We start from the raw sequence: 56,666 nt of genomic DNA on the forward strand, positions 1-56,666 counted from the left end.
TGTACCAGCAGGTGATGGCCGGCATGCCCCGGATGGCCGGCGCCCGCGCCGCCCTGGAGTACTTCGGGGTGCCCGACGTCGACCGCCGGGCCGAGCAGTACGCGGCCGGCAAGCAGGAGCGCGTGGTCGAGCTGATCGAGGCAGGCGAGTTCGTGGCGTTCGCCGACGCGCTCCGGTTCATCCTGGCCGTCAAGGACCTCGGAATCGCGACCGCAGCCGCGTCGTCGTCCAAGAACGCCAACCTGTTCCTGCAAAGGATCCGCCTGGACACCTTCGCCGCCGAGCAGCGGCTGGACTACCAGTTCATCCGGCCCGGGCTCACCCTGCTCGACCTGTTCGACGCCGACATCTCCGGACGCGACTTCCCGCGCGGCAAGCCGGACCCGACGATCTTCTTGACCGCGGCCGAGGAGCTGGGCGTCCGCCCGAGCACCTGTTTCGTGGTCGAGGATGCATCCAGCGGGATCCAGGCGGCCAAGGCGGCCACGATGGCGGCCCTCGGCGTGGCCCGCCTCGGCGACGAGGAGCTGCTGGCCAAGGCCGGCGCGGACCTGGTCGTGACCACGCTCGACGACGTCTCCCTGGACGCCCTGGCCGAAGGCCGGCTCGAGGAGCGGCGGGCGGCCGGGGAGCGCCGGCGGCGGCATACCGAGCGGCCGCCGAGCGTCTGGTCCCTCGTCTACGACGGCTTCGACCCGGAGTGTCAGGGGCTGCGCGAGACGCTGTGCGCCCTGGGCAACGGATTCTTCGTGACCCGCGGCGCCCTGCCCGAGGCCCAAGCGGACGGGGTCAACTATCCGGGCACCTACGTGGCCGGCCTGTACAACCGGCTCAAGACCAAGATCGCCGGCCGCACGGTCGAGAACGAGGACCTCGTCAACGTCCCGAACTGGCTGCCTCTCAGGTTCCGGGCCGCCGACGGGCCGTGGTTCGACGTCCGCAGCGCCGACGTCCTGGACCACAGCCTCGAGCTCGACCTGCGCGAGGGGACGCTCACCAGGCACCTGCGCTGGCAGGACCCGGATGGCCGCCGCACGGGCATGGTGCAGCGCCGGCTCGTCAGCATGAAGGACGAGCACCTGGCCGGCCTGGAGACCACCTTCACGGCCGAGAACTGGTCGGGGACGCTGGAGGTCCTCTCGGGACTGGACGGCCGGGTCGTGAACGCCGGGGTGAAGCGCTACCGCGACCTGAACGGCCGCCACCTGGACGTGCTCCACGCGGGCGAGGTGGACCCCGACACGGTCGAGCTGCAGGTGGAGACCAACCAGTCCCACATCCGGGTGGCGCTCACGGCCCGCACCAGGCTCCTGCTGGACGGCCGGCGCGCAGCCGACCGGCGCCTGGTCGCCGAGCCCGGGTTCGTCGGCCACGCGCTCACGCTCAACCTGGAGCAGGGCCGGCCAGCCACGGTCGAGAAGGTGGTCGCCCTCTACACCTCCCGAGACCGCGCGATCTCCGAGAGCCTGCTGGACGCGCGCGAGGCGGCGCGGCGCGCGCCCGACTTCGACGAGCTCCTGGCCCGGCACAGGGGTGCCTGGAGCCTCCTGTGGAACCGCTTCGACCTCCAGCTGGACAGCGCCAACGAGTGGATCGAGACGGTCCTGCACCTCCACATCTTCCACCTGCTGCAGACCGTGTCGCCGTACGCGACCCACCTCGACGTCGGCGTCCCGGCGCGTGGCTGGCACGGGGAGGCGTACCGGGGCCACATCTTCTGGGACGAGCTGTTCATCTTCCCGTTCCTGAACTTCCAGCGACCGATCCTGGCGGGCGCGCTGCTCAACTACCGCCACGCCCGCATCGGTGCGGCCCGCGCGGCGGCCCGGGAGGCCGGGTACCGTGGGGCGATGTTCCCGTGGCAGAGCGGCAGCAACGGGCGCGAGGAGACCCAGGAGCTGCACCTGAACCCGCGCTCCGGTCGCTGGCTGCCCGACCACTCCCACCTGCAGCGCCACGTCAACATCGCGATCGCGTACAACGTCTGGCAGCACTTCATGGTGACCGGGAGCATCCAGTTCCTCCGCTTCACCGGCGCCGAGCTGCTGCTCGAGATCGCGCGGTTCTGGTCCAGCATCGCCACCTACGACCCGGAGCTGGACCGCTACGAGATCCTCGGCGTGATGGGACCGGACGAGTACCACGACGCCTACCCTGACAGCGACCGGCCCGGCGTGAGCAACAACACCTACACCAACGTCGGGGCGGTCTGGGTGCTGCTCCGGGCCCTTGAGACCCTCGAGGTGCTGCCGCCGCACTACCGGCAGGAGGTGACCGAGGAGCTGCGGCTCGGTGAGGACGAGCTCGACCGCTGGCGCGCCATCACCCGCAAGATGCGGGTCGTCTTCCACGCCGACGGCGTGCTCAGCCAGTTCGAGGGCTACGAGCAGCTGCAGGAGTTCGACTGGGAGGGCTACCGGGCCAAGTACGGCGACATCCAGCGGCTCGACCGGGTGCTCGAGGCCGAAGGCGACAGCCCCAACCGGTACAAGGTCTCCAAGCAGGCCGACGTCCTGATGCTGCTGTACCTGCTGTCCCGCGACGAGCTGCGGGAGCTGCTGCGCAACCTCGGCTACGAGGTGACGCAGGACCAGCTCGCCCGGACCGTCACCTATTATCTCGAGCGCACCTCGCACGGGTCCACGCTCAGCGGCGTGGTGCACGCCTGGGTGCTCGCGCGCATGGACCCGGAGCAGGCGTGGCAGTTCCTGCTCCGGGCGCTGGAGAGCGACATCGCCGACGTCCAGGGCGGGACCACCGCCGAGGGCATCCACTTGGGGGCGATGGCCGGCACGGTGGACGTCGTGCAGCGCTGCCTGACCGGCATGCGGGCGCAGGGGGAGGTGCTCCGCTTCGACCCGGCGCTGCCCCCGCAGGTGAAGCAGCTCGACTTCAGCGTCCACTACCGGGGGCACCGGATCGAGGTCATGCTGGCCGAGGACCGCATGCGGGTCAGCCCGCGCCCCTCCGCAGCCCCGCCCATCAAGCTCCGCATCCGCGGCAGGGCTGTCGGGCTCGAGCCCGGCCGGCAGGCGGACTTCCAGCTGGAGCCCAGGCCGTGACCGCATCAGACATGCCTTCGGTCAATAGCTCAGCGCGATCTTGACGGCCGCTTGCGGGTGCTGGTCGATCCACTGGTAGGCCGCCGGCGCGTCCTCGAACGTGAACGCTCGGCCGAGCAGGCCGTCGACTGAGACCTGGTCGGTGTACAGCAGCCGCGTGGCGGTGCCCATGACCCGGCGCCGGTGCCACAGCGGCGCATGCCGGTCGGGCGCACCCCAGGCGCCGATGGACGCGATCAGCGACAGCCGGTTGTGGTGGAACTCCTCACCGAGCCGCACGTTGGCCGCGCCGCCCTGGTAGAAGCCGGCCGCGACCACCGTGCCACCCAGCCCGGCCGCGGCCAGCGCGCCCTGCAGCCCCCGGTCCGACCCCGACACCTCGATGGCGACGTCGACGCCGGCGCCGCCGTTGAGCTCCCGGACCCGCAGGCCGACCGGAGGGTCGGCGGTCGGGTCGAGCACCCGCGTCGCGCCCAAGTCCATGGCCAGCTGCCGCCGGTGGGGGTCGGGGTCGACCGCGAAGACGTTCTGGATGCCCTCCAGCGTGCACATCTGCACCGCCAGCAGGCCGATCGCGCCCAGCCCGTGGACGCTGACCGCGTCGCCGAGCTTGATCTCGGCGTCGTGGACGGCCTGCAGCGCCACCGCGGCCAGGCTGATGAACAGCGCCCGCTCGGGACGCTCGGCCGTGGGCAGCCGCACCAGCGGGTAGGTGGCCGCCAGCGATGCCGCCACGTCCAGGACCGTCTCCTCCTGATGGGGGGTGCCGGTGTGGACCAGGTCACCGACCCGCACCTCGGTGACGTCCGGGGCGGCCTCGACGACCTCGGCGAGCATCTCGTAGCCGAGCGTCACCGGGTAGGTGGCCACGGTGCCGGCGGGCGGGGCGACGAAGGCGCGCAGGCCCCGGTCGAAGACCTTGTCGGTGAACGCCGACGTGCCGCGGTAGAGGCTCAGCTCGGTGCCGTGGCTGATGGCGCTGAGGCGGGCGCGCAGCCGGATCTCGCCGGGCCGCAACGGACGGGAAGCCTGCTCGGACAGCCGCAGCTGGCGTGGGCCGTCGAGGACGAGCGTGCGGGGCATCGGGTGTGTGCTCCTTCCGAGGAACTATGCTCAGCGTACGACGCGAGCGGGCTCGGCAGCCGCCAACCACAGCCCAGCGTCCGCCCCGGGGAGGGTCTGGTGAGCATGAAGCTTTCGTGCCAGGAGCAGCTGCTGCCAGGCACCAGCCTGGAGGCCAAGTTCGACTTCGCGCGCCGGGCCGGGTTCGCCGGCATCGAGCTGCGCGCCCGTGGTGACGGCCAGTTCGCTGCGCGCCTGCCCGAGTTCCGCGCCGCCGCGCGCGCCGGCGTGGTCATGGCGACGGTGTGCCCGGAGACCGACCATTTCATCGGCGACTTCGACGCCGACAAGCGGCGCGACGCGGTCGCGCAACTCCGCTCGCAGCTCAGCGTCATCGCCGAGCTCGGCGGCGAGGGGGTCCTCACCCCGGCCAGCTGGGGGATGTTCAGCCTGCGGCTGCCGCCGTTCGTACCACCCCGCGCGCAGCGCGAGGACCGCAAGGTGCTGCTGGACGCGCTGGCGGTGCTGGGCGAGCACGCCGCGCGCGAAGGCGTCTGGCTGGCCCTCGAACCGCTCAACCGCTTCGAGGACTACATGGTCAACCGGCTCGACCAGGCCGTCAGTCTCGCCGAGGAGGTCGAGCGGGAGCTCGGGCTGGACTCGGTGCGGGTGTGCGCGGACCTGTTCCACATGAACATCGAGGAGGACGACCTTGCCAAGGCCATCGTCGACACCGGCCCGCGGCTCGCCCACGTCCACGTCGACGACTCCAACCGGCTCCAACCCGGCACGGGCCACCTGGACTTCGCCGCGGTGCTCGATGCGCTGCGCACCGTCGGCTACGACGGCTGGCTGACCCTCGAATGCCGCCTCCGCGGCGACCCGGAGGAGGCACTGCCGGCCACCTCCCAGTTTCTGGCGCGCTACCTGTAGGGGCGGGCTTCACGGCTGGCCAGCGCCGCGCACGGAGGCCGCATGCCGGTTCAGCCGGTGTGCGGCCCGCCTCGAGCATCTCGTTCGCCCGCCTCGTCGCAGCGTTCCCCTTGCGGAGCCCCCGCTCGAGCTCCCCCTGCTCGTCGAGCTCCCCCTGCTCGGCCGGGTGGGCCGGTCGATTCGGCGGCCCTGGTCGGCTTCAGCCTGACGCCAGCCGACCTGGGTGGGTCGGGGAACCTGGTCAGCGGGCCACCTTGCCGCCCTGGACGCTGTCGGACCCGGCCAGCCGCTGCGCGAGGTAGACGGGGACGACGGACAACAGGATCGCGATCACGCCGACCGCGTTGACGATGGGTCCCTGGTTCGGCCGCGAGTAGTTGCGCAGGATCCAGATGGGCAGCGTGGGGTCGTCGCCCACCGTGAACGTGGTCACGATGACCTCGTCGAAGCTGAGAGCGAAGGCCAGCAGCGCGCCGGCCAGCAGCGCGGTCCGAACGGCTGGGAAGGTCACGAAGCGGAAGGTCTGCCAGGGGTCCGCACCAAGATCGAGCGACGCCTCCTCCAGGTTGCGGGCGGTGCGGCGCAGGCGGGCGACCACGTTGTTGAACACGATCACGATGCAGAACGTCGCGTGGCCAACGATGATCGTGAAGGTGCCGAACGGCAGGCCGCCCAGCAGCGGCGCCTCCGAGAACGTCGCGTTGAGGGCCATGCCGGTCACGATCCCGGGCAGCGCGATGGGGATCACCACCAGGAACGAGACGGTGTCCCGGCCGAAGAACCGGTAGCGCTGCACCGCGAAGGCGGCCAGGGTGCCGAGGACCAGGGCGATGAGCGTCGCCCCCAGCCCGACCCTCACCGAGGTGAGCAGCGCGGCGCGGGCGCCCGCGTTGGTCAGCGCCCGGCCGAACCACTCCAGGGAGAGTCCGTCGATCGGCCAGCGCTGCACCCGCGAGCGGTTGAACGCGTACACGGTGAGCACGACGATCGGCGCGTACAGGAAGGCGAGCGTGAACGCGCTGCCGGCCCGCAGGGCGACCCTGGCCAGGCGCGACTGGATCATCACAGGCTCTCGAACGCTCCCAGCCTGCGGGCGATCAGCAGGTAGACGATCATGATGAGGATGGGCACGGTCGCGAAGGCCGCCGCGAGCGGCAGGTTGCCCGCCACGCCCACGTTGGCATACACGACGTTGCCGATGAACTGGGTGCTGGAGACGAGCTGGGGCGTGATGTAGTCGCCCAGCGTCAGCGAGAACGTGAAGATCGACCCGGCCGCCACAGCGGGGAGCGCCAGTGGCAGGATCACCCGCCGGAAGGTGGTCGTCGTCGGAGCGCCGAGGTCGCCCGACGCCTCCAGCAGGGAGTCCGGGATCCTCTCCAGGCCGGCGTAGATCGGCAGGATCATGTACGGCAGCCACAGGTAGCTGAACACCAGCCAGGTGGCGACGTTGCCGAAGCCCGGGCCCCGGAGCCCCAGCGGCTCCAGCACCCAGTTCACCACGCCGTCCTCGGACAGCATGATCCGCCAGGCGTACACCTTGACCAGATAGCTGGCCCACAGGGGCATGAGCACGGCGACCACCAGCAGCCGGCGCGCGCGCGGCGTGGCCACCTTGGCCATGGTGAAGGCGACCGGGAACGCCAGCACGGCGGTGGTCAGCGTCACTGCGGCGGCGATCGCGGCCGTCCGCAGCGTGATCGACCGGTAGACCGGCTCCTGGACGAGCTGCCGGAAGTTGCCGAGGCCGAACTCCTTGACGAGGTTGCCGAAGTCGCCCAGCCGCCAGAACGCGGCTGCCAGCAGGACCGCGAGCGCGCCGAAGTAGGCGATCACCAGCCAGCCGACCGGGCCGGCGAGCAGCAGACCGAGCTGGAGCCGGCGGCGGCCGCGGAGCAGCCTCGCCACGCGCCGCACGAGCCCCGGTGAGGCACGCCCGGCAGGCGCGGTGGTGGCCGTGGTCACCACCGCGCCCCAGGCGCCGGCAGCCCGGAGGGGGCTGTCAGCCCTTGATCTCCGTCCATGCCCGGACCCACTCGGAGTAGTCCTTGCACACGCTGCCGCGGTCGTCGCCACACTTCTTCACCGGCGTGGTCCAGTACGCCACGCGGCTGAAGTAGGCCTCGTCGTCGGCGTGAAACGTCTTGCAGTGGTTCTTGTCGGCCGTCTCCTGGCACGACAACCGGTTGGCCGGCGCCTCGCCGAAGAACTCGGCAACCTGTGCGTTGGCCTTGGGGGACACGATCCAGTCCATCCACAGGTACATGCAGTTGGGGTGCTTGGCCTTGGACGAGATCATCCAGGTGTCGGACCAGCCCGTGGCGCCCTCCTTGGGCAGGGTGACCCCGACCGGCACCTTCTCGGCCTCCAGCAGGTTGGCGATCACCTGCCAGGTCGTGCCGACCACCGAGTTGCGGTTGGTGAACGCGGCGACCTCCTTGGTGTAGTCCGACCAGTACTCGCCGATGACGGACCGCTGCCCCTTGAGCAGGTCGACGGAGGCTTGGAGCTGCCGGTCGTCCAGCTCGTACGGGTTGGTGATGCCGAGCTCGGGCTTGGTCGCCTTCAGGTACAGCGCGGCGTCGGCGATGTAGATCGGACTGTCGTAGGCCGTGACCTTGCCCTTGTAGGGGGAGTTCGGGTCGAACACCACGCCCCAGCTGTCCGGCGCCTGCTTGACCACGTCCGAGCGCCACATGAGCAGATTCGCGCCGCGGCCGTGGGGGATGCCGTAGTTGACGCCGTCCACGGTGTTGTGCGGCTTGTCCTTGAGCCCGTCGAACACCTCCTTGTAGCTGGGGACAAGGTCGACGTTGACAGGGCTCACCTCACCCGTGGCGATCAGCCGCAGGGTCGCGTCGCCGGAGGCGGAGACGCCGTCGTACTTGCCGCTCTTCATCAGCGTGACCATCTCGTCGGAGGTGTTGCCAACGGTGACGTTGACGTTGCAGCCGGTCTTCTTCTCGAAGGGCGTCACCCAGTCCACCTTCGGGTCGGTCGAGCCGTCCTCCACGTAGCCGGCCCACGCGACCAGGTCGACCCGGCCCTCACCCTGGCCGAGCTGGGCGAGGGCCGTGGGCTTGGACGCCCCGGTGTCCCCTCCACCCCCGCCCCCGCTGCCGCCGCCATCGCCCCCGCAGGCGGCAAGCAGCAGGAGCAGTCCGATGACGAGGATGGCTGTCCGTCGACGTACCACGGTCCCCACCTTTCTGTCGCGGCCGTCACTCCGGCAGCAGCAGGTTGTGCTGCCGGTCCCACACCAGCCGGACCGGCCGCCCCTTGGCGGCCAGCACCTCCATCGACGAGGTGGCGAGGTTCTGCTGGGTCACGACCAGCTCGCCGCCCACGTCCAGGCGCACCACGAAGCGCGTCTGCGAGCCGAGGTAGGCGACGTCGGCGACGACTCCGGTGGCGGTGCTCTCGCCGGCGCCTGGCGTCCCGTCCAGCTCGGTGATCCGGATCTTCTCGGGCCGGACGGTGAAGGTGCCGTCCCGGCCGGTGACCGCCCGCGCGGCCTCGCCCCCGAGGAGGTTCGACGTGCCCACAAAGCCGGCCACGAACGCGCTGCCCGGTCGCTCGTACAGCTCGGCCGGCGTGGCGATCTGCTCGATCCGGCCTTGGCTGAAGACGGCGATGCGGTCGCTCATCGTGAGAGCCTCGTCCTGGTCGTGGGTGACGAACACGAACGTGATCCCCACCTCGTGCTGGATCGCCTTCAGCTCGCGCTGCATCTCCTCGCGCAGCTTGCGGTCCAGGGCGCCGAGGGGCTCGTCGAGCAGCAGCACACTCGGCCGGTTGACCAGCGCCCTGGCCAGCGCCACGCGCTGGCGCTGCCCGCCGGACAGCTGGGAAGGCCGCCGGCCGCCGAAGCCCTCCAGCCGGACCAGACGCAGTGCGTCGGCCACGCGCGCGGTGCGCTCCGCCTTGGCCACCTTCTTCACCAGCAGCCCGTAGGCCACGTTGCCGGCGACGCTCATGTGCGGGAAGAGGGCGTAGTCCTGGAACACGGTATTGACGTCGCGCTCGTAGGGCGGGCGGTCGGTGACGTCCTCACCGTGGAGCAGGACCCGGCCCGCAGTCGGCGTCTCGAAGCCGGCGATCAGCCGCAGGCAGGTGGTCTTGCCGGAGCCGGAGGGGCCGAGCAGCGAGAAGAACTCGCCAGCGCGGACCTCCAGATCGACCCCGGCCACGGCCTCGACGTCGCCGAACCGCTTGACCACCCCGGCGAGGCGGACGGCCGCCTGGCCAGGTGACGCGGCTGGGGCCCGCCCGTCGACGCCGGGCTGGTCCGCGCCCGGCCGCCTGGCCCGCCCGAGGGTGTCCAGCGCCCAGGCGCCCCCACCCTGGCCGGATGCAGGCTGGCCGGATCCAGGCTGGCCGGATCCAGGCTGGCCGGATCCAAGCTGGCCGGATCCAAGCTGGCCGGATCCAAGTTGGGAGGGAGCCTCGTCAGGACCTGTCATCCCCCTCCTCTTCCGCAGGCCAGACAGCGGCCTTCCACCGAGGCCGAGCCGCTGAGGCCAAAGCATGACGGGAGAGCAAGCACCCAGCAAGAGCATCACTCCGCCCAGGTTCGAGCGAGCGACTGCAGGGCCTCGACAGCCGGGCCGACATCGATCTGCTGCTCACCCTCCTGCCCGGCCGGGACGAGGGGGAGGAGCATCTGATGGGCGGGGCGGAGCGCCGTTCCGAGGTCGGCGGGGGTCAGGCCGCGGCGTGCCACCGCCCAGGATGCCACCAACGCCTCGATCCCGACGACCACCCATGCACTCTGGAGCAGCCGCTCCGCCTCGGCCAGCGCATGGGGCGCGAGACCGGCGACATCCTCCACCCCTTCCGCGAGCTGCCCGTGGTAGTGGGGGGTGACCGGCATCGCCGCGATCGACGAGGTTGCGACGTGGGCGGCGACGATGTAGCTGAGGTTGAGGAACTGGGCTCCGCCCGAGGCGCCCGCCTCGGCGGCCAGTCCCATGGGAAGGCCGCTGAAGCTCGACCAGTGCAGCTTGTGGGTTCGTTCCGCGCTCGCCCGAAGCGCCTTGGCCAGCGCCAGCCTGAGCGCGTCCATGGTGATGGCGAGCAGCGTCGTCTCCGGGTTGCCGTGAGACACCAGCTCGCCGGTTGCCAAGTCGACCAGGGGGTTGTCGACCGTCGCGTTGAGCTCCCGCTCCCAGGTCTGCCAGGTCCAGGCGAGGGTCTCCCGGCCCGCGCCGCTCACCTGGGGGACGCAGCGGAAGCTGAGCGGGTCCTGGAGGAACCGCGGTTCGCCGGGTCGCCACAGGCGACTGCCCGCAAGCAGCCGGCGGAGCCGTTCCCCCGCCCACCGGTGGCCGGGCTGGGGGTGGGCCTGGTCGACGACGGCGCTCCATGCCTGCGGGTTGCCGCGGAAGCCCTCCAGCGCCAGCGCCGCGGCGATGTCCATGGCGATGAGGAGCCTGCGCGCCTCTGCCAGGACGAGCGCGCCGCGACCGAGGGTGAGGCTGTTGTTGTTGACGAGGGCCAGCGCCTCCTTCGGTGCGGGGGAAGCGGGCGCGGCCGGCGGCTGCTCCGGCCCGCGCCCGTCGCCCGCGAGCAGCGTGCCGCCACCGACCAGGGGCAGCGCCAGCTGCGCGAGCGCCACGAGGTCCGAGGCGCCCACCGAGCTGCCGAGGTCGACTGCTGGCAAGCGGTCGTCGCGCAGGTTGGCCAGCAACCATTCGACCAGCGCGGGCCGGACCCCGGAGCGCCCGCTGGCAAAGAGGTTCACCTGGATCGCCATGCAGGCGCGCACGAGCTCCGCCGGCGCCACGGGCCCGGGCGAGCGCGTGGCGTGTGCGTAGAGCAGCTGCCGGTTGAACTCCTGCAGCCGCTCCGTCTCGATCATGTAGTCCTTCTGGGAGCCCACCCCTGTCGTGGTGCCGTACGCCCGCACGCGCTGGTCCACGAGCTGCTCGACCACGGCTCGCCCCCGGGCGATCCGCTGCCACGCCGCTTGCGGGACCTCGACTGTGGCCGTGCCGCTGGCGATGCGTTCCACGTCGTCGATCCGAAGGCTCTCGCCGTCGAGCAGCACGGGAGCCGTGCTGGGACCGGCCTCGTCCAGGACGCCCTGCCGCGTCGGCATGGGGACCCTCCGCTTGGCCGCGTGCATGAGGTGGAGCAGTAGCCGGATCACCGTGTCGGACGTCGTCTGGCCGACGTCCAGCGAGGGGAGGAGGCCGACGACGCAGACGCCGACGACCCTGCCGCGCGCCGAGAGGCCGCGCAGCAGGGCGGCTGCCTCGTGGAAGAGCAGGCCGCCCTGGCGTGGGCGGCTCGTCCCTGGCGCGATCGACGGGTCGAGGCCGTCCACGTCCAGGGTGACGAGGAACCGCCCGCCTTCCGGAAGCCGGCCCAGCAGCCAGTCCACGCCGTGCATCCGCACGTCGACGGCGTCGACCAGCAGCGTGCCGGCGTCCCGGGCGTCCCGGGCGTCCCGGGCGTCCCGATGCGCCTCGATCTGGACGACATGGGGTGGCCCCGAGCCCTCGTAGGCTTGGAGCACGCACTGTGGGATGGAGCCGTCGCCGCCGAGCACGATCGGCACGACGTCGCGTTCGACGAGCGCATGGACCACCCGGGTCGTGCCTTCCCGCTGGAGGGCCGGGTCACGCGGGTCGGCAGGGACGTCGCCGCAGTCCACGAGCGACACGGGGCCGCCGTCGAGGACGTCGCCGGCGTCGTGCGAGAGCAACCCCGCGAACCGCTGCGAGCGTCGTCGGAGCACCGCTGGGGCGTCGCAGGCGTCGGACCCGGCCCCGTGAGCGTCCGACCCGGCCACGTGTGCGTCCGACCCGGCCCCGTGAGCGTCCGATGCAGCCCCGTGTGCGTCAGACCTGGCCACGTGTGCATCCGATGCAGCCCCGTGTGCGTCGGACCTGGTCCCGTGCGCGTCGGACGGTGCTCCGCAGGGCGCTCCGACCACCGCGAAGCCGGTGGCCACGGTAGACGGGTCGTGGTGCGCCGGAGCATCGAGGAAGGTGCCCGCCTCCCGGCCAGGTGGCAGCAGGGTGATGGCCATCCTTCCTCCGTGCTGTCGAGGGTCAGGGAACGGGGACGTCGCCACCGTGCCAGATATTCTTGCGCCTCGGGGCCTCCGCCGAGCCGTGCCGGACCCCTCGAGGCTGCGCCGAGCGTGCCGGACGCCTCCGGGCCTCCCCGAGGCGTGCCCGACCACGCCGATGCCGGCGGACCGCCGGTCAGGCCGCCGGGTCGAGCGGCCGCAGCTCCTCGGCGTAGCTGACCGAGACGCGGCGCATGACGCCGTCGGCGCCGAACGCGTACTGCCCGAGCCGCCAGAGCGGTGGCGAGTAGGCGTGGATGGTCACGCCGCCCTCGCGCTCGCCGCTCATCCGGTGGATGTGGTCGGGCCCGAAGCAGAACGACTGCCCCTCGGGCACCACGGTGACCACGTGCTCGCTGCCGAGCCGTGGGTTGCACTCGATGACGGCGCCTCGCACGACGCGGACCGCCCCCGAGGAGATGTCGTGGTCGTGCCACCCGGTATCACTGGTCCAGGTCCAGCAGAGCAGCCACACGTCCACGTGCTCGTCACGGTGCAGGGAGACGTAGTGGCGCTTCTCGTCGGAGAACGCGACGTGCTCGCTCCAAAGCTCAGGGCGAGCCGCCAGGTCGTCGACGAGCGCTCGGAGCTCGTGCTTGTCGAGGACTCGGGCGGGCAGTGTCTCCCAGGTCATCCCATGGCTCCTTGGAGGTCGAGAAACCGGGTCGGATTCGTGGTGCGGATGGCGTGCGCGGCCGCCGCGCCAAGGCCGGGGTCGCTGGGGAGCGCGTACGGCCGGTCCGAGCCGAGCACGACGGCGTCGACGCCGAGGACGCGGACCATGGCATCGACCGCACGCGTGCCATAGGAGGAGCTCTCGACGAAGACCTCCGGGTCCACCGTGCCCCGGTCGCCGCCGCGCGCCCGCAGGCGCTCGCCATGCAGGGGAGCGAGGCCGGCGAGCATCGCGAAGCAGACCCGCAGCCGCGGATGGCGTGGCCGACCGAAGGCCCGGAAGGCGAACCAGGCGGCATGCATCTGCTGCACGTACGGCACCAGCGCGGGCCACCAGGCTGGGGCTCGGCGCGCTGCCAGCGGGGCGGCGCCCGGGTGGACGAAGAGCGGGCGGCCGTGGGTCTCGAGCAGGTCGAGCAGCGAGGCGCACCGCTCGTACCCCTGCGCGTCGAGCACCGCGGTCGCGGGGAGCTGCAGCCCGACGCAGCCGCGGCCCAGTTCCTTGCCGGCCTGGGCGGGGTCGATCTCGCTCAGGCACACCGAAGCCCAGGACAGGAACGGCGTGGGCAGCGCGAGCACGCCGTCGTGGTAGGTGTCCAGCAGCGGCAGCGCCTCCTCTGGCGGAAGCCATTCGATGCCGAGCGGGCTGGACAGGGATACGAGGACGAGGTCGAGCCCGTCCTCGCTCGCCTGGGCCTGGCGGCAGGCGACGTCATGGTCGGCAGGATCGACGGCGAAGTCTGGCTGGCCGTCCAGGACGAGGGTCCAGCCGACCATCCTCGGCGCGTGCCGACGGCTCCGCAACGCGTCGACGAGCGCGTCGGGCCAGAGGTGCTGATGGACGTCGACGCGCATGCGACCGCCTCGAGGTTGAGCGATGCAGTGAGGTTAAGCGATTCAGTGAATCGATTAAGTGAAGCGCTTAACCACGGCGGCGTCAAGCCGCCGGAGGCCGGCTGGCGGCTCGCGGCAGGTGGGCCCCTGGCCGGACCACGCCGCAGCGGGGACAGGTGGCCTCCGGCCAGACCGGGCCGCAGCGGGGACAGGTGGCCTCCGGCCGGACCGGACCGCAGCGGGACAGGAATCCTTCCGGGTCGCGACCGGTCGTCTCAGGTAGCCTGTGTCCATGTCGCGGCCACGCAAGCGAGTCACGATCCAGCAGGTCGCCGAGGCCGTCGGGTTGTCGGCCGCGGCTGTCTCCTACGCCCTGCGCGGAAGCCACGTCTCCAAGGAGACCGAGGAGCGTGTCCGGCGGGTGGCCACCGAGCTGGGCTACGAGGCACACCCGATCGCCCGCGCGCTGGCGAGCGGCCGCACGAGCATGGTGGGGGTGATCTCGGGCTCGCTGGAGGACCTGTGGCAGCAGCAGGTGAGCGTCGGCATCGGGCGCGAACTGCTGGCCCGCGACCTGTACGCGCTCATCGTGGACGCGGGGGGCGACCCGGAGCGCGAGCAGGCCCTGGCGCTGCAACTGCGCGACCAGAGCGTCGACGGTCTCATCCTGTCCCCGCTGGACCCCTCCGCGCCGCTCTGGGCGGACCTCGCCGAGACCCTGCCCGTGGTGGCCATCGGGGACTCCCTGCAGGGCGCGCGACCGACCGGCGAGGTGCTGTTCGACAACCGGGCGGGCGTGACGCTGGCGCTGGAGCACCTGCACCAGCTCGGGCACCGGCGCATCGCGGTGCTGACCTCGACCCAGCCCAGCACCCCGGACCGCCCGGCAGACACCTACGTGCTGGCCGAGGCGCGGCGGCTCGGTCTCGACGTCGCCGTGCGGACCGCGCCCCACTCCCTCGCCGAGGCCACCAAGGTGGCCAGGAAGGTGCTCTCCGCAAACAGCCGGCCCACCGCGCTGTTCTGCTTCTCCGACTCGATCGCCTACGGCGGGTATGCGGCAGCCCGGGACCTCTCCCTGCGGATCCCCGCCGACCTGTCGATCACCGGGTACGACAACCACCCGGTGTCGTGCCTGCTGTCCCCGCCCCTGACGACCTTCGACTGGGACCGCGAGGGGATCATCCGCACGGCGGTCCAGCTCGTGGTCGCCGCCATCAACGGCAGGCCGCGCCGGCGCCGGGTCGTCAAGACACCCGTGCTGCACCTGCGAGGGTCCACCGGCGCGCCCCCTCGACCCGGACCACGCCGCCGCTCCTGACCAGCTGTCGTTCCTGACCGGCCGCCGCTCCCGGCGGCCGCTCCTGACCAGCCGCCGCACCCGACCAGCCGCCGCACCCGACCAGCCGCCGCACCGGACTGGCCGCCGCACCCGACCAGCCGCCGCACCCGACCAGCCGCCGCACCGGACTGGCCGCCGCACCGGACTGGCCGTCGCACCCGACCAGCCGTCGCACCCGACCCGCCGCGGTTCCCGACCGGGGACGAGACCAGGTCACGACGCGGGCACCGCGCCGGCGAGCACCGGATCGAGGATCGCGACCGTGCGCGCCGCCCCGTCGCCCCGGCGGAGGCGGTCGAACGCCGCCTCGAGGCCGTCGAGGTCGGTGAGGTCGGAGACCCCCGTGGCGAGGTCGAGCAGCCCGTCGGCCGCCAGGCGCGCGAGCTCGGCGACGTCCGCGGCCGGATCCCCGGACCCGTAGTAGGAGCCCTTGAGGCCCTTCTCGGCGAGCAGCTCGATCCCCGGGACCGCCACCTCCACCCCCTTGGGCACGATCCCCACCACCACCGCGGTGGCGCCAGGTCGGAGCAGGTCCCAGGCCAGCCGGACCGTTTCGGGCTGCCCGACCACCTCGAACGCGTGGTCGACGCCGACGCTCGTGAGCCCGAGCGTCGCCGCGACCGGGTCGTCGCGCACCGAGTCCAGCACGTGCGTCGCCCCGGCCGCCAGCGCACGCTCGAGCTTGGCGGGGTCGCGGTCGACGGCGACAATGGGGTCGGCCCGGGCCAGGCGCGCGCCCGCGACGACCTGCAGGCCGACGCCCCCGCAGCCCACCACCGCCACGCTCTCGCCGGGCTCCACGCGCGCGGCGTGACGCACCGCGCCGACGCCGGTCACCACACCGCAGCCGATCACGGCCGCCTGCCACAGCGGCAGGACCGGCGGGATCGGGACGGCCGAACCAGCCGGGACCACGCTGCGCTCGGCGAAGCACGAGACGAAGTTGAAGTGCTTGAGTGGCCGGCCGTCAAGGAGCGACAGGCGCGAGGTCCCGTCGAGCAGGGTCCCCGCCCAGGACCGGCCGGCCGCCGTCCGGCACAAGTTGCGCCGTCCCGCCAGGCACTCAGGGCAGGTGCCGCAGCTCGGCACGAAGCAGAACGCCACCGGGTCACCGGGCGCCACATGACCGACTCCCGCGCCCACCTCCTCGACCACGCCCGAGCCCTCGTGGCCGAGCACGGTCGGCCAGCGCCCATCCCCGAGGTGCCCCTCGGCGAGGTGCAGGTCGGAGTGGCAGACCCCGGCCGCCGCGACGCGCACGAGCACCTCGCCGGCGCGCGGCGGTTCCAGCCGGACCTCCTCGACCACGAGGGGCCTCCGGGCCTCGTGCAGCACCGCTGCCCGCACCGTGCGGGTCTCGTGCGCCACCACCGGACCTCAGCCGACCCGGTAGGGCTCGAGGGCCTCGAGGTCGGGGGTGACGCCGAGGCCGGCACCGGGCGGGGGCGCGATCGTGCCGTCGGCGGCGACCTCGACCGGCTCGGGCAGCAGCCAGTCGCGGCGCTCCGCGGACCACAGCGGTGGGTCGAGCGGCACCTCGACGTACGGGCAGGTCGAGACCGCGAGCGCAAGGTGGAGGTTGGCCACCAGCCCGAGACCGTTGCTCCAGGTGTGCGGCGAGAACATCCTGCCGCACAGGCTCGCCAGGGCGGCGATCCGCCGGCACCCGGCGATCCCGCCGGCGAGCACGGCGTCGGGCTGGACGACGTCGACCCCGCCGCGCAGCACGAGGTCGCGCGCCTCGTGGAGGTGCCGGACCATCTCGCCGGCCGCGAGCCGCATCGACGTGCGGTGTCGCAGCGCCCTGTAGCCGTCGACGTCGTCGGTCCGCAGCGGCTCCTCGAGCCAGTAGACGCCCAGCCGCTCGAGCTGGGCCGCGCACTGCGCGGCCGTCGGCACGTCCCACCGGGGCGTGACGTCGCCGGCCATGCGCCATCCCTGGTTGGCGTCGACCATCAGCTCCACCTGGGAGCCGAGCGCGTCGCGCACCGCCTCCACCACCTCGAGGTCGCGCCGCCAGTCGTGGTGGAAGCGCAGCTTCACCGCGCGGATGCCTCGCTGCTGCAGCTCCTTGACCCGACGCACCCGCTCCTCGGGCTCCACCAGCTCGCCGGTGGACGCATAGGCCACCAGCCGCTCCGAGCGCCCCCCGAGCAGCTGCCACAGCGGCAGGCCGAGCGCCCGCCCGACCAGGTCCCAGACGGCCACCTCAACGGTCCACGGGCGACCGCCGTGGAAGTCCACGGTCTCGCACAGCTCGAGGACGCGCTCGGTCCGCCGCGGGTCCACGCCGACCAGCAGCGCCTCGAGCTGGCGGGCGTCGGGCAGGTGGCCGCCGCTCGCGTAGCCGGCGAGCCCGTCGTCGGCGCGCACCACCACGATGGTGGCGTCGAGCGCCGCGCGGGGCGCCGGGTCCCAGGCGGCCCGGAACGCCGGCTCGAGCCGCGCGCGGTAGCGGCGGGTCTCGACGGCCGCGATGCGCACCCTCAGTCACCCCCACCCTCAGTCGCCCCCGTAGAAGGGCGTGCTCGCGGCCTCGCGGCGCGCCGCCAGCGCGGTGACCTCCTCTGCAGAGGGAGGCCGCAGCGCGTCGGCGAGCGCGCGGAAGGTGGCGCTGCGGCTGGCCTTGCGGACCGCGGTCTCGTCGTGGGCGGCGGGGTCGATCCAGACCGCGACGAGCAGCAGCAGCTCGGCCGCGTCACCAGGGTCGACCATCCCCTCGGCGACCGCGTCGAGCACGCCCTGGGCGATTCCGAGCTGGGCCGCGCCCCAGACGAGCCGGGACTGGGCCTGGTCCTCGAGCGGCGCCTTGTTCACGACCACGGTGGTGGGGCGCACCATCGCCCCACGCTCGAGGCAGGCGATGAACGGCAGGTGCCCGGGGCGCGGCGAAGCGAGCGCGGCCGCCACCGCGGCGCCCGTGGCCGAGCCGCGACGGGCCGCGACGACGTTGACGTGGCTGCCGTTGGGGTCCTCGCCGGCCCAGCCCTCGCCGATGCGCCCGTCCACGGGGTCGGTGCCCATCACGCCTCCTTCACCGGGGTCATGCCTCCTTCACCGGAGTGCCTGCGCCGCCGGCCGGCCGCCGCCGCCGGCGTCGCTGCCGCCGCCGGGGCTCGAGCAGGACCCGGCGCGCCCCGCCCGAGCGTAGCAGCGCGAACGCTGCCTCGACCTCCTCGAGCGGCAAGCGGTGTGAGATCAGGCGGTCGAGCGGGAGGCGCCCCGAGCGGTACAGCCCGAGGATCGTGGGGAAGTCCCGCGCCGGCTGCGTCGAGCCGTACGCGCTGCCGAGCACCCGGCGTTCCATCCGGGGGACCGAGAGCGCGGGCAGGCGCAGCTCGGCGTCGGCGCGCGGGATCCCCACCAGGACCGCGGCGCCGCGCGCGCGCGTCGACAGGAACGCCGCCTCGGCCACCTCGGGCCGGCCGCTGGCCTCGACCGCGTAGTCCACCCCGCCGCCGCTCGCCGCGCGCACCGCCTCGGCGGTCGCCTCAGGGTCGCCGGCCCAGCGCACGGCGTCGGTCGCGCCCAGCGCCAGGGCCGCCTCGAGCTTCTCGGGCGAGACGTCGACGGCCAGCACCGGTGCGGCGCCGGCCGCGACCGCGCCGAGGATGGCGGACAGCCCCACTCCGCCGCAGCCGAGCACGGCGACGCGCTCGCCCGGGCGCACGCCCGCGGTGTTCCAGACCGCCCCGACGCCGGTCGCGACCGCGCACCCGACGAGCGCCGCCACCTCCAGCGGTACGTCCGCGTCGACCGGCACGCACGAGCGCTCGGCCACTACCGCGCGCTCGGCGAAAGTCGACAGCAGCGAGTAGTGGTAGACGGGCTCGCCCTGGCGCGACAGGCGCGGCGTGCCGTCGAGCAGGCCGCCGTGGCCCATGGCCCCCCAGGCCGTGCGGCACAGGTGGGCGAGGCCCCGCAGGCACTCCTCGCAGCGCCCGCACCACGGGATCCAGGAGAGCGCCACCGGCTGGCCGGGACGGAGCGCCACGCCCGGCCCCGCCTGCTCCACCACCCCGGCGCCCTCATGCCCCAGCACGACAGGGCAGCGTGTGGGCGCGGTGCCGTCGATGGCGTTGAGGTCGGAGTGGCACACGCCGCTGGCGTGGAGCCGCACGAGCACCTCGCCCGGCCCGGGCGGGGCGAGCTCGACCTCGGTCACTTCGAGCCTGGCGCCGGTCTCGGGCAGCACGACGGCGAGGACCGTCGTCACGGCCCGGGCTCGGCCGTCACGCTCCCTGTCGCGCCCAGCTGCAGGCGCCGCAGCTCCTCGATGGGGATGTGGCAGCGTATGAGGTGGCCGGGCTCGACCTCGGCCAGCAGGGGCTCGCTCTGCTCGCAGATCGGGCCCAGCTTGCGGGGGCAGCGCGTGTGGAACACGCAGCCCGAGGGCGGGGAGGCGGCGCTCGGGATCTCGCCGGAGAGCCGGATGCGCTCGCGAGTCCCGCCGCGGCCCTGCTCCTGGCCGTGGCCGGTGGCCAGGATCGGCGCCGCCGACAAGAGCGCCTCGGTGTAGGGGTGGTGGGGCCCCCGGAACACGACGTCGGCCGGGCCCACCTCCATCAGGCGCCCGAGGTACAGCACCGCGATCCGGTCGGCGACGAAGCGCACCACGCCCAGGTCGTGGGAGATGAACAGGTAGGTGACGCCCTCGTCGCGCTGCAGGTCCACCAGCAGGTTGAGGATCGCGGCCTGCACCGAGACGTCGAGCGCGGAGGTGGGCTCGTCGCACACCACCACACGGGGCTCCCCGGCGAACGCACGGGCGATGGCCACACGCTGCTTGAGGCCCCCCGAGAGCTGTGCCGGCTTGGCGTCGAGCGCGGGCCGGTCGAGCCGGACCGAGCGCGTCAGCTCCATGATGCGCCGCTCGCGCTCGTCGCCGCGCAGCCCCAGGAGCTTGGCCAGCGCCCGGCCGATGATCCGGTGCACCGAGTGCCGGCGGTTGAGCGAGGAGTCGGGGTTCTGGAACACGATCTGGATCTCGCGCACCTGCTCCGGCGAGCGGTGCACGATCCTGGGATCCAGCGGCGCGTCGTCCAGCTCGACGACCGAGCCCTTGTCGGGTCCGGTGAGCCCGAGCAGCGACCGTGCCAGGGTGGTCTTGCCGCTGCCCGACTCGCCCACGAGGCCGAGCACCTCCCCGCGCCGGATCGCGAGCGAGATGTCGGTGAGCGCCTGCACCTCGCGCCCCTCCTGGTGGAACGTCTTGGACAGGTGGTCCAGCCGCACGACCGGCCCTGCCGCAGCCGGTGCCCCGGCGTCCGGCCGACCGTCCCCGCCCGGGCCCCGCGCGCCGGCGGGGGCCTCCCGCGCCGCCGAGGGCGGACCATCGCCGCCAGGGCCCCGCGCGCCGGCGGGCACCTCCCGCTCGACCGAGACCGGGAGCTCCTGGGCTCGCTCGTGGAAGAAGCAGCGGCTCTGGTGGCCGGCGCCCGTCTCGTAGAGGGCCGGCTCCTCCTGGCGGCAGCGCTCCTCGGCCAGCCCGCAGCGGTCGGCGAACACACACCCCGGGATCACCGCCCCGATGGGCGGGGGGAACCCGGGGATGGTGTCGAGCACGCCCCGGTCCTTGCTGTCGCCCCACTTGGGGACGGCTCGCAGCAGGCCCACGGTGTAGGGGTGGCGCGGGTCGCCGAGCAGCGTGCTGGTCGCACCCTCCTCCACCAGCCGTCCGGCGTACAGGACCCCGATGCGGTCGCACATGCGCGCGATCACGCCGAGGTTGTGGCTGATGAACAGCACGCTCGTCTGGTACTCGCGCCGCAGCGCCGCCACCAGGTCGAGCACCTCCGCCTCCACCGTCGCGTCGAGCCCGGTGGTGGGCTCGTCGAGGATCAGCAGCGAGGGGTTGGCCGCCAGCGCCATCGCGATGACCACCCGCTGCTGCATGCCGCCGGAGAGCTGGTGGGGGTAGCGGCGCATCACGCCAACGGGGTCGGAGATCTGGACCTTCTGGAGCATCGCGCGGGCACGCTGGTGCGTCTCGTCCTTGGCCGTGCCCAGGACCCGGAAGGACTCGGCCACCTGGTCGCCAACCCGGATCGAGGGGTTCAGGGCGGTCCCGGGGTTCTGGTAGACCATCGAGACGGTATGGGAGCGCAGCCGCCTGAGCCCCTCCTCGTCCATGCGGAACAGGTCGGCGCCGTCGATGCGGATCTCGCCCGACGTCACCCGCGCGTTGCGGGGCAGGTAGCGCATGGCGGCGAAGGCGACCGTGGACTTGCCGCAGCCGGACTCGCCGACCAGCCCGTAGGACTCGCCGCGGGCCACCTCGAAGCTGACGCCGCGGACAGCCTCCCGGTCCCTGCCCCGCACGCGGTAGGCGAGCCTGAAGTCCGACACCTCGAGGGCCGGGACGGCCGCGGGCACGGTGGCACCGGGCTCGAGCGGCGCAGCGGCGCTCACCGTTCGAACACCTGGGTGAGCGCGTCGGAGACGAGGTTCACGCCGACGACCAGGCTGGCGATGGCGATGGCCGGGAACAGCGTCGGCCACCAGATGCCGCCCGGGAGGAACCCGTAGTCGTTGAAGATCGTGACCCCCCAGTCCGGCGCGGGCGGCTGGATGCCGAACCCCAGGAACGACAGCGTGGCGATCAGAAAGATCGCATAGCCGAGCCGCACCGTGAACTCCACCAGGATCGGCGCGGTCACGTTGGGCAGGATCTCCACGAACATGACGTAGGGCGCGCGCTCGTTGCGGAGCTTGGCCGCCTGCACGTACTCGAGCTCGCGTTCGGCGAGCACCGCGGCCCGCACGGTGCGGGCGATGATCGGGGTGAACACGAGCCCGATCACCACGATCACCGTGACGTTCGACGGGCCGAGCGCCACCAGCGCGAGCAGCCCGACGACCACCGCCGGCAGCGCGAGGACGGCGTCGACCACGCGCATGAGGATGTCGTCGACTGCGCCGCGGTAGTAGCCCGTCACGAGCCCGATGGCGGTCCCGGCGACCGTGCCGATCGCGGTCGCGAGCGGGGCGACGACGAGGATGCCCCGCGCGCCCGCGATGACCCGCGAGAACACGTCCCGGCCGAGCTCGTCGGTCCCGAACCAGTTGCTCGACGACGGCCGGGCGAGCCGGTGGAGCACGTTGACCGCGAAGGGGTCGTGCGTCTCGATCAGGCTGCCGAAGACCGCGCACACGACCCAGAACCCGACGACCACCGCCCCCACCAGGAAGGTGGGCGAGCGGCGCAGCACGCGCCAGCGCTCCCCGCGGACGGCCCGCCGCCCCTGCCTGCCGCGGACGCTGTCGAGCTCGGCCGAGACCTGTTCGCCGACGCTCATTCCACACCCCTATGGACGCTCATTCCGTGCCCCCGTAGCGGATGCGCGGGTTGAGCAGCGAGTAGCCGATGTCGGCGAGCAGCGTGGTCAGCAGGTACACGATCCCCATCACCATCACCGTGCCCTGCAGCAGGGGGAAGTCCTTCTTCGTGGCGGCCAGGAAGGTCAGCTGTCCGATCCCCTGGTAGTTGAAGATGACCTCGATCACCACCAGCCCGCCGATGAGGTAGCCGGTCTGGGTGGCGACCACCGCGATCGTCGGCAGCAGCGCGTTGCGGAGCACGTGGCGGAAGATCACGGTCCGCTGCGAGATCCCCTTGAGCACCGCGGTGCGGGTGTAGTCGGCGTCCAGCGCCTCGATCATGCCCGCACGGGTGATCCGGGCGATGTAGCCGAACAGCACGAACACCAACGGGATCGCGGGCAGGAGGAGGTAGCGCAGCTGCGTGCCGGGCCCGCTTCCCCTGGGGGCCTGGGCGGTGACCGGGAGCCACTGCAGCTGCACGGCGAACACCAGGATGACCACGATGCTCCAGACGAACTCGGGCACCACGGTGGCGGACAGGCCGCCCACCGTCACGACGCGGTCCACCGCCCGGCCGTGGGAGAGCCCGGCCGCGATCCCGCCGAGGATGCCGAGCGGCACCACCAGCACGAACGCCACGAGCGCGAGCTTGAGCGAGTTGAGCAGCGCCGACCCGAGCAGCGAGGACACGGGGACCTGGAAAGAGAGCGACTCGCCCAGGTCACCACGCACCGCGCCGGACAGCCAGTCCCAGTACTGCACCGCGATGGGCCGGTCCGTCCCCAGCCGCTGGTTCAGAGCGGCGACGGCCTCGGGTGCGGCGAAGGGCCCCAGGATGCGGCGGCCGACGTCACCGGGGAGCACCTGCATCCCGACGAAGACGATGGTCGCGAGCAGCCAGAGCGTCAGCACCGCAAGCCCGACGCGCCGGAGGACGAACCGGCCCATGCCTTACCTCACTCGTTCCTGTCTGATGGCTGTCGCTGGGAACTCATCTACCGGTAGTCCTCGTTCGATGTGGGGGGAGCTCGCTCCCCCCACGGCCCCCCAAGAGCGCCTGTGCCATGGTCGGGGTACTCGGCGAATCCATCGGACAGGCCCTAGGCCAGTTGCCCTGCCTTGGTGAGCCGGATGTGGCCCATGGCCGTTGGCTCCACCCCGGCGATGTTGGTCTGCGTCGCGCTCATGTGGAAGTGGAAGTACGGGAAGAGGACCGGCGACTCATCCAGCAGCAGCTGCTCGATCTTTGCCGCAGCGGCCTTCTGCGCCTGCACCTCGACCGCGGCCACGTACTGCTTGACCAGCGCGTCGTAGTCCTTGTTGTGGAAGTGCGCCGAGTTCCACGGGCCGCTCGAGGTGAGCGGGGCGCTGAGGAACACGTTGGGCACGCCGCGGTGGCCGTAGTCGGTGATCCCCATGGTCGAGTCGAGCCAGGGCGACTTCCCGAACACCGCCGACCCGTAGTAGGTGCTCGGGTTGGTCACGCTGAGGTTGATCGTGCCGCCGACCTGCTGCACCGCCTGCTTGATCGTCTGCGCGAGCAGCGGGATCTCGTAGCCGTTCCAGGTCGCGAGCGTCACCGTGAAGCTGGACTTCCCCGCGTCGGCGAGCAGCTGCTTGGCCTTGTCGACGTCCTTCGCGCGCTGCGCGACGGACGTGTCGGTCGAGGGGAAGACAGGGGCGAACGGCGAGTCGTTGCCCATGTCGCCCTTGCCGCTCAGCAACCCCTGGACCAGCGCCGGGCGGTCCAGCAGCAGGGCGATGGCCTGCCGCACCCGCTTGTCGGTGAAGGGCTCCTTGTCGGTGCGCATGTGCACCTGCCGGTGCGCGGCCGAGCGCAGCTCCAGGACCTTGACGTTGGGGTTGTTGAACAGGGGCTGGCCGGTGGAGGCGGAGAACTGGCTCACCACGTCGAGCTGCTTGCTCTGCAGTGCGAGCACGCGCGGCTGCTCGTCGGCGTAGAACTTGAGCGTGACGGTGTCCAGGATGGGCGACCCCGCCTGCCAGTAGCTGGGGTTCTTCGCGTAGGCCACCTCCGACCCGGTCTTGAAGCTCGTCATCTTCCAGGGGCCCGTCCCGACGAACGAGGTCTCGTACTTGCCGCCGTAGTCGTAGTTGGCCGGCAGGATGATCGTGTTGTAGTTGTCCGAGCTCACCAGGTAGGGGAAGTTCCCGTTCGGGGCGTCGAGGTGGAAGGCCACCGTCTGGTCGTCGACCACCTGGACCCCGGCCGGCTTCAGCACCCCGGCGAACGCCGAGAGCGCGCTCGAGCCCCCCTTGGGGTCGGAGTGGGTCTTGAAGGTCTTTGCAACGTCCTCGGCCTTCAGCGGCTGGCCGTTGTTGAAGGTCACGCCCTGGCGGATCTTGAAGGTCCACACCGAGCCGTCGGCGTTGGGCGACCAGCTCTCCGCGAGGACGGGCTGCAGGTTGAGCTTCTCGTCCGACCAGGTGAGGTACTCGCCGGCCTGCCCGAGCACGGCCAGCCCCCCCTCGTCGGCCACCGTGAGGGGGTTGACGGCCGCCGAGGGGGCGATGATCCCGACGGTCATCGTGCCGCCCTTCTTGACGGCCCCGGTGGCGCTGCTCCCGGTGGTCCCAGGCGTCGACGACCCCCCGCAGGCCGCAGCCAGGAAGCCGAGCACTCCCATCGACATCCCGAGCACCGTCCCACGCCGGATGAACTCCCGCCGCGAGATCCTGCCGGCGACCAGCTCGTCGATCAGGTGGTTGTCGAGCTCGGTCCGGCGGGCCCGAACCTCGTCGACCCGGCGCTGCAACTCCTCCATCGCACACCTCCGGACCCGGAGCCGCACGACGGCTCCGCTCCTCGGTCGCTCGGCCGCGGGCAGGCTCTGCGTGCCTGCTTCCTGCGGAGCTTTCCTGCCAGGGAGAGCCCCTCTCTCTCCTTGAGACGCCGTCCTCGCGGAACGGGATCTTCCTCGTGCCTGGGGAGACTCGCCCTGCCGACGCATAGGATGCCCCTTTCCAGGATGCAGGGGAAGCCCGTCAGCCCCCTGGCGCGTCGCTCATGGAGCCGGCGCCGCACGCAGCGCCGGACCCTGCAGACAGCCCTGGACCTTGCGCGCCGCCCGGGGCCACGCAATCACCCCGAAACGGGATGCTTGACCGACGCTCCAGGTCATCGAGGCGCCCGCTCGAGTCAGGCCGATGCCGCGGTGGCGTCCGACCCGACCACGTCGGCGAGCCGATCCACCTGGTCGACATCGGCGACGGTGGGGTCGAAGACCAGCTCGTCCACGCCGAGCTCCTCGAAGGCCGCGGCCCGCTCCCGGACCGCGGCCGGTGTGCGGGGTGCGCCCATGGCGATCCCCTCCGCCCACTCACCGGCGAACCCGTAGTAGGTGCGCAGGTTGCGGACCGACTCCTCGGTGTGCTCCTCACCCAGCGAGAAATAGGACAGGACGACGATCCGCGGCTGCCCGTCGCCGCCGGCCTGCTCCCACGCGGCCCGAAAGGCCCCGATCACGCCGGCGGCCATCTCCGGCGAGGCCCCCCCGATGGTGTAGCCCGCGCGCCACCGGACCGCTCGTGGCGCCGCCAGATCCGGCCGCCCGCCGATCAGCAGCGGGATGCGGCCCCTCGTGGTCGGCGGGGCGACCGGGAACTGGCTCCCGGGGACCGGCTCGCCCGCCCAGGCCCGGTGGAGCAGTTCCAGGTCGGCATCGAACCGCTTGCCGCGGTCGGAGAACGACCGGCCGGTCAGCTGGAAGTCGTCGGCCCGCGCTCCCACCCCCAGCCCGAGGGTGAAGCGGCCGCCTGAGATCTGGTCGACGCTCGCCGTCACCTTGGCCAGCAGCACCGGGCTGTAGGCGGGTTCGAGGAGGATGTTGGTCAGCAGGCCGATCCGGTCGCTCACCGCCGCCGCCGCGGCCAGGGCCGTGAGCGAGTCGTAGCTGGGATAGGCGACCCGGTCGATCGTCGCGAGCGTGGAGAACCCGCGGTCCTGAGCGCGCCTGGCCCAGGTGAGCAGCAGCTCTCCAGGGACGTCGAGGACGGTGTTCGGGAGGCCGATGCCAATCTGCATGTCCAGTTCCTCCTCTGGCTCCCAGTGGTGACGAGGCCGGCAGGCGGCATTGTCGTCGAAGCGGGACGTCGGGCGGGCCCTCCTGCCTAGCCGGCCCAGCCGCTCATCGGTCGCCCGCTGGCCGTCGAGCTCCGCGGGCGGGCTCGAGGCTAGCCCTCGCCGATGTCCTCGTTCCAGATCTCGGGATGCTCGTGGATGAACCGTTCCATGAGATCCCCGCATTCAGGCGAGTCGACCACGGTGATCTCGACGCCTGACGCCCGGAGCCAATCGACCCCGCCGCGGAAGTGGCGGTCCTCTCCGACGACGACCCGGGGGATGCGGAACTGCCGGATCAGGCCGCTGCAGTACCAGCAGGGGGCCAGGGTTGTCACCATGGTGGTGCCGCGATAGCTCTGCTGCCGGCCAGCCTTCCGGAAGGCGTCGGTCTCACCGTGGATCGAGGGGTCGTCTTCCTGCACTCTCCGGTTGCGCCCCCGCCCCAGGAGCCGACCGTCCGCTGCGAACAGGGCGCCGCCCACCGGCACGCCGCCCTCGCTCAGCCCGATCCTGGCTTCCTCGATGGCGACTGCCAGCATGCGGTCGACTGCTCCCGTTTCGCCCGCCATCAGCGGCCTCCTTGGTGACGCCGTGCGTCGGGGTGGTGGCCCGTCGGGATGGTGGCCCGTCGGGATGGTGGCCCGACGGGGTGGTGGCCCGACGGGGTGGTGGCCCGACGGGGTGGTGGCCCGTCGGGGTGGTGGCCCGACGGAGCCTACCCGGTTGGCTCGCGAGCCTCAGACCGGCAGGTCGAGCAGGCCGGCGGCGTTCGCTCCCAGGATCCGCTCCTTCTCGCCTGTCGAGAGCAGCGGCAGTTCCATGACCAGCCCGACCGTCCGATCCAAGTCGTACCAAGGGAAGTCGGTGCCGAACATGACCCGCTCGGTGCCGATCTCCTTGATCATGTGGGCCAGGTCCTCGTCCGTCGGAGCCTTCGGCGCTCCGGTCCACTCGACGATCTCGCAGAGGTCGAATGCCACCTTCGGGAATGCCCGGGCCAGGCCGAGCGTCTGGCGCCAGCTCCCCCCGCCGAGATGGGCCAGGACCACGGTGAGGCGGGGGTGATGTTCGAGCACGCTGGCGAACGCCTGGGGCTCGGCGAACGGTTCCCCGCCCTTGGCGGACCCGGTGTGGGACAGCACCACCAGGCCCAGCTCCTCGCAGACGTCGTAGACAGGGCGCATGCGCGGGTCGTTCGGCTCGAACCGCTGCGCCACCGGGTGCAGCTTGATGCCGTGGGCCCCCCGGTTCGCCATGTCTCGCAGATGCTCGACGTTCTCGTCGGGTGACAAGGCCCAGGGGTCCACCCCGACGTACGGGGTGAGCTGGGGAACCGGGGCAAGGGCGTCGACCAGCCACCGGTTGGCGGCGCGGAACCGCTCGGCCATGGTCGTTTCGATCTCGGCCACGGCCGCGGCCCGGTCCTCGCCTTGGAGGTCCTCCGGCAGCATCGCCACCGCCTCTTCCCGGAAGAGGTCCACACTCAACAGGTTCACGGCGATGCCGTGGCTGAACCCGGCCTCATCCATGGCCACGAGCGCGTCGCCGACCGTCCCGCTGGAACGGCTGAACGTGACCCCCTGCTTCTCTCCGTACTCCCAGATCTCGTAGCCGGCCTTCCACCAGTCTCCCGACTCCGCGGACGGATACAGGTGCATGTGGACGTCGACTCTGAGGGGGTCCGCCATCTCGCCTCCTCACGCGCCGCCGACGGCCCTGGCCGCGGCACGCCGTTCGGCCCGGGCGTCCCGCCACCGGGGCTGGTCGCAGATCCGGCCGAGGGACTCCACAACGACGTGGGCGGCCAGGTACGAGGTCAGTCCCGTGCGGACGTCGAGCAAGGGGTTGACCTCGACGAGGTCGAGGCCGATCACCTCGGTCCGCTCGGCCACGGCGAACATGGCGTCCCGCAGCTCGGCGTAGCTCATGCCATTCGGCTCCGCCGAGACGCAGCCCGGGATGAGGGACATGTCGAGGACGTCGATGTCGACGCTGACATAGCACCGAGCCCCCTGGGGGATCCCGTCCAGCACCGAGTCGACGGGGCGATCCCGGAACTCCTCCATGGTCACGACCCGGTTGCCGTCGTGGAGCGAGTCCTCGTGCATCGTCTCCGTGTTGCGGATGCTCCGGATCCCTACCTGGTTGATGGACCGCACGTTCGGCATCAGGCGGATGTGCCGGAACGCGTGCTGGTTGGTGAACTCCAGCCCGTGGATGAACGGCATGTAGTCGATGTGCGCGTCGAAGTGGACGACGTGGAAGGGCTCCTTTCCCTCGAACGCCCGGACCACCGGGAACGTGATCGCGTGGTCACCGCCCAGGGCCACAGGCATGGCCCCGCGCTCGATCACCTTGCGGGTGAGCCCGGTGATGTTGGCGAAGGTGTCCACCACGTTGGTGGGGAGCACGTCAGCGTCGCCCACGTCCACGATCCGCTGCTCCGCCATCTCCCGCTCGAGGAACCGCCGGCGGGCCTGGGGGTCGTAGTAGCCGCGGCCGTCGGTGACGAACCGGAGCGAGTGCTCCCGGATCGAGCGGGCACCGAACCGGGACCCCGGCATGAAGGGCGAGCCTTCGTCGGTCGGTACGCCAAGGACCGCGATGTCGGCGTCGAGGCTGTCCAGGTCGGTGCAGACGGCCGACCCGAGGAACGAGGGGATCCCGGCGAACGGGAAGCTCGCCCGGCCGCCGTCGCCGTCAGCCAGTTCCATCCTGTGACCTCCTTGCCGAACGTGGACGCGCTGTGGACTATGCTGCCGTGACGCCGCCGCTGGCCGGGGAGCCCATGAGGAACGAGTTCGTCCTGGTACCGGCCGGCGAGGCCCGGGTGGTCCACGTGGCCTCCGGCGGGCGGTTCCGCGTGGTCGACGTCGAGGGCGGACAGGTCGTGGACCTGTTCGCGTTCGCCGCCGACGACGTCGGGGAGTACGCCAGCGCCGAGCACACCAGGGTCTCGGTGAACCGGCTGTTCCCGCGGGTGGGCGAGGCGTTCGTCACGAACCGGCGCCGCCCGGTCCTCTGGTTCGAGGAGGACGACTCCCCCGGGGTGCACGACATGCTGTGCGCGGCCTGCGATCCTGTCCGGTACCGGCTCCTCGGCGTGGACGGGTGGCATCCGTCCTGCCAGGAGAACCTCCAGCGGGTGATGGCCGGGCTCGGCCACGACCGGATCGAGGTGCCCCAGCCGATCAACTTGTTCATGGCCGTGCGGGTCGAGCCGGACGGCTCCTTCACCTGGAGCTCGGCGCCCACCAAGGCCGGGGACGGTGTCGTCCTGCGCGCCGCGCTCGACTGCGTCGTCGTGGCGTCCGCGTGCCCGCAGGACCGCAACGAGATCAACCACTACCGGCCAACGCCCATCGGCATCGAGCTCCTCCAGCGGCTCCCGACTCCGGGAAGCTCGTAGTCTCGAGCCTGCCCGGGGCGGTGAGCACCGCCGCGCGGATCATGCCCCGGTGAGCCGGTCGCCGCCTACGAGCCGGCCACCGTCGGGGGCGCCGCCATCTCCTGTACAGGGGCCACCACCCGGCCCCGCATCCCGACCAGGTAGACGGCGCCGCCGACCGCCATGCCGACCAGCCAGGACAGGTCGGCGCCGGAGAGGACGTTCTTCGAGATGAAGCCTTGGAGCGGCGTCACCAGGCCGAACTCGAACAGCCAGCCGGCGAGCAGCCCGAGGATGAAGGCCCCGATCCCGACCCAGTTCACGTCCCCGTAGGCGCTCCGGCCGGGCTCCGCGTAGAGCTGGTCCACGTCGATTCGCTGCTTCCTGAGCAGGTAGAAGTCGGCCAGGACCACCCCTGCCCACGGCGACATCCACAGGACCAGCCCGACCATCCAGTTGTCGAAGCTCTGGGCGAACGAGGGTGCGCGCAGGAAGTAGAGGGTCACCGCGTAGCCGACGACCCCGGCCAGGAGCCCCAGCGCGAACCGCGAGGCGCGGATGCCGGCACTGACCGCGGCCAGGGCCGAGGAGTAGACGTTGAGGATGTTCGTGGCCACCGGCCCGTGCAGCACCATCAGCATGACCAGCACGGCCACGACGCCCCCGAACACCGACGTCACGAGCTTCGACGGGTCGGTGGACTGGCTGACGCTGGCGATGGTGGCGCCCAGGACCGCCAGCCACACCGTGGGGATGAACATCCCGATGTAGCTGTACCAGAACACCGATCTCGAGGGGATCCGCCTGGGCACGAAGCGCGAGTAGTCGGACGCCCAGGTCACCCAGGAGATCCCCCAGCCAACGCCGATGGCCGTGATGAGTCCCGTGATGGCCGAGAAGTGCGCCCCCCCGGTCAGCTTGGTCGTCAGGCTCCAGTTGACGACCCCCGGCCGGGACCAGGCCAGGACGCTCATGAGCAGCATGATCGCCGCTGTCACCGGGACGGTGTACTTCTCGAAGGTCCGGATCAGGTAGAAGCCGTACACCCCGATCCCGACCTGGATGACCATGATGACGGTCACGACGATGAACTTGACCGCAAAGGTGTCCTTGACCCCGAAGTGGCCGAGGATCGCCACGGCGAGGAGGACCGGGAAGTAGGTGTTGACCCCGATCCAGCCCATCGTCATGAGGAACTGCATCCACGACGACAGGTAGCCGCCCCGCCGGCCGAACGCCGAGCGGGACAGGACCATCTGGTTCACGCCGGTCTTGTGGCCCATCACCGTCATCGCCGCGAAGATCGCGCAGCCGATGAGGTTGCCGAGGACCACGATCAGCACGGTCTCGACCAGGCCGAGGCCGAGCACGATGCCGAGGGCCCCCAGGATCCAGTTGATCGGCGCGATGTTCGCCCCAGCCCAGATCCACATCTGCTGCAGACCGGTCGAGTCCTTGTCCTGCTCTGGGATCGGCTCGATGCTGTGCGCGTCGAGCTTCACCTGCGAGGTGATCGCTTCTGCCATGTCCCCTCCGGATGTCCCCCCGGTCCAAGGTTGGCCGGGTCCCGATCGGATCGGCGGGGCGTCCGAGCGCGTTCACGGGGTGGACGCCCACTCAGATGGAGGCTCGTGCAGAACTCGCTCGCACACCTTTCTTCTCTTCGAGCTGCGGGATGCTTCCTTCTCTTCGAGCTGCGGGATGCTTCCCCTCCTTGCCAGTCTTAGCTAACGGCTTGCAGTCCGGCGGGCGCAAGAGGCAGGGTATGGATTTCTCCACCAATGTTTGGCGGAGAAATCGTCAACTATTGTGGCGGGGTTGGGCTCGCCGCGGGCGCCAGGCAGGGATCGGCGTTCAGGCGCGCCGCCCAGGCGAGGTCGACCGGGCGCGGCGGGGCGTCGGCGGTGTCGAGGTCGAGAAGTTCGTAGGGGTTGCGGCTGATCATGGTGACGACATCCTGCTCGCTCACGCCCTTCTCGAACACGGTCTGGGCGAACACGCGCAGGGCTTCCGACGGCATCGGGTTGTGCCGCTGCCCCGTGTCGGAGACCAGCAGGCAGCGCGACGCGCCGACCCGCCCGACCGCCGCGACGATCTTCTCGGGAGCGGCGTACTGCCAGGCGGGCGAGATGGTGCAGTAGCCGAACTCGGGCATGGCGCCGAGACGGGCGACCTCCTCGACGGTGTCAAGGTCGAGGTTGGGAACCCTGAAGAACGGGTGGGTAACGACGATCTTCTCGACCCCGACGTCGCGTGCCTCCCTGACCAGCGCGACGATCTCGGTCGGTGACAGATGGCAGGTGCCAAGGATCGCCTGGTGCTCCGCGACCAGGGCGAGCACGTCCTTGACCACGGGCTTGAGCCTGCCGTCGGCGTCGGTCACCCAGATGCCCTCGGCCTGTCGGCGGCCGCCCTGCTGCGCGTCGTAGCCGCCGGTGCCGCCATGGACCTGCGCGTGGTAGCCGGCGTCGACCGTGGGCATCCACACCTCCTTGCCGCCGAGCCGCAGCGCGGCCTCGACCGCGGCCGGGTTGATGCCGCCGACGTAGGAGTTGAGCACCACCCCGCCGAACACGCGGATGCCGGGCACCATCCGCTGGACCAGGTAGGCGCGGGACACGGTGCTCTCGTGGTGGCACTTGAGCACGACCGCCTTCATACCGGCGTCCCGTGCGGCCAGGGCGATGTCGATGTCGTCGGCCAGGCGCGGGAACAGGTCCGGGTAGGGGTGGCAGTGCAGGTCGACGGCGTCGTCGAGGCTGATCAGCGGCCCGCCGTACGGGGATGTGGCCATGGTCGGCTCCCTGGTCGATGGCCGGTCGACGCCGGCGGTTGGCCGGTCGACGCCAGGCGGTTGAACGGTCGGGGCCAGCGGTTGAACGGTCGACGCCGACGGTTGGACCGTCGACGCCGGGCGGTTGGAATGGTCGGCGCTGGGCGGTTGGAATGGTCGGCGCCGGGCGGTTGGAATGGTCGACGCTGGGCGGTTGGAATGGTCAGGGACTCCCCACGATCCGCCGGTAGGCCTCCGGGTCGGTCGCGCCCTCCGTGCACAGCAGCAGGACACGGGCGTCTGCTCCAAGGCCGAGGGCGCCTCGGAGCGTGCCGGCCTCCCGTCCGCCGGCCACCTGGGCAAGGCCGGCGAGGGACGCTGCGCCGGTCTCGCCGGCGACGACGCCGGCCGCGGCCAGGTCGCGCATGCCGGCGCGTGCGAGGTCGTCGGCGACCGCCACCACCGCGTCGAGGCCGGCCTGCAGGTACGGCCAGGCCACCAGCGAGGGCGTACCGCAGTTCAGCCCGGCCATGATCGAGTCGTGGGGACCGGGGACGGTCACGATCCGGCCGGCCCGCAGCGAGCGCAGCACGCAGGCGGCCGCGAGCGGCTCGACGCCGACGAGGCGGGGTGGCCGCCCGAGCCCCTGGCGGCGCCAGTGCCGCACGGCGGCGGCCGCGAGCCCGCCCACGCCGACCGGGACCACGACCACGTCGGGCCGCTCCTCGCCGTCCTCGGCGAGCTGGTCGTCGACCTCCCAGAAGATGGTGGCGTAGCCCTCGACGACCCAGGCCGGGACCTGCTCGTAGCCGGGCCAGGCGACGTCCTGGATCACCAGGCACCGGTCTCCGGCGGTGGCGGCGGCCGCGGCCACCGCGCCGTCGTAGTCGCCGTCGACCACCGTGACCCGGGCGCCCTCCCCCTCGATGGCGGCGATCCGCGCGGCCGCGGTGCCCTTCGGCACGTAGACGTCGGCGTCAAAGCCGAGCAGCGCGGCCATGCGGGCGACGGCCCGGCCGTGGTTGCCGTCGGTGGCGGCGGCCAGGGTCAGGGGCCGCAGCGGCACGAGCGTCTCGCGCAGCTCGTCGAGGCTCGCCCACGGCTCCGGGTCCCGGCCGAGCCGTTCGGCCACTGCGCGGTAGGCGGCCCAGCTTGCACCGAGCAGCTTGAACGAGGGCAGCCCCAGCCGGGAGGACTCGTCCTTGACCCACACCCGGCCGACGCCGTTGGCCCGGGCGAGCGTGGGCGCGTCGGTAAGGGGCGTGACCGCGTAGCCGGGCAGGCGCCGGTGCAGGCCGAGCGGCGCCCTCGGCGGTGGCGCCATCGAGGCGCCCGGATCCGCCGCCGGGTTGAGGAGCACCTCGCCTCCCGCCAGCCCGGGCGTCGCACTCACCGGTCGTCACCGGCCGCGTCGATGGCGGCGAGCAGGCGCTCGGGGGTGATCGGCAGCCGCGTCACCCGGACGCCGGTCGCCGCCGCCACGGCGTTGGCGATGGCCGCGGCCGGGTTGGCGATGGGCGGCTCGCCGATCCCTCTGGCCCCGAACGGGCCTTTGCCCTCGCCGCTCTCGACCACGACCGCCCGCACGTCGGTCAGGTCGGCGGCGTTCGGCATGAGGTAGCTGGCGAGCAGCGTGGAGGCGGTCTGGCCGTCGTGCACGACGACCTCCTCGCCGAGCGCGTAGCCAAGACCCTGGTAGGCGCCGCCCTGGATCTGGCCCTCCACCCGCAGCGGGTTGATGGCCCGCCCGACGTCGTGGGCGGCCGCATACCCCAGCACCCACACCTGCCCGGTCTCGGTGTCGACCTCGACGTCGGCGGCGTGCGCCCCGAAGGTGTAGTCGGGAAAGCTCGCGCCCTGGCCCTTGGCCGGGTCGAAGGTGCCGGACTCGGCATACCAGGTGCCGAGCTGCGAGGTCGACACGCCGCGGCGCTGGCACGCGGCGGCCACCTCGGCCAACCGGATGCCGTGGCCGTCGCCGTCGACCCGGTCGAGCGTGCCGGACCCGCCGCCGAGCGCCCGCACCATCCCGTCCTCGAAGACGAGCGCACCGGGATCGGCGCCGAGCAGCTCGGCGGCCACCGGCAGGAGCCGGTCGCGCAGCTCGCGGGCTGCCGCGAGCGCCGCGTTGCCGGACATGTACAGCTGGCGGGTGGCGAAGGTCCCGCCGGCCCGCGGGTTGAGCTGGGAGTCGCCGATGTGGACGCCGATCTCGCCGAGCGGGACGCCGAGCACCTCGGAGGCGATCTCGGCGAGCGAGGCGGCCTGGCCCGCGCCGAGGTCGGTGACGCCGCTGCGCAGCAGCAGGCTGCCGTCGGCCTCGAGGCTGATCCAGCAGGCGGCCCGGTCGTGGAACCAGACGGTGCGGCCGTAGGGTTGCATGTTGGCGGCGAAGCCGCGGCCGACACGCCGGCCCGGCCCGCTCGGGGGCGCGGGCTCGCCGAGCGCCGCGAGCGCGCGCCGCAGGCATTCGCCTACGGCCACCGTGGTGTCCAGCCGTTCGCCGGTCGGGATCGTGTCCCCCTTGGCAAGGAAGTTGCGCTCCCGCACCACCTGCGGCGAGAGACCCAGCCGCTCGGCGACCCGGTCCATCTGCTGCTCGTACCCGAAGGTGACCTGCATCGCCCCGAACCCGCGGAAGGCACTGGTCGGGACGTTGTTGGTGAACACGGCGCGGGCTCGGTGGCGCACGTTCGGCACACGGTACGGCCCCGACGCGGTCACGCACCCGGCGAACAGCACCCGCGGGCTCAGGTAGGGGTATGCGCCGGCGTCGCCGACGATGTCGACGTCCTGGGCGACGATGGTGCCGTCGTGCCGCACGCCGGTGCGGTAGCGCATGATGAACGGGTGGCGCTTGGTGCTGGCCATGATCGAGTCCTGGCGCTCCCACACCATCCTGACCGGCCGGCGGGTGCGCCAGACCAACAGCGCAAGGTAAGGCTCGACGGTCATGTCCTCCTTGCCGCCGAACCCGCCGCCCATGTAGGCGCCGATCACCCGGACGCTGCTCTCGGGCAGGCCCAGGATGGTGGCGATGGTGGCGGCGTGCTCGATCACCTGCGTGGCGACGCGCAGGGTGACGACCCCGGAGGTGTCGAGCCAGCCGACGCCGGCCTCGGGCTCGAGGTAGGCGTGCTCCACCCGCTGGGTCCGGTACTCGCCCTCGACCACGAGATCGGCCGCTGCGAGCCCCGCCTCCACGTCACCCCGGGCGATGGTCCAGCTCACCAGGACGTTCCCCTCGTCGTGCACCAGCGGCGCGCCCGGCTCGCACGCCTGCTCGGCGTCGAAGACCCCCGCCAGGTCCTCGTACTCGACCTCGATCAGCTCGGCCGCCTGCTCGGCGACCTGCGGGGTGACGGCGGCGACCACGGCGATCGGCTCACCCTGGTAGCGCACGCGGTCGGTGGCGAGCACCGGCATGGCGACAGCCAGCTCGCCCAGCCCACCGGTGGCGCGCTCGACCACCTGGTTCCATGGCACGTCGGCGGCGGTGAGCACCGCTACGACGCCCGGCAGCGCCCGCGCGGCCGACACGTCAAGGGCGGCGATCCTGGCGCACGGCACCTCGGCCCGCGCGACCTTGCCGTGGAGCAGGCCGGGGAGCTGCCAGTCGGCGGCGTACAGCAGCGACCCTTCGACCTTGTCGACGAAGTCGTGGTGCGCCAGGCGCTGCCCGACGACCCGGAAGGCCTCCTGGCGGGCCGGGGCCCTGGTCTCAGGCATCGCCGCCCGTCCCCTCCCCGGACCCCTCCCGACCGACCGGGGCACCCCTTCGGGGTTCCCCGGACCCCTCCGCGGCCTGCGCGGCGTGCTCTTCGACCGCGTCCAGGATCTTGCTGTAGCCGGTGCAGCGGCACAGGTTGCCGACCAGCTCCCGGCGGATCCGCTCGCGGCTCGGCCGCGGGTCGCGCTGCAGGAGCGCCCAGGCGGTAAGCAGCATGCCGGGCGTGCAGAACCCGCATTGCGCGGCGCCGTTGCGCAGGAAGCACGCCTGCAGGGGATGCAGGTCGCCGCCCGGGGCGAGGCCCCGCACGGTCACGATCGAACAGCCGTCGGCCTGCACCGCCAGCAGCAGGCAGCCGCTGACCGGCTCGCCGTCGAGCAGGACCGTGCAGGTCCCGCAGACCCCCTCGCCGCAGCCGTAGCGGACCTCGTGGTGGCCGAGGGCATCCCTGAGCACGTCGAGGAGGCTGTCGTGTGGGAACACCCAGGCATCCCGGTCCTCGCCGTTGACCGTGAACGTGACGCGCTGCCTGCCCGGGTCGCTCATCGACGCACCCTCCTGCCACGCGACGCCGCTGGTGCGCCCGCCCTGCTCATGTCTGCTCCCCGTTCCCGCGCGGCGCCAGCTCGGCCTCTGACAGTCCGGCCCGGGCCACCGCCTGGGCCAGCGCCCGCCGGCCGAGGACCGCGGCCAGGCGCCGCCGGTACTCCCCCGACGCCTGCACGTCGTCCTCGGGACGGAGCATGGCGGCGGCCCGCTCCGCCACCCGCGCGAGCAGCGCCTCCTCCGGTGCCGCACCGAGCAGGTCCGCCAGCGCCTCCGCCGGGACCAGCCAGGCGCGCTCGGCCACGCCGCCGACCGCGACCGAGGCGGCCGTCACCGCACCCGCCGCGTCCAGCTCGACCAGGGCCGCGACACCGACCACCATCCAGTCGGAGCTGCGGCGGCTCATCTCAAGGAACGACCAGCCGCCACGCGGCCCCAGGGTGGGCACGCGCACCTCGACGACGACCTCGTCGGGGGCGAGCGTGGTGGTCAGGTACGACACCAGCAGGTCGTCGGCTGCCACCGCGCGGGCGCCGTCACGCCCGAGCACGGTGACCTCCGCGCCCAGCGCGACCGCCACGCAGGGCAGCTCAGCGGCCGGATCGGCATGGGCCAGGCTGCCGCCGACCGTGCCGCGGGTCCGGGTGCGCACGTTGCCGACGTGCGCCGCCGCCTCGGCCAGGATCGGGCAGCGCCGCCGCACCACCTCGGCCTCCTCGATGGCGCGGTGCCGCGTGAGCGCGGGGAGGCGCAGGTACCCGCCGTGGTCCTCGATCGGGCCGGCACCGACCGGGTTGACGTCGATCAGCCACTCGGGCCGGGCGATTCGGAGATTCATCATCGGGACCAGGCTCTGGCCGCCGGCGATGACCTTGGCGTCCTCGCCCCGCTCGTGCAGCGCCCGCACGGCCTCCTCGAAGGAGGACACACGCTCGTAGCGGAAGGGCGCGGCGACCACCGGTCACCCGCCCTGGAGCGCCGGGGCCGCGTCCAGCAGCGCGAGCACCGCGGCGACGGCCGCCTGGTTGCTGGTGACCACCGGCAGGCCGAGGCGCCGCTCCAGCTCGGGCAGGGCCGAGACCGCCGGGAAGTTGGTGCACGACACGAACGCCAGGTCGACGGGGAGCCCGCGCAGCGTGCGCTCGGCGAAGTCGCAGATCCGCTCCGCCGGGACCCTGGCGATCTCGAAGTTGTCGGAGATCCCGAGCCCGGCGATCCCTGCCACCTCGACGCCGTCGGCCTCGACGCTCTCCCGGATGCGCTGGTTGAGCGCGTCGACATACGGGGTGACCACGCCGACGCGGCGCGCGCCGCGCGCCGCGATCGCCTGCCTGACCGAGGCGATCACGCTGACGGTGGGCACCCCGGACAGCTCGCTGATGCGCGCGCACAACTCGCCGTCGTAGCCGTTGCCGCGCAGCGCACCGGCGCTGGTGCAGCCGAAGACGATCAGGTCGGGCCGGGCGGTGGCTAGGTCGCGCGCGGCCGGGAGCACGTGCTCGTCGAGCATCCGGCTCTCGCCTTCGGGGGTGGTGTCCTCGAGGTACATGCGGCCCGTGTGCAGCGTGGCGCCGGGCGGCAGCGCACGCCAGAGGTCCGGCTCCATCACGGTGTTCGAGGACGGGACGAGCAGCCCGACCCGCCACCTGGTCTCGACGATTCCCATGCTCCGCTCCTCAGTCCCGCGCCGCTGCACCCGCGTCGAGCTCCCGCAGGATGTCGAGATCTGGTATCGCCGGTGGCTCCAGCTCGCACACCTCCGGGTGGACCAGCAGCTCGAAGCCGGTGCTGGCGCGGACGTCCTCCACGGTGACGCCGGGCTGCAGGGCGCAGAGGCGCATGCGCCTGCTCTCCGGCTCGAAGTCGAGCAGCGCCAGGTCGGTGACGACCGTGCTCGGCCCGCGGGAGACCAGGCCGGCCTTCTCGCGGGCATCGCCGCCACCGAGGTGGCCGGGGCTGGTCACGAAGTCGACCCGCTCGACGAAGCGGCGCAGCTCATGGGGGGTGACCACCAGCACCTCGTTGCAGAGCGAGGCGATGTCGTTGGCCCCTCCCGTGCCGGGCAGGCGGACGCGCGGGCGCTCGACCGGGCCGATGACGCTGGTGTTGATGTTGCCGTGCATGTCGATCTGGGCGGCCCCGAGGAAGCCGTAGTGGAGGAAGCCGCGCTGCGCCAGCAGGAAGACGTCGGTGATGGAGGTGAGCATGGGGGCGTGCCGCGCTGCACGCATCTCGTTGGTGGAGATCGGCAGCTTGCCCGCGAGCATGCGCGGGCCGATGATGCCGCCCTCGAGCACGATGGTGAGGTCGGGCGCGTGCCGTTGCTTGGCGAGCACCGAGGCGAGCAGCGGGACGCCCACCCCGGCGAACACCGCCCGATGGTCTCGGAGGAGGCGGCTGGCCGAGACCGTCATCAGCTCCTGCGGCGTCCAGCTCACCGCGCGATCAGCTCCGCGGCGCGTGCCTGCTGGCCCTCCAGCCGGGACGCGCCGAAGCTCGCCAGGAACGCGGCGAAGTCGGGTTGGCGACGGACGTGGCGGTCCAGGTAGGCGGAGACCGCGTCGATGCCGTCGCGCCTGACGTCGGCGACGTAGTCGTCGAAGTGTGCGAAGTCCGCTTCGTAGCGGCCGTAGCACTCGTGCGGGAAGGCGCCCATCGGCGCCTCGACCACCGCGTCCACCTGGAAGTGCGGGAGCACGGTCGCGTCCGGCCGCCCCGCGATGCGCTCGGCGTCGACCACCTCCTCGGTGCTCACGATCACCGTGCGGGCCGCCGCCGCCATGTCCGCGTCCATGTGCCTGTAGCCGTCGATCTGGGCGTTGCCGGAACGGTCGGCGCGGTGCACGTGCAGCAGCGCGACGTCGGGGTTCAGCGCCGGGACCAGCAGCACCTTCTCCCCGGTGAACGGGCAGGTGAGCTCACGGGTGTCGACGAGCCCGACGAGGTCCGAGCCGAGCATCGTGAAGGTGGGAAGGAACGGCACGCCCATCGCGCCGGCCTTGTAGCGCAGCCCGAGCGCCAGGTGGCTCCACTCCTCGTAGGTCGCCCGACCCCCCTCCACCAGCTCCCGCACGACCCGCGAGATGCCCCAGGGCAGGCCGATCCCGACCCAGCTGGTCACGATGCCGCCAGCCAGCCCGCCGACCAGGAACAGCTCCGCCTCGTAGCAGGTGAGCGGGCGGGAGATCGTGAGGCCGCTGCGGCCCTGGCGCAGCAGCTCGAACAGCAGCGCCATGGGCGTGCGGGAGTACAGGGTGCCGCCGACGGCGATGTGGTCGCCGTCGCGGACCAGCCGCACGGCGGCCTCGGCGGGCACCAGCTTGTCGGCAGGCGGGCTCGGCTTGCCTGCCAGCGCCTCGCGGAGCTGCCTGGCCGGAGTGCCGTCCATCAGGTCCGCTCCTCCACGCCCGCGGCCTGGCGGCGCTCGGCCAACCGGCCCGGCTGGAGCGCGGGCAGGACCTCGGCGGCGACGCGCTCGACCTGCTCGAGCGCGTAGTCGCAGGGCACGAACACGATGTGGCGCTCGCCGGCCGCCACGTGCTCGGCGAGCTGCTCGGCGCACTGCCCGGGCGTGCCGCGGATGGCGCTGTCGGGCGTGGACTCACTCCACTCGGCGACGTCGAAGTACGCACCGACGAACGCCCGTATGCGGCGGTCGGCGTCCTCGAAGGAGGACGAGACGCAGATCGGCAGCTGGGCGACGTTCGTGAGCGAGTCGGGGTCGCGGCCTGCCTCGGCGGCGTGGTCGCGGATCCTCGCCCAGGCCGAGCGGAAGCTCTGTGTGGTGTAGAAGTACGTCAGCCAGCCGTCGCCCATGGTCGCGACCCGCCGCAGGACCCGGTCGACGTAGCCGCCGATGAGCACCTGCGGGCGCGGCTGGCTGGCCGGCCGCGGCAGCATCACCACCCCCCGCAGGTCGAGATCGTCCCAGACGCCCCTGACCTCGGGCTCCCGCCACAGCCGGTCGAGAATTTCGAGATTTCGCTCGAACAGCCGGCCACGCGCCCGGAAGGGGATGCCGCAGGCCTGGAACTCCCGCTCGTACCAGCCTGCGGCCACGCCCAGGGAGAGCCGGCCCCCGGAGAGCAGGTCCACCGTGGCGGCGACCTTGGCGAGGACCACCGGGTTGCGCAACGGCAGCACCAGCACGCCCGTGCCCAGGGTCACCGTCGAGGTTCGGGTGGCCAGCGCCGCCAGGGTGGACATCGACTCGAGGAACGGGAAGGGGCGCCGGCTGCCGAGGAACAGGTGGTCCCACACCCACAGCGAGCGGTAGCCAAGCGACTCCGCCGCGCTCGCGTAGGCGAGGATCCGGCCGGTACTCGGGCGCTTGCTCGCGGGGGTGAAGTTCTCGACCGCCAGGCCGAACTCGACAGGCATGTGGGGAGTCCCCTCAGTAGGGCAGGTTGGCGTTCACGACCGGCGGGCGCCCGCGCTCCGCTCCCGGTTCTTGTCGATCCGGGAGCCCATCCGGCATGCATGCACGACGCCCACGAAACCGGCGACGTTCCGGTGACCACCTTCGCCTCGCCGCAAACACACAGGCAATTTACTGGACACATTCGCCAACGGGAATTGTTCTGGTGATGAGCGCCAGGGTGATGAGCGCCAGGAAGATGGTAGGGCGGCTGCCCGACCGAAGGCACTGGCAAATCTCGCCGAAGCTCGAGCGCGAGGCTTGTTGACTCTTGCCGTGCAAGCCGGTCCTTCGTCGCGTTAGCCTTGACCGTCGCGGCAGCGTTGAAGTGCCGTTCTGCGGCAGCGTTGAAGTGCCGTTCTCTCGTAGCCACGGGCGTGTTATGGTGAAGAATCAACATCATCCCGCCCACTGGGTGTTCCAGATCATCCCCGCCCACTGGGTGTTCCAGCGGGGTGTTCCAGGAATTCGGGAGGCCTCGAGCTGACCGCTCCCAGCGATGCCGGCCAGCCCGCCGGCGAGGAACCCACCCGGGCGGCTTCGGGGGCGCTTCCCCGGGGGCTGTCCATCGGCGAGCTGCTGCGGCTGCCGACGCTGTCGGCCGCGCAGGTCCTCGCGGGCCATACCGGCCTGCACCGGGTCGTGCAGCGCCTGAACGTGATGACGGTGCCCGACATCCTCCCGTGGGTGAAGGAGAACGAGTTCCTGCTGGCGACCGGCTATCCGCTGCCGCGCTCGGCCGCTGAGCTGGCAGAACTGGTGTCGGCGCTGGACGCCTGCGGCCTGGCGGCGCTCGGCGTGAAGCTCGGAAACTACATCGAGGCGCTGCCGCGGGCGATGCTGCAGCGCGCCGACCAGCTCGACTTTCCCATCATCGACATCCCGCGGCACGTCGGCTTCGACGACATCCTCAGCCAGGCGCTCACCGACATCATCAACCGGCAGTCGGCAGTCCTGGCACGCGCCGAGGAGATCCACCGCGTCTTCATGCGGATCGTCCTCGACGGTGGCGGTCTCCCCGAGATCACCGAGAAGCTCTCCCAGCTCATCGAGGGTGCGGTGGTGGTGCTGGCCGACGACGGACGGGTGCTGGCGGAGGCACGGCTGGCGGAGGTCGCTGAGTTGCTGGCCACCGCGGGGCTGCTCGGAGAGGACGGGCGGATCGTCGTCGGCGACGCGATCGTCCCAGAGACCCGCGTGCAGGCCTCTGGGGACGTGCGCTGGGCGCTCGCGCCGGTGCTGGCCGGTTCGATGCGCCACGGCCGCATCCTTGCCGTCGAGGGTGAGCGGCCGCTCCGGCATGACGTGCTGATCGCCCTGGAGCGCGCCTCCACCGTGATTGCGCTGGACGCGGCGAAGAAGCTCGCGGTCACGGCGGTGGAGAGGAAGTTCCAGTCCGATTTTCTCCACGAGCTGCTCAGCGGCAGGGTGCGGAACGTGCGGGAGGTCTTGAACCGCGCGACGTCGCTCGGATGGTGCCTGGACCGGCCACTGGTCGTGATCGTCGCAGAGCTCGAGCGGGCCCCGGGGGACGAACTCTCCGACCTGGAGGAGCAGCGGCTGCGCGCACGGCTCACCGACGGCTGGACCTACGCGGTGCACGACTGTGACCCTGGCGCTGCCGCGGCCGGCTTCGCCACCGAACTCGTCGCCATTGTTGGCGCGCCCGACCACCGCAGTGTTGGCGCACCCGATCACCGCAGTAGTGTTGGCGCACCCGACCACCGCGTTGTTGGCGCGCCCGACCACCGCGACCTGGCCGAGACGGCGGTGTCGCTGTCTCGCTCGATCGCGGCCGGTGTGGCGCGGCGCAGCCGCCGGGTCCTCTCCGTTGGAGTCAGCCGTCCGGTCGCCGCGCCGGTCGAGCTCGCCACCGCCTACGACCAGGCCACCAAGGCGATGCAGATCGGCCGGCGCATCCACGGTCCGGGTACCGTCACCCGCTTCGACAGCCTCGGGGTGTTCCGACTGCTGAGTCTGATCGACGACACCGAGGAGCTGCGCTCGTTCGCGTTCGAGAGCCTCGGGCCGTTGCTGCTCCTCGCCCCGGCCGAGCGCGACGACCTGCTGCGAACCCTCGAGGCGCTGGTGGAATGCAACCTCAACGTGGCCAGGGCGGCACGGCGGCTGTACTTCCACTACAACACGCTCAGGTATCGCATCACGAAGCTGGAGCGGCTGCTCGGCCCCTTCACGACCGACCCGAACCGCTGCCTCCAGATTGCGCTGGCACTCCAGATCCTCCGCATCCGCGAGGTGCTCCAAGACATGCCCCACCAGCTCCGGGCCCCGGACGCGGGACACGCCGACCAGGAACTTGCGGGATGGGCCGGGACGGCTGGGGACGGGCGGACGGTCGCACCGCTGCATTGAGCGCGCATCCCTATGGCACATGGGGGGTGGCTCCCTTGGGGGAAGAGGGGAGCCGTCGCACCGCGTCGCGGACCGCGGGATGACAACCCCGACGGCCGCGGCGCTTGCCGAGTCTGGTCCTGCGGTTATGGCAGCTGGCAGGTGCCGAACTCGTGGGTGATCAGCTCGCCGTCGCGGAAGCGCTCCACCAGATGGACGCTGTCTGCCACCCCGCCTCCGCGGGCGATGATCAGCAGGTTGTGGGTGGCGGTGATCACCTCCGCGCCGGTGTTGTCGTTGGTCACGCCGCCGAACCAGACCGCGCCACGCATCGTGTACGTCGCCCCCTGCTGGTCGACCAGGACGACGTGCTGGGGTGTGTCGGTCAGGGTGAACATCCGGTTCCCGGACTGGGACTGGACCTCTTGGAGCACTTCCTTGATGGTGCCGGACTGGACGGTGTAGGTCGCGTCAGGACGCCGGTGGCGGCCTCGGCGACGACCTCGACGTCGGCGACCGAGGTGAGCAGAGCACGCAGGCCACGGCGGAACACCGGATGGTCGTCGGCGATGAGGACGCTGACCGGGTCCACGCTCACGCCATCCAGATCGGCAGCTGGGCCCGCACACGGGTGCCGCTGGCGGCCACCGACTCGATCGTGCAGGCGCCGCCGAGCTCGGCCGCCCGCTCACGCAGCGAGGTCAGTCCCACGCCGCCCGGTAGTCGGGGACCAGTGTCCCATCGCCTCAGGAACACGACGGGGAGGCCAGCAGCCGATCAGGCAATGCCGCAAGCCACCTCGACATCCTCGACCGGCTCGGCGAGCGGGGCAGGCTTGACTGGTCACGGGCGAGCGTGGACTCCGCCAGCGTGCGCGCCAAACGCGGGGTATCGACCGCAGAACAGGAATGGTCCAAGGTGGTCAGACCAACCCCACCCAGATCGAGCACCCATCGCACGGCGACGTCCGGTCCCTGCCCGAGGGCGCGGGCATGGGACCGGAGTGGGTGGGCGACGGCTAGGGTTGCGTCTCGGAGGCCGATGGGATCCCGGGCTGTGCCGCGGTCGCCTGCTTGTCGACCTGGAACTCATGGACGTGCAGACGCTTGACCTCGAGGTCCTCGATCTTGAGGTGCCGGACGACCGCCCGGCCGACCGCCAGGCGGCCAACCGCCAGGGCGCCGACGGCACCGGCCCCAACCGCCGCCGCCCCGACCGCGGTCGCGCCAACCCGAACCGCTGCAAGCTGCATCGCCGCACGCTGCCGGCGGCGGCGAGGCATCGAGAGGGGACGGGAAGCGCGTCGTAGGGTGTTCATGACAAGGTCCTCCTCTGTTCGACAATCGCGTGGCCTCATCCTCACTGCCCGAACTTGTCGTTGACAATCGCGGCCGAGGCGGCCAGCGACCGCCGTTGGCTGGCCAGGGCGAGGCGAGCCCGCTGATCCAGCGCCCGACCAAGCCGCCCAGGGGCAGGACGAAGCCCATTTCAAGGGTCAGCCGGGTCGCCGCACCGGCCGGCTCCAGCTCGAAGGCGACCTGCAGGTCGCGGAGGGCCAGCACCAGTGTGCTGCTGGCGGCGTAGCCGTCCCCGCGAGACTGACCGCCATCGCCCCTGCCCAGCGGGACGGCCGAGTCGACGCCGGCTTCCGCGCCGGCCGACCTGCTCGCCCTCGTCCTGGGTCTCACCGGAGCCTGGTTCACCGCCTCCGAAGCGCTCCGGACCTACGACTCGAACAACCCCTGGTCGCGGAAGCGGCTGGCCCAGTTCAGAGCAGCTGCCGTCCAGGCCGCCACGCGCATCCTCGCCGGCGCCCCCCCGCCACCCGGCAACGCGGACTGACCGTGCCGCAGATCGCGCGGCGCATGGGCCTGACCCGGCAGAGCGTGCACGCCAACCGTACAGCGCCTGGTCCGCGACGGCCTCCTGGAGCTGGCGCCCAACGCCGACCACCGCCGCTCCCAGCTCGTCCGCCTCACCAAGCCCGGCAGGGCCACCTACTCGGCGATCGACCGGCGGCAGGCGGTGTGGGTGAACCGGCTCGCAAGCGGGATCGACCGCTCCGACCTCGAGACGACCGCACGGGTGCTCGACGAGCTCTGCCGCAGGCTCGAGGCCAACCGCGCCGAGGACACAACCAGCAGCGGAGGAGGAGAAGAATGAACCAGTGGTGGGCCATCCCGATGCTGATCAGCGGCGGCCTGTTCGCCGGCGGGGTGGTCTCGATCGCCTGGGAGCGCGTCCCCGCCTGGCGGCAGACGGAACTCTCGGACTTCCGGGCCGCGTTCGCGTACACGCTCCGACGGGTCGACCGCGTGCAGCCGGCGCTGCTGGCCATCTGCCTGGTCTCGACCATCGGCTTCGCGCTCAATGCAGGCGGCGCGGCCCGGACGGCTGCCGTACTCGCCGCCGCCGGCTTCCTGGTCGTCCTCCTCGGCTCGGCGGCCTGGCTGGTCCCGATCCAGCGGCGGCTGGTGGCGTCAGGATCGCAACCGCCGTCCTCGGAGCTCCAGAGGCTGTCCTGGCCCGGGGCAAGACCCGCCGCAGCCGCGCCCAGGTCACCGCCGAGATCAACCAGCTCATCCACGACCCCTGGGTCAACCGCGTCATCGGCGTTGAGCTGGCCGGTGCGTCCCCGCCCGAGCACCGGCTCACCTGGCGTATCGACCAGCAGGCCCGCAAAGACCTGGAAGCAGCGGTGTTCGGCAAACGCGTGCTGATCACCGGCCGTCACGACTGGCCGATCGCCGAGATCGTTGCCGCCTACCGCTCACAATCAGCGGCCGAGTCTGCCTTCCGCCAGATGAAAGACCCCCACGTGGTCTCCTTCTCCCCGATGCACCACTGGACCGACCACAACATCCGCGTCCACGTCTTCGCCTGCGTACTCGCCCTCCAGACCGCCTGCCTCATGCGCCGCCACGCCGCCAACGGCATCGACATGAGCGTCCGCGAGCTCCTGGACACCCTCGCCGGCATCCAGGAAACCGTGTTGGTCTACCCATCTACCGGGGGACGCCCCAAGGCCCGCCGGATGCTCACCCAGACCACCTCAACGCAAGACCACCTCGTGGAGATCTTCGAGCTGGCCCAGCAGGCACCCCGTCTTAGGTCATAGGAAAACCGAAGATCAAGATCCCCCATGACCAGCGGGAACACCAACACAGACCACGCTAGCCGCGAAACTCCCGCTAGTGCCAAGTCCGACCCCGATGTTCCTTCCCACCCCAGACGCCCTCACCAGTGTCCATGAACTCGCAGACCGAGCGCTGATGCCCGATCAAGCCCCCGCGCTCGGTGATTCGGCGGGAATCAGCAACTGGCGCTCGGCGGTCTTCGACGGGCGGCCTGGGGCCGTACCCATCCGGGTGGCGGGCGAACCACCGGTCGCCTCGACGCTTGAGGACCGTCCCGACCGGCCACGGCAAGCAGCTTGCGTCGACAGACGCGCATGCACCTCGGAGTAGTGGCGTGGGCCGCGCAGCTACCCTGCCGGGACCGCCGGCGGGCGCTGGTGATCGTCGCGGCGACGCGCTCAAGCCCGGACGCCTCGACGGGGACGGGGACCGCGGTGGTCCCGCAGGCATAGCAGCGCTTCCACTCGGTCCCCTGAGAGTTGCTTCTCTGCACTAGGGCTGCCGATAAGAAACGCGCTACGAGGCCGGACCCCCGGTGATCAGTCGGCCGCGACCAGGAACTGGGTGGCGGCTAGCTCCGCGTAGAGCGGGTCGGCGTCGAGCAGCTCGGCGTGGGTGCCGACCGCGCGCACCCGGCCAGCGTCCAGCACCACGATCCGGTCGGACATGGTCACCGTAGACAGCCGGTGGGCGACGACCAGCACGGTGGTGGTGCGGGCCGCCTCGGCGATGGTGTCGCGCAGCGCCGCCTCGTTGACCGCATCCAGCTGGGAGGTGGCCTCGTCCAGCAGCAGCAGCCGCGGGCGGCGCAGCAGGGCGCGGGCGATGGCCACCCGTTGGTGTTCCCCACCCGACAGGCGGGTGCCGCGGTGGCCGACCAGGGTGTCCAGGCTGTCGGGCAGGCGCGCGACCTGGCCGTCGAGTCGGGTGGTCCGCAGCACTTGGGCCAGGTCGTCGTCGCTGGCGTCGGGGGCGCCGAACAGCAGGTTCTCGCTCAGGGTGCCCGACAGCACGGGGGCGTCCTGCTCCACATAGCCGATGGCGGCGCGCAGCTCGGCGATCGGCCAGTCCTTGACGTCCTTGCCGTCGACCAGGACCCGGCCGGCGTCTGGCTCGTAGAACCGTTCGATGAGGGAGAAGATCGTGGTCTTGCCGGCGCCGGAGGGACCGACGAACGCGGTCATTCCACGGGGTGGGGCGGCAAAGCTCAGGCCCTGGTGGACCTCAGGCAGCTCGGGGCGGTAGCGGAAGCGCACCTGCTCGGAGGCGACCGCGGCAGGCGCGACGCCGGACCGGGGCAGGTTGGCCGGGGCGCTATCCGGCTCAACCGGGAGCTGCTCGGCCCCGCGGATGCGGGCGATCGCGGCGGCGCCGACCTGGTACTGGCTGGCCGCGCCGACCAGCTCCCGCATCGGCGGCATCAGGTAGTACAGGTACAGCAGGAACGCGATGAGGGTGCCCACGTCGATCGCGCCGGAGGCGACCCGGGCGCCGCCCAGGCCGAGCACGACGATGAACGACACCTGCACGGCCAGCCCGGGCGCGGGAGATCCGTGGCACGACCACGCCGATGACCGCTTGGGCGCCGCCGAGTACGGCCAGGGTGACCACCAGCAGCAGCGGGTCCAGCAGCGCCATCATCGTGACGGTGGCCAGCAGCATCAGGGTGCTGGTGACCGCCGACACCAGCGACCCGGTGGTGACCTCGCGCAGCAGCGTGGTGTCGGAGGTGACCCGGGCCATCAGGTCGCCGGGCTCGCTGCGGTCCACCGCCGGGATGCGCAGCCGCACCAGGTGCGCCACGAGTTGGCAGCGGGCGTCCAGGACCACCGACTCGGCCGCGCGCTCCAGCACGTAGCTGCCGGCCGCGCCGATCCCGGCGTTGGCCAGCGCCAGGACGGCCAGCAGCAGCAGCGCCCCGGTCACTGCCCGGTCGTTGGCGAGGTCGTCGATCAGCCCCTTGGCGGCTAGCGGCAGGGCCAGCCCGACTGCCCCGGTGGCAAGGCTCAGTAGGCCGCCGCCGATCAGGGCCAGGCGGTAGGGCCGCGCGTAGGCAAGCAGGACCCGCCAGGCCGGCGGGTTGGCTGCCCGCGGGTGGCCATCCTCAGTGGGCCGGTCCACGAGCTCCTCAAGACGCCCGGTGGGACTGGACTCGTCCAGGCGCGGGTGGCCGGTGTCGGTGTGCGGTGGGCCGTCCACGAGGTCGTTGCGGTCCTCGCCGATAGTTGGCGTGCGGTACGGTCGGCGCGTATCGGCGCGCGCCATGCTACCGACCATGCATCCGCCAAACCAGATCAATCCTGTTGACCAGATTGTATTGGCTTCTACTTGACCAGATTGTATTGGCGGACCGGAGGATCAGGGTGGTGCTGTGCGCGGTGACCTGCTGCTGGACGTTCGTCCACGCCTTTGACCGTACCGCCCTATCTGGCGGCGCTTCCGCCAAGGAGATCAGCCTCGTGGAGTTCTTCGACGTCTCGCTGTGGGCCATTGCAGTCAGCGCCGCCAGGTGACATGGCCGCGGCGAATGCCATGGCGTGGTGTCGGGGCTGCTCCAGTGGCCAATCGGATGGCACCAGCCTCCCGCACGGCGCATAGTGCGTGCGTGACGCCCAATCGCTCAGCCAGATCCGCCGTCCCCTCCGCCGCCCCGGACGAGGAGGCGTTGCGGTTCGCCGAGAGGCTTGCGGGTTCCTGCTCCGGGGCGCTGGGGGAGAGCGTCGCCAGCGTGATCCTGCACGGCTCCTTGACCCTCGAGGACTACGTCCCGGCTCGTAGCGACGTTGATCTGCTGGTTGTCGTCGACGATCCGCTCACCGACGCGCAGCTTGCTGCGCTGACCGCGGTCGTGGCGAGGCATCGGCCGCAGGCGCCGGGCCGGGTCGATCTGCGGTGGTCACCCGCCAGGTGGCGGCCTCGCCGACACCGGTGCCGCCGATGGAGGCCTACATCGAGCTCACGCCGGGGTCCGGGTCGGGCATGCAGGTGGAGCACCGACATCCGGGGGAACGCGATCTCGTGGTCGAGTTCTCGATGTGCCGCTCGCATGGCCGGAGCCTGTGGGGCGCGGCGCCCGCCGGGCTGATCGGGGAGGTTCCGGACGAGTGGGTGGTGCACGTCGGCGATGCGCAGCTGGCCGCCTGGGAGGCCATCGGTGAGGACCCCAAGCACGCCGAGCTGACGGTGCTGACGGCGTGCCGGGTGTGGCGCTTTGCCGAGGAGAGGCGCCACTGCTCCAAGACCGCGGCCGGGAGTGGGCGCTCAGGCGTGATCGCACGCTCCAGGGGGTTCGTGACGCCCCTCGGCAACGCCGCGGCGACCCGACACGCCGCCTCGACGCCGCGCAGGTTCGCCAGCTCTTGGCGGTCGTTCGAGCGCGGCTTGCCGAGGCGCGCGGCAGCGCCTAGAGCGCCCAGCGCTGCTTGGCCTGCCGTGCTCCCGATCTGAGCTGTAGGAACCGCCGAGCAGGTCGCGTTGCGACGATGGATTCGTCCACCCAGTTGGACCGTACCGCCAGCTAGGATCCGACGATGCGGTGGCTGGAGGTCCGTCGGCACTCCTTGACCAAGAAGGGGCCGGCCCGTGGCCGGGGCTCGCACCTGTCCGCGCAGGGCGTCGCACTCGCCCGTGCCGTCGGCGCCGAGCTCGGGCCGATCGCCTATGTCCTGACCAGCGCCGCGCCACGCGCGATCGAGACCGCGATCGCGATGGGCTTTGCCGTCGACGACACTGTGGATCTGCCATCGGGCTACGTACCGGGCGAAGTGGGCTTCCATGAGCAGTGGACCTGGACCCAGCCGTGGGTTCGCTACGCCGAGCTCGTCGGGCAGGGCGGGGGGCTTGCCGCCGTGGCCTGGGCGCATCGGGCGGCGTGGGCCCGTGCGGTGGCGTCGGTGGACGATGGCGCGGCCGCGCTGGTGGTCTCGCATGGTGGCGCGATCGAGCCGGCGTTGGTGGCGTGCCTGCTCCACGCCGACCACGCGCGGTGGGGTGCGCTGTTGGGTCACTGCGACGGCGCCCGCCTGGGGTTCACGGACGGCTGCTTCGTCGGCATCCGCTTCCGCAGAGCGCCGATCACGCCCGCTCTCTGAGCACGCACACATCCGGCATCCATGGAAGGGCCACCGGATCGAGCGTACGCGGCAAGCCTGCGACGGCCCGTAAGCCTTCGGTCGCGCCCAGCCTGACGGGGAGTTGGCGTCCTCGACGTGGCCAGCTAAACCTCGGCAGCCTGGATCAGCCGATGATGTGGCAGACCCGCTCGGGTGGGCACTGCTGGGGGTCCAGGCTGCGGGCGCGCTGGGCGAGCTGGTCGAGCTCGCCGCGGAGCTGCTGGAGCTGGGCGATGCGGGCGCCAAGCTCGGCGGCGCGCTGCTGGAGCAGCGTGGCGACGTGGCCGCAGGGGGCGGTGCCTTGGTCGCGGAAGGCGATGATCTGGCGGATCTCGCCCAGCGTGAGCCCGAGCGCCTGGGCGGCGCGCACGAACCCCAGCCTGCTCAGTACGGCCTGGTCGTAGGCACGGTAGCCCGATGAGGTCCGGGCCGGCGGGGCCAGGATGCCGATCTGCTCGTAGTAGCGGATCGCCTTGGTCGAGATCCCCGCCTGTTCGGCGAGCTCACCGATGCGCATCGCCACCTCCCGAGTCGTTCTGGACCGCATCCCTTGACCTTCCAGTATACGGGAAGGTCTATGGTGCCCTCAGTGACATTGAGTGCCGCACGCGGAGTCGTCCATGACCGCCAACCGTCCCCCTCGGCTCACCTGGCCGTGGCCGCGGGCCCGGCGTAGGCCCATCCGGGGCCTGCTCGTCGGCAGCGTCCAGGACCGCCAGGCCGGCCTGCGCGAGCCGCTGCAGGAGTTCCACCGTCGCCTGCTTGGCTGGTTCCTGGCCCACGCCGGCCCACCTGGGCCCGCTGCGGTTGCCGACATGGCCGCCGAGCTAGGCCTGGACCCCCGCGAGGGGCTGGGGGCGTTGGCCGCCGCCGACGTGGTTCACACCGACCCGGCCAGCGGCACGATCATCGTGGCCTACCCGTTCTCGGGGCGGCCCACCCCGCACCAGGTGGCGCTGGACGGAGGCCCGACCGTGGCTGCGATGTGCGCGCTGGATGCCCTGGGCATCCCCCAGATGACCCGCCGCGACGCACGGATCAGCTCCGCCGACCCCACCGGCGGCCAGCCGATCACCATCGAGGTCCGTGGCGGGGCTTGGCGCTTCGAGCCGGCGACCACGGTGGTGCTGGTCGCCACCGCCGCGGGGGGCGTCTGCGGGGCGGTGGCCGACTGCTGCTGCCCGCACATCAACTTCCACGCCGACCCCCAGCAGGCCGAGGCCTATCTGCAGGCGCACCCGGGGATGACCGGGCAGCTGCTGGGCCAGCCAGAAGCCGTGGAGACGGCCAGGGGCATCTTCGGCGGCCTGCTGGACCCGCAGCAGCGCCAGGCCACAGGCGTCAACGACACCACGAGGTGAACCATGGCAGCAACCGACCTCTATCAGCAGCCGGCAGCCCGGCAGCGCAGCATCGGACCGCTGGGCACCGCAGCGCGATTGGTCGTGGGGCTGGGGCTGCTAGGCAGCGTGACCTGGGGCCACCTGGCCCGAGGGTTCCACCCCTGGTCGTGGGCGCTGGGGCTGGTGGGCTTCCCGGCGCTGCTGGTTTGCCTGGCAGTGGCTGCGCGCCCGGCGCACCCCCACCCGGCTGGAGGCCACCGGCCCGGTCGGCCACCTGCTCAACCTGGCCGTGTTCCTGGCCTTGTATCTGTGGGAGCCCACCAGCGACGCCACGCTGGTGTTCTACGGGGCCTCGATGCTGCTGGCGGCGCTGCGCGGCTACGGTGGCTGCGAGGTGCTGGCCGCCTCGAACTGGCTGCTGGGCCGTGACGACCAGGTGGCTGTGCGCTGTTCTGGCCCGTCGACCGCCTGGAGCATCGGTGAGCCCGGGAGGTTGGTGATGACGACGACAAGGCAGGAGGGGCGCCGTCCGCTGATCGAGGTGCTCTACGTGCATGACTGCCCGCATTACCAAGGAGCGCTGGGGCTGGTGGAGCGGGTCCGCACGGAGCTTGGCATCGACGCCGAGCTGCGCACCAGCCTGATCGGCGACCAAGCGGCCGCCGAGCGCGCGCGGTTTCCGGGCTCCCCGACGATCCGGGTCGACGACCGCGACGTCGAGCCCGGCAACCCTGCATCCCGCACTTCCTCGCTGGCGTGCCGGCTGTACCGCCACGAGCATGGCCTTGCCGGCCAGCCCGCCGAACGCTGGATCCGCGACGCCTTGCTGGCGGCGGCCGGCCGCACCGATGCCACGTCGGCCCCACAGCCGCGCTCCACAACCGACTAACGCACTGGTTGGATGAACGGCAGCGAGCCCACAGCACCACCGGAGCGACGCATCACGAACACGACCCCAGACCCGCCGTTGCCCAAGCCGGGCGGCCCGGTGGACCCGGCTGTGCCTACGTTGCCCGTGGAGGAGGTGCCGCGGCCCGGCCGCTTTACTCTCATGGCACCCGGATGGATGCCACCGGCGGAACTGGTCACCCAGGCGCTTGGGCTGTGCTTCACCGCCGACGGCCTGGTGGTCATGGTCACCTGGGACGGTCGGCAATGGACCTTCCCCGGCGGTACCGTCGAGGACGGCGAGTCGATCGCCCAGGCGTTGGTCCGGGAGGTCGCCGAGGAGGCCTGCGCCCGCGTCGTGCGCTACCGCTACCTCGCCAGCCAGCACGTCGCTGACCCGCGCAACCCCGATGGCGTGCCCAGCTACTACCAGACCCGCTGGTGGGCGCGGGTCGAACTGGACCCCTGGCAGCCTCGGCACGAGATGACCGGCCGACGGCTCCTCCCTCCCGACCAGGTCCTGGAAACGCTGTCCTGGCGGCGCAAGGAGCTCGCGGACCGGCTGCTGGACCTTGCGCTGGCCGCAGACCGACACGACCGAGCCGGGTGAGCTGGAATCGTCGCTTCCTGGCTGTCGAACGTCGCGGTACGACGGTAGGATCGTGGTGCGTTGCCGGGCGCGCCCCGTCCGCGGGGAAGGGAGCATCCCACCGGCAGCAGCACCGCAGGCAGCTAGCCGACGGACCTCGGCCCGAGCACGCGGACACGGGCAGATAGGGGTTCGCCGTGCCTGAACTCCCACCGCGCCCGTCGCTGGAGTACCTGCGCAAGCAGGCCAAGACCCGCAAGCGTGAGCGCGGGATTGGCCTGAGCCGAGCGCAGCACGAGATCGCCCGCGAGTACGGCTTTGCCAGCTGGCCGAAGCTCGTGCATCACGTCCAGGCCAGCACGCTGGACGGGATCGAGCGGGCGCTGGCGCTCGCCGACACCAGTGCGTTGGCGCGGCTCCTGCACGCCGACCCGGCAGCGGCGACCACGGAGGTCGACGGGCTGGCCCCGCTGCTGGTGCTGCTGCGACGGTCGATCGGCGCGCCAGCCGACGTCCGCGGCTGCGCCCGGCTGCTACTGGACACCGGCGCCGACCCCGACAGCCACACCATCGAGTGGGAAGGCCAGGGTCGGATGTCGGCGCTGTTCGACGCGGTCGAGCGTGGCGATCTCCCGCTCGCCCGGCTGCTCGTCGAGCGGGGTGCCACAACCGACGAGGACGCGTTCTATCACGCCTGCGAGCAGGCCGACACCGGGTTCCTGGACCTGCTCTACCAGCCCGGCTTCGAGGGGATGGTCCTGCACAAGCTGGACTTCGAGGACGCCGCCGGCCTGCGCTGGTTCCTGGACCGTGGTGTGGACGTCAACGCCCACTGCTGTCTGCACCACGCGATCGCCCGCGGGCGGGGCGTGAGGATCCTGACGATGCTGCTGGACGCCGGCGCCGACCCCAACCTGGGCTGGACGCGCTGGGACGTCGGCCGCAGGCCGCTGGCGCTGGCCGCGCGTTGCGGGCATCTTGCCGCCTACGAGCTGCTGGCCGCCCGTGGGGCGACCGCGGACCTGGATGGTGTCGACGCCGCCGTGCTGGCGGTGGCACGCGGCCAAGCCGTGCGCCTGCCGACCGCCCCGCCGCCAGCCCTGGGCCTGCCGGCCGGCAGCGACTACGGCTGGGTTCTCGGCCAGTTCGCGTCGCTGGGGCGAACCGAGGTCGTGCGGGCGCTGCTGGCAGCTGGCGCACCCACCCGGCACTCGGGGCCAACTGGCGATGCAACGATCGATGCGCTCCTCGCAACGGACATGGGCACACCCTGACCGGCGCATGGCGTTGCGGTCTCAGGGCCCGACGGGGAGGGCGGCCTCGACGAAGATCCGGCGGTACATGGGCTCGTAGCCGTCCTCGATCCAGATGCTGCCGAATGCCTCGGCGACGGGAACCAGGCGTCGACGGGCCATCTCGAACCGCGGCTGCCACGGGTCGGGGCGGACCTCCGCCCGCCACTGCGCCCGGACCAGCACCAGACCCGCCTGCAGTCCCCGCATGCACACGCCGCGACTGAACCCCAGAAGCCGACAGTCGGTCACCGTGGCGCAGGCCTCCTCGCGGACCTCGCGCCGCAGGGTGTCGGCCCAGTCCTCGCCCGGCTCCGGCCGGCCGCCGGGCAGACCCCAGCGGTTCCCATCGGCACTGACCAGCACCACGGAGTCCCCGGCGACACAGACAGCGGCCGAGCCATGCCAGGTGCCTGGTGGAGCTTCGGGCGGCGGGTGCCACGCCACCCGCCAGTTCTGCCCGTCGCTGGCGACCACCCACGCGACCGCATTCTCCGCGAGATTCATGACCCCAGGCTGCACCTCAGCCCAGCAGCGGGGTGAGGTCGCGCGCCAGCCGCTCGCTCTCGCCGATCACCGTCGCACCGGAGCTCGCCGGCCGCGGCGGCGCCTGGTCCCAGACCGCGTCGGGGCCAAACAGCAGGAAGAAGTCGTAGTCCAGCCCCTCGAATTCCACACCGAACCGCTCCAGGAAGGGCCGGCCGATCACGTTGCCGGCATCCCACAGGTGCGTCACCCGCGGGTCGATCATGCCAGCACCGTCGATCTCCGAACGGGCGTCGGTGGGCCACCGCGCCACCCACACCACATACACTCGCAGCCTGCCGTCGGGGTAGCGCGCCAGGACGTTCTCGGCGGCCCACCTGGCGCCCGCAAGGCACGTCCCTCAGGTGGGCGCCAGCGCCAGCACCAGCCGCGGCGCCCCCTTGTCGTCGTTGAAGCGCTGCTGGAGCTCCTCGAGACTGCCCAGGTCGGCCACTGCCAGCCCGGCCGGGCGGGTCGCGCCCGGCTCCAGGGTCACCGTCGGCGGCGTCTTCCCAGACGGGCCCGTATCAGGTCTCGCCCAGGTGATGAACGCAGCGAGCAGCCCGAATGCGCCCAGGCAGGCGGCCACAAACCAGAGCCGGCCGCGCCGGCTCATGACCCGGCCTCGCGCAGCTTGGCCTCGGCGGCGCGGCGCAGGTCCTCGAGGTCCACGCCGAGCGCCCCCAGCAGCGGCCCGGCTGCCCCCTGGTAGCCGTCGGGCAGCCCCACGTGCGCGGTGATGCGCCGGTGCCGCCGCGACACCCGCTCCCTGCCGGAAGGCTCGCGCGCATCCAGGAGCACCCCTAGCAGCACGTGCTCAGGGCGGACCGCATCATGCCCGAGGGTGCTGGCGTGCTGGCTGGCCAGGTGCAGGGCGCGCTTGGCCAGCACCGGCGGGCCGCACAGTGGCGTCCACACCACCCGCCCGCCCCGCCAGCCGCGGCGGCGGGTCACCCGCCAGGTCGCCTCCCCCACCGCTGTGGAGCCGAAGGCCTGCTCGGTGGTCCGCCGGATCTCCTCCAGGTCGATGCCGAGCGTGCCGAGCAGCTCCCGGTCACCCGGCTGGGGCGCGGGCACCAGCCCCAGGCGTGCCAGGGCGAGCAGTTCGTCACGCGCTGCCTGCAACTGGATCCCATGGGCCCGCAGGAGCCGGGCGGCCCCGCTGGCACCCTCGCGCAGGA

The 56,666-nt window shown here is 72.0% G+C and carries 52 protein-coding genes and 2 pseudogenes (2 of these 54 cut by a window edge); 16 read left to right on the forward strand and 38 right to left on the reverse strand.

Going from position 1 to position 56,666, the window contains the following annotated elements; translation table 11 throughout:
- Positions 1–3,062 carry the 3' portion of an HAD-IA family hydrolase gene (locus VG276_23280; protein ID HEV8652232.1) on the forward strand. Its footprint begins 157 nt before the window's first position, so only the last 3,062 of its 3,219 coding nucleotides appear in the window; its start codon lies off the left edge, out of view; its stop codon occupies positions 3,060–3,062.
- A 21-nt stretch (positions 3,063–3,083) separates the two neighbouring features.
- Here VG276_23280 and VG276_23285 read toward each other — a convergent pair whose 3' ends face one another.
- A complete protein-coding gene (locus VG276_23285; protein ID HEV8652233.1) occupies positions 3,084–4,145 on the reverse strand; it encodes a zinc-binding dehydrogenase in 1,062 nt (353 codons plus the stop codon).
- Between the two features lie 105 nt (positions 4,146–4,250).
- On the opposite strand from VG276_23285, the gene VG276_23290 reads away from it, so the two are divergent.
- On the forward strand, positions 4,251–5,057 hold the full coding sequence (locus VG276_23290; protein HEV8652234.1) for a sugar phosphate isomerase/epimerase family protein: 807 nt from the start codon (positions 4,251–4,253) through the stop codon (positions 5,055–5,057).
- A 241-nt stretch (positions 5,058–5,298) separates the two neighbouring features.
- Here VG276_23290 and VG276_23295 read toward each other — a convergent pair whose 3' ends face one another.
- From VG276_23295 to VG276_23325, 7 genes are all read right to left on the reverse strand, one after another.
- Positions 5,299–6,120 carry an ABC transporter permease gene (locus tag VG276_23295; protein HEV8652235.1) on the reverse strand — a complete coding sequence of 274 codons (822 nt, stop codon included), beginning with the start codon at positions 6,118–6,120 and terminating at the stop codon, positions 5,299–5,301.
- A complete protein-coding gene (locus VG276_23300) occupies positions 6,120–6,965 on the reverse strand; it encodes an ABC transporter permease (GenBank protein HEV8652236.1) in 846 nt (281 codons plus the stop codon). Before VG276_23300 ends, VG276_23295 begins: the two co-directional genes overlap by 1 nt.
- 94 nt (positions 6,966–7,059) lie before the next feature.
- On the reverse strand, positions 7,060–8,253 hold the full coding sequence (locus VG276_23305) for an ABC transporter substrate-binding protein (GenBank protein ID HEV8652237.1): 1,194 nt from the start codon (positions 8,251–8,253) through the stop codon (positions 7,060–7,062).
- Positions 8,254–8,278: 25 nt separating this feature from the next.
- A complete protein-coding gene (locus VG276_23310; protein HEV8652238.1) occupies positions 8,279–9,520 on the reverse strand; it encodes an ABC transporter ATP-binding protein in 1,242 nt (413 codons plus the stop codon).
- 95 nt (positions 9,521–9,615) lie between these two features.
- The gene (locus tag VG276_23315; GenBank protein ID HEV8652239.1) at positions 9,616–12,093 is read right to left on the reverse strand and encodes an aromatic amino acid lyase; all 2,478 of its coding nucleotides are present in this window, start codon (positions 12,091–12,093) and stop codon (positions 9,616–9,618) included.
- Between the two features lie 178 nt (positions 12,094–12,271).
- Entirely contained in the window at positions 12,272–12,769 is a 498-nt protein-coding gene (locus VG276_23320; protein ID HEV8652240.1) for a cysteine dioxygenase family protein, read from the reverse strand.
- On the reverse strand, positions 12,766–13,665 hold the full coding sequence (locus VG276_23325) for an amidohydrolase (GenBank protein HEV8652241.1): 900 nt from the start codon (positions 13,663–13,665) through the stop codon (positions 12,766–12,768). The genes VG276_23320 and VG276_23325 overlap by 4 nt, the downstream gene beginning before the upstream one ends.
- Before the next feature lie 271 nt (positions 13,666–13,936).
- Between VG276_23325 and VG276_23330 the strand changes: the two genes are divergently transcribed.
- On the forward strand, positions 13,937–14,965 hold the full coding sequence (locus VG276_23330) for a LacI family DNA-binding transcriptional regulator (GenBank protein ID HEV8652242.1): 1,029 nt from the start codon (positions 13,937–13,939) through the stop codon (positions 14,963–14,965).
- A 234-nt stretch (positions 14,966–15,199) separates the two neighbouring features.
- Here the strand turns inward: VG276_23330 and VG276_23335 are convergent, their stop codons facing one another.
- The 12 genes from VG276_23335 to VG276_23390 all read right to left on the reverse strand — a co-directional run bounded on the left by VG276_23335 (position 15,200) and on the right by VG276_23390 (position 29,107).
- Positions 15,200–16,354, reverse strand: coding sequence for an alcohol dehydrogenase catalytic domain-containing protein (locus tag VG276_23335; GenBank protein ID HEV8652243.1), 1,155 nt, complete (start codon positions 16,352–16,354; stop codon positions 15,200–15,202).
- Between the two features lie 9 nt (positions 16,355–16,363).
- A complete protein-coding gene (locus tag VG276_23340) occupies positions 16,364–17,470 on the reverse strand; it encodes a mandelate racemase/muconate lactonizing enzyme family protein (GenBank protein HEV8652244.1) in 1,107 nt (368 codons plus the stop codon).
- A gap of 18 nt (positions 17,471–17,488) precedes the next feature.
- Complete coding sequence (locus VG276_23345; GenBank protein ID HEV8652245.1) at positions 17,489–18,010, reverse strand: formaldehyde-activating enzyme; 522 nt, start codon at positions 18,008–18,010, stop codon at positions 17,489–17,491.
- Positions 18,011–18,029: 19 nt separating this feature from the next.
- Positions 18,030–19,202: an alcohol dehydrogenase catalytic domain-containing protein gene (locus VG276_23350; protein HEV8652246.1), complete on the reverse strand. Its 1,173-nt coding sequence runs from the start codon at positions 19,200–19,202 to the stop codon at positions 18,030–18,032.
- Positions 19,199–21,361 (reverse strand): ABC transporter ATP-binding protein, encoded by a 2,163-nt coding sequence (locus VG276_23355; protein HEV8652247.1) that lies wholly within the window; start codon positions 21,359–21,361, stop codon positions 19,199–19,201. Before VG276_23355 ends, VG276_23350 begins: the two co-directional genes overlap by 4 nt.
- 32 nt (positions 21,362–21,393) lie before the next feature.
- Positions 21,394–22,284: an ABC transporter permease gene (locus tag VG276_23360; GenBank protein ID HEV8652248.1), complete on the reverse strand. Its 891-nt coding sequence runs from the start codon at positions 22,282–22,284 to the stop codon at positions 21,394–21,396.
- A 19-nt stretch (positions 22,285–22,303) separates the two neighbouring features.
- Positions 22,304–23,257, reverse strand: coding sequence for an ABC transporter permease (locus VG276_23365; GenBank protein HEV8652249.1), 954 nt, complete (start codon positions 23,255–23,257; stop codon positions 22,304–22,306).
- Between the two features lie 152 nt (positions 23,258–23,409).
- Positions 23,410–25,095, reverse strand: a complete 1,686-nt coding sequence (locus VG276_23370; GenBank protein HEV8652250.1) for an ABC transporter substrate-binding protein — start codon at positions 25,093–25,095, stop codon at positions 23,410–23,412.
- Between the two features lie 374 nt (positions 25,096–25,469).
- Positions 25,470–26,354 carry an LLM class flavin-dependent oxidoreductase gene (locus tag VG276_23375; protein ID HEV8652251.1) on the reverse strand — a complete coding sequence of 295 codons (885 nt, stop codon included), beginning with the start codon at positions 26,352–26,354 and terminating at the stop codon, positions 25,470–25,472.
- Between the two features lie 149 nt (positions 26,355–26,503).
- Positions 26,504–26,962, reverse strand: coding sequence for a nucleoside deaminase (locus VG276_23380; protein ID HEV8652252.1), 459 nt, complete (start codon positions 26,960–26,962; stop codon positions 26,504–26,506).
- A 168-nt stretch (positions 26,963–27,130) separates the two neighbouring features.
- A complete protein-coding gene (locus VG276_23385) occupies positions 27,131–28,081 on the reverse strand; it encodes an amidohydrolase family protein (GenBank protein ID HEV8652253.1) in 951 nt (316 codons plus the stop codon).
- Positions 28,082–28,090: 9 nt separating this feature from the next.
- Complete coding sequence (locus VG276_23390; protein HEV8652254.1) at positions 28,091–29,107, reverse strand: arginase family protein; 1,017 nt, start codon at positions 29,105–29,107, stop codon at positions 28,091–28,093.
- A 74-nt stretch (positions 29,108–29,181) separates the two neighbouring features.
- Here VG276_23390 and VG276_23395 point away from each other — a divergent pair, with 74 nt between their 5' ends.
- Positions 29,182–29,802 carry an urea carboxylase-associated family protein gene (locus VG276_23395; GenBank protein ID HEV8652255.1) on the forward strand — a complete coding sequence of 207 codons (621 nt, stop codon included), beginning with the start codon at positions 29,182–29,184 and terminating at the stop codon, positions 29,800–29,802.
- 65 nt (positions 29,803–29,867) lie between these two features.
- On the opposite strand, the gene VG276_23400 is transcribed toward VG276_23395, so the two are convergent.
- From VG276_23400 to VG276_23445, 10 genes are all read right to left on the reverse strand, one after another.
- Positions 29,868–31,307 carry a cytosine permease gene (locus VG276_23400; GenBank protein HEV8652256.1) on the reverse strand — a complete coding sequence of 480 codons (1,440 nt, stop codon included), beginning with the start codon at positions 31,305–31,307 and terminating at the stop codon, positions 29,868–29,870.
- Between the two features lie 278 nt (positions 31,308–31,585).
- A complete protein-coding gene (locus VG276_23405; protein ID HEV8652257.1) occupies positions 31,586–32,575 on the reverse strand; it encodes a DUF6282 family protein in 990 nt (329 codons plus the stop codon).
- A 202-nt stretch (positions 32,576–32,777) separates the two neighbouring features.
- Positions 32,778–33,947: a diaminopropionate ammonia-lyase gene (locus tag VG276_23410; GenBank protein HEV8652258.1), complete on the reverse strand. Its 1,170-nt coding sequence runs from the start codon at positions 33,945–33,947 to the stop codon at positions 32,778–32,780.
- Positions 33,944–36,283: a xanthine dehydrogenase family protein molybdopterin-binding subunit gene (locus VG276_23415; protein HEV8652259.1), complete on the reverse strand. Its 2,340-nt coding sequence runs from the start codon at positions 36,281–36,283 to the stop codon at positions 33,944–33,946. The genes VG276_23410 and VG276_23415 overlap by 4 nt, the downstream gene beginning before the upstream one ends.
- Complete coding sequence (locus VG276_23420) at positions 36,276–36,830, reverse strand: (2Fe-2S)-binding protein (GenBank protein HEV8652260.1); 555 nt, start codon at positions 36,828–36,830, stop codon at positions 36,276–36,278. Before VG276_23420 ends, VG276_23415 begins: the two co-directional genes overlap by 8 nt.
- Before the next feature lie 46 nt (positions 36,831–36,876).
- The gene (locus tag VG276_23425; protein ID HEV8652261.1) at positions 36,877–37,788 is read right to left on the reverse strand and encodes a xanthine dehydrogenase family protein subunit M; all 912 of its coding nucleotides are present in this window, start codon (positions 37,786–37,788) and stop codon (positions 36,877–36,879) included.
- 3 nt (positions 37,789–37,791) lie between these two features.
- Positions 37,792–38,496, reverse strand: coding sequence for an aspartate/glutamate racemase family protein (locus tag VG276_23430; protein ID HEV8652262.1), 705 nt, complete (start codon positions 38,494–38,496; stop codon positions 37,792–37,794).
- A 10-nt stretch (positions 38,497–38,506) separates the two neighbouring features.
- Positions 38,507–39,268, reverse strand: a complete 762-nt coding sequence (locus tag VG276_23435; GenBank protein ID HEV8652263.1) for a CoA-transferase — start codon at positions 39,266–39,268, stop codon at positions 38,507–38,509.
- Positions 39,265–40,218, reverse strand: coding sequence for a CoA-transferase (locus tag VG276_23440; protein HEV8652264.1), 954 nt, complete (start codon positions 40,216–40,218; stop codon positions 39,265–39,267). Before VG276_23440 ends, VG276_23435 begins: the two co-directional genes overlap by 4 nt.
- A complete protein-coding gene (locus tag VG276_23445; GenBank protein HEV8652265.1) occupies positions 40,218–41,210 on the reverse strand; it encodes a TIGR03619 family F420-dependent LLM class oxidoreductase in 993 nt (330 codons plus the stop codon). The genes VG276_23440 and VG276_23445 overlap by 1 nt, the downstream gene beginning before the upstream one ends.
- Positions 41,211–41,832: 622 nt before the next feature.
- On the opposite strand from VG276_23445, the gene VG276_23450 reads away from it, so the two are divergent.
- On the forward strand, positions 41,833–43,620 hold the full coding sequence (locus tag VG276_23450; GenBank protein HEV8652266.1) for a PucR family transcriptional regulator ligand-binding domain-containing protein: 1,788 nt from the start codon (positions 41,833–41,835) through the stop codon (positions 43,618–43,620).
- Positions 43,621–43,745: 125 nt separating this feature from the next.
- Here VG276_23450 and VG276_23455 read toward each other — a convergent pair whose 3' ends face one another.
- Complete coding sequence (locus VG276_23455; GenBank protein HEV8652267.1) at positions 43,746–44,033, reverse strand: hypothetical protein; 288 nt, start codon at positions 44,031–44,033, stop codon at positions 43,746–43,748.
- A 370-nt stretch (positions 44,034–44,403) separates the two neighbouring features.
- On the opposite strand from VG276_23455, the pseudogene VG276_23460 reads away from it, so the two are divergent.
- A pseudogene (locus VG276_23460) lies at positions 44,404–44,487 on the forward strand (IS5/IS1182 family transposase).
- Between the two features lie 130 nt (positions 44,488–44,617).
- Here VG276_23460 and VG276_23465 read toward each other — a convergent pair.
- On the reverse strand, positions 44,618–44,851 hold the full coding sequence (locus VG276_23465) for a hypothetical protein (GenBank protein ID HEV8652268.1): 234 nt from the start codon (positions 44,849–44,851) through the stop codon (positions 44,618–44,620).
- Between the two features lie 779 nt (positions 44,852–45,630).
- Between VG276_23465 and VG276_23470 the strand changes: the two genes are divergently transcribed.
- The 3 genes from VG276_23470 to VG276_23480 are packed head-to-tail and all read left to right on the forward strand — an operon-like array spanning position 45,631 to position 46,717.
- Complete coding sequence (locus VG276_23470) at positions 45,631–45,762, forward strand: hypothetical protein (GenBank protein HEV8652269.1); 132 nt, start codon at positions 45,631–45,633, stop codon at positions 45,760–45,762.
- The gene (locus VG276_23475) at positions 45,759–46,319 is read left to right on the forward strand and encodes a hypothetical protein (GenBank protein HEV8652270.1); all 561 of its coding nucleotides are present in this window, start codon (positions 45,759–45,761) and stop codon (positions 46,317–46,319) included. The genes VG276_23470 and VG276_23475 overlap by 4 nt, the downstream gene beginning before the upstream one ends.
- On the forward strand, positions 46,298–46,717 hold the full coding sequence (locus VG276_23480) for a hypothetical protein (GenBank protein ID HEV8652271.1): 420 nt from the start codon (positions 46,298–46,300) through the stop codon (positions 46,715–46,717). Before VG276_23475 ends, VG276_23480 begins: the two co-directional genes overlap by 22 nt.
- A 558-nt stretch (positions 46,718–47,275) precedes the next feature.
- On the opposite strand, the pseudogene VG276_23485 reads toward VG276_23480, so the two are convergent.
- Positions 47,276–48,857, reverse strand: a pseudogene (locus tag VG276_23485) (ABC transporter ATP-binding protein).
- Between the two features lie 245 nt (positions 48,858–49,102).
- Here VG276_23485 and VG276_23490 point away from each other — a divergent pair.
- The 3 genes from VG276_23490 to VG276_23500 all read left to right on the forward strand — a co-directional run bounded on the left by VG276_23490 (position 49,103) and on the right by VG276_23500 (position 50,827).
- Positions 49,103–49,249, forward strand: coding sequence for a hypothetical protein (locus tag VG276_23490; GenBank protein HEV8652272.1), 147 nt, complete (start codon positions 49,103–49,105; stop codon positions 49,247–49,249).
- Positions 49,250–49,673: 424 nt separating this feature from the next.
- A complete protein-coding gene (locus VG276_23495; protein ID HEV8652273.1) occupies positions 49,674–50,183 on the forward strand; it encodes a hypothetical protein in 510 nt (169 codons plus the stop codon).
- An 83-nt stretch (positions 50,184–50,266) separates the two neighbouring features.
- Positions 50,267–50,827, forward strand: coding sequence for a histidine phosphatase family protein (locus tag VG276_23500; GenBank protein ID HEV8652274.1), 561 nt, complete (start codon positions 50,267–50,269; stop codon positions 50,825–50,827).
- A 145-nt stretch (positions 50,828–50,972) separates the two neighbouring features.
- On the opposite strand, the gene VG276_23505 is transcribed toward VG276_23500, so the two are convergent.
- Positions 50,973–51,365: a heavy metal-responsive transcriptional regulator gene (locus tag VG276_23505; GenBank protein ID HEV8652275.1), complete on the reverse strand. Its 393-nt coding sequence runs from the start codon at positions 51,363–51,365 to the stop codon at positions 50,973–50,975.
- A 103-nt stretch (positions 51,366–51,468) separates the two neighbouring features.
- Here VG276_23505 and VG276_23510 point away from each other — a divergent pair, with 103 nt between their 5' ends.
- From VG276_23510 to VG276_23525, 4 genes are all read left to right on the forward strand, one after another.
- Positions 51,469–52,209: an alkylmercury lyase family protein gene (locus tag VG276_23510; GenBank protein HEV8652276.1), complete on the forward strand. Its 741-nt coding sequence runs from the start codon at positions 51,469–51,471 to the stop codon at positions 52,207–52,209.
- Between the two features lie 271 nt (positions 52,210–52,480).
- Entirely contained in the window at positions 52,481–53,080 is a 600-nt protein-coding gene (locus VG276_23515; protein ID HEV8652277.1) for a hypothetical protein, read from the forward strand.
- Between the two features lie 177 nt (positions 53,081–53,257).
- A complete protein-coding gene (locus VG276_23520) occupies positions 53,258–53,689 on the forward strand; it encodes an NUDIX domain-containing protein (GenBank protein HEV8652278.1) in 432 nt (143 codons plus the stop codon).
- A 176-nt stretch (positions 53,690–53,865) separates the two neighbouring features.
- Complete coding sequence (locus VG276_23525; protein ID HEV8652279.1) at positions 53,866–54,942, forward strand: ankyrin repeat domain-containing protein; 1,077 nt, start codon at positions 53,866–53,868, stop codon at positions 54,940–54,942.
- A gap of 21 nt (positions 54,943–54,963) precedes the next feature.
- On the opposite strand, the gene VG276_23530 is transcribed toward VG276_23525, so the two are convergent.
- The 4 genes from VG276_23530 to VG276_23545 form a co-directional block, all read right to left on the reverse strand.
- The gene (locus tag VG276_23530; GenBank protein HEV8652280.1) at positions 54,964–55,467 is read right to left on the reverse strand and encodes an NUDIX domain-containing protein; all 504 of its coding nucleotides are present in this window, start codon (positions 55,465–55,467) and stop codon (positions 54,964–54,966) included.
- 16 nt (positions 55,468–55,483) lie between these two features.
- A complete protein-coding gene (locus VG276_23535) occupies positions 55,484–55,711 on the reverse strand; it encodes a hypothetical protein (protein ID HEV8652281.1) in 228 nt (75 codons plus the stop codon).
- A 135-nt stretch (positions 55,712–55,846) separates the two neighbouring features.
- The gene (locus VG276_23540; GenBank protein ID HEV8652282.1) at positions 55,847–56,101 is read right to left on the reverse strand and encodes a hypothetical protein; all 255 of its coding nucleotides are present in this window, start codon (positions 56,099–56,101) and stop codon (positions 55,847–55,849) included.
- Positions 56,098–56,666, reverse strand: partial view of a Clp protease N-terminal domain-containing protein gene (locus VG276_23545; GenBank protein HEV8652283.1) — the 3' portion only. 109 nt of this gene lie beyond the right edge of the window; only the last 569 of its 678 coding nucleotides appear in the window; its start codon lies beyond the right edge, outside the window; its stop codon occupies positions 56,098–56,100. The genes VG276_23540 and VG276_23545 overlap by 4 nt, the downstream gene beginning before the upstream one ends.

Source organism: Actinomycetes bacterium, assembly GCA_036000965.1.
Lineage (GTDB): Bacteria > Actinomycetota > CALGFH01 > CALGFH01 > CALGFH01 > DASYUT01.

What these genes read in the sequence shown, in the direction of transcription:
- VG276_23430 (HEV8652262.1), bottom strand. Translation starts at nt 38,496, where the DNA reads ATGGGAATCGTCGAGACCAGGTGGCGGGTCGGGCTGCTCGTCCCGTCC.
- VG276_23505 (HEV8652275.1), bottom strand. Translation starts at nt 51,365, where the DNA reads ATGCGCATCGGTGAGCTCGCCGAACAGGCGGGGATCTCGACCAAGGCG.
- VG276_23405 (HEV8652257.1), bottom strand. Translation starts at nt 32,575, where the DNA reads ATGGCCACATCCCCGTACGGCGGGCCGCTGATCAGCCTCGACGACGCC.
- VG276_23520 (HEV8652278.1), top strand. Translation starts at nt 53,258, where the DNA reads ATGCCACCGGCGGAACTGGTCACCCAGGCGCTTGGGCTGTGCTTCACC.
- VG276_23445 (HEV8652265.1), bottom strand. Translation starts at nt 41,210, where the DNA reads ATGCCTGTCGAGTTCGGCCTGGCGGTCGAGAACTTCACCCCCGCGAGC.
- VG276_23345 (HEV8652245.1), bottom strand. Translation starts at nt 18,010, where the DNA reads ATGGGCACCGACCCCGTGGACGGGCGCATCGGCGAGGGCTGGGCCGGC.
- VG276_23380 (HEV8652252.1), bottom strand. Translation starts at nt 26,962, where the DNA reads ATGGCGGGCGAAACGGGAGCAGTCGACCGCATGCTGGCAGTCGCCATC.
- VG276_23475 (HEV8652270.1), top strand. Translation starts at nt 45,759, where the DNA reads ATGAACCAGTGGTGGGCCATCCCGATGCTGATCAGCGGCGGCCTGTTC.
- VG276_23295 (HEV8652235.1), bottom strand. Translation starts at nt 6,120, where the DNA reads ATGATCCAGTCGCGCCTGGCCAGGGTCGCCCTGCGGGCCGGCAGCGCG.
- VG276_23440 (HEV8652264.1), bottom strand. Translation starts at nt 40,218, where the DNA reads ATGGACGGCACTCCGGCCAGGCAGCTCCGCGAGGCGCTGGCAGGCAAG.
- VG276_23530 (HEV8652280.1), bottom strand. Translation starts at nt 55,467, where the DNA reads ATGAATCTCGCGGAGAATGCGGTCGCGTGGGTGGTCGCCAGCGACGGG.
- VG276_23370 (HEV8652250.1), bottom strand. Translation starts at nt 25,095, where the DNA reads ATGGAGGAGTTGCAGCGCCGGGTCGACGAGGTTCGGGCCCGCCGGACC.
- VG276_23285 (HEV8652233.1), bottom strand. Translation starts at nt 4,145, where the DNA reads ATGCCCCGCACGCTCGTCCTCGACGGCCCACGCCAGCTGCGGCTGTCC.
- VG276_23415 (HEV8652259.1), bottom strand. Translation starts at nt 36,283, where the DNA reads ATGCCTGAGACCAGGGCCCCGGCCCGCCAGGAGGCCTTCCGGGTCGTC.
- VG276_23375 (HEV8652251.1), bottom strand. Translation starts at nt 26,354, where the DNA reads ATGCAGATTGGCATCGGCCTCCCGAACACCGTCCTCGACGTCCCTGGA.
- VG276_23315 (HEV8652239.1), bottom strand. Translation starts at nt 12,093, where the DNA reads ATGGCCATCACCCTGCTGCCACCTGGCCGGGAGGCGGGCACCTTCCTC.
- VG276_23330 (HEV8652242.1), top strand. Translation starts at nt 13,937, where the DNA reads ATGTCGCGGCCACGCAAGCGAGTCACGATCCAGCAGGTCGCCGAGGCC.
- VG276_23500 (HEV8652274.1), top strand. Translation starts at nt 50,267, where the DNA reads ATGCGGTGGCTGGAGGTCCGTCGGCACTCCTTGACCAAGAAGGGGCCG.
- VG276_23420 (HEV8652260.1), bottom strand. Translation starts at nt 36,830, where the DNA reads ATGAGCGACCCGGGCAGGCAGCGCGTCACGTTCACGGTCAACGGCGAG.
- VG276_23495 (HEV8652273.1), top strand. Translation starts at nt 49,674, where the DNA reads ATGGAGGCCTACATCGAGCTCACGCCGGGGTCCGGGTCGGGCATGCAG.
- VG276_23310 (HEV8652238.1), bottom strand. Translation starts at nt 9,520, where the DNA reads ATGACAGGTCCTGACGAGGCTCCCTCCCAACTTGGATCCGGCCAGCTT.
- VG276_23395 (HEV8652255.1), top strand. Translation starts at nt 29,182, where the DNA reads ATGAGGAACGAGTTCGTCCTGGTACCGGCCGGCGAGGCCCGGGTGGTC.
- VG276_23385 (HEV8652253.1), bottom strand. Translation starts at nt 28,081, where the DNA reads ATGGCGGACCCCCTCAGAGTCGACGTCCACATGCACCTGTATCCGTCC.
- VG276_23400 (HEV8652256.1), bottom strand. Translation starts at nt 31,307, where the DNA reads ATGGCAGAAGCGATCACCTCGCAGGTGAAGCTCGACGCGCACAGCATC.
- VG276_23510 (HEV8652276.1), top strand. Translation starts at nt 51,469, where the DNA reads ATGACCGCCAACCGTCCCCCTCGGCTCACCTGGCCGTGGCCGCGGGCC.
- VG276_23540 (HEV8652282.1), bottom strand. Translation starts at nt 56,101, where the DNA reads ATGAGCCGGCGCGGCCGGCTCTGGTTTGTGGCCGCCTGCCTGGGCGCA.
- VG276_23535 (HEV8652281.1), bottom strand. Translation starts at nt 55,711, where the DNA reads ATGATCGACCCGCGGGTGACGCACCTGTGGGATGCCGGCAACGTGATC.
- VG276_23390 (HEV8652254.1), bottom strand. Translation starts at nt 29,107, where the DNA reads ATGGAACTGGCTGACGGCGACGGCGGCCGGGCGAGCTTCCCGTTCGCC.
- VG276_23290 (HEV8652234.1), top strand. Translation starts at nt 4,251, where the DNA reads ATGAAGCTTTCGTGCCAGGAGCAGCTGCTGCCAGGCACCAGCCTGGAG.
- VG276_23365 (HEV8652249.1), bottom strand. Translation starts at nt 23,257, where the DNA reads ATGGGCCGGTTCGTCCTCCGGCGCGTCGGGCTTGCGGTGCTGACGCTC.
- VG276_23360 (HEV8652248.1), bottom strand. Translation starts at nt 22,284, where the DNA reads ATGAGCGTCGGCGAACAGGTCTCGGCCGAGCTCGACAGCGTCCGCGGC.
- VG276_23325 (HEV8652241.1), bottom strand. Translation starts at nt 13,665, where the DNA reads ATGCGCGTCGACGTCCATCAGCACCTCTGGCCCGACGCGCTCGTCGAC.
- VG276_23320 (HEV8652240.1), bottom strand. Translation starts at nt 12,769, where the DNA reads ATGACCTGGGAGACACTGCCCGCCCGAGTCCTCGACAAGCACGAGCTC.
- VG276_23465 (HEV8652268.1), bottom strand. Translation starts at nt 44,851, where the DNA reads ATGCAGCTTGCAGCGGTTCGGGTTGGCGCGACCGCGGTCGGGGCGGCG.